Source organism: Actinacidiphila glaucinigra (genome assembly GCF_900188405.1).
Classification (GTDB): Bacteria; Actinomycetota; Actinomycetes; order Streptomycetales; family Streptomycetaceae; genus Actinacidiphila; species Actinacidiphila glaucinigra.
Map to the genome: position 1 here is coordinate 57,172 of NZ_FZOF01000033.1, position 41,808 is coordinate 98,979.

Annotated in this window: 40 protein-coding genes and 2 pseudogenes (1 of these 42 only partly in view); 18 read left to right on the forward strand and 24 right to left on the reverse strand. The window is 70.9% G+C overall.

What is annotated here, in order from left to right; all coding sequences use genetic code 11:
- Both CHF15_RS38165 and CHF15_RS38170 read left to right on the forward strand, forming a co-directional pair.
- A protein-coding gene (locus CHF15_RS38165) for a hypothetical protein (protein WP_089228537.1) crosses the window boundary here: on the forward strand, window positions 1-61 show its 3' portion. 617 nt of this gene lie to the left of the window's left edge; the window shows 61 of its 678 coding nt (coding positions 618-678); its start codon lies beyond the left edge, outside the window; the stop codon is at window positions 59-61.
- 203 nt (window positions 62-264) lie between these two features.
- A complete protein-coding gene (locus CHF15_RS38170; RefSeq protein WP_089228571.1) occupies window positions 265-873 on the forward strand; it encodes a hypothetical protein in 609 nt (202 codons plus the stop codon).
- A 228-nt stretch (window positions 874-1,101) separates the two neighbouring features.
- Here CHF15_RS38170 and CHF15_RS38175 read toward each other — a convergent pair whose 3' ends face one another.
- The gene (locus CHF15_RS38175) at window positions 1,102-1,974 is read right to left on the reverse strand and encodes a helix-turn-helix transcriptional regulator (protein WP_089228538.1); all 873 of its coding nucleotides are present in this window, start codon (window positions 1,972-1,974) and stop codon (window positions 1,102-1,104) included.
- Window positions 1,975-2,163: 189 nt separating this feature from the next.
- Between CHF15_RS38175 and CHF15_RS38180 the strand changes: the two genes are divergently transcribed.
- The 4 genes from CHF15_RS38180 (at window position 2,164) to CHF15_RS38195 (ending at window position 5,528) form a co-directional block, all read left to right on the forward strand.
- A complete protein-coding gene (locus CHF15_RS38180) occupies window positions 2,164-2,925 on the forward strand; it encodes an SDR family oxidoreductase (protein WP_089228539.1) in 762 nt (253 codons plus the stop codon).
- 129 nt (window positions 2,926-3,054) lie between these two features.
- Entirely contained in the window at window positions 3,055-3,885 is an 831-nt protein-coding gene (locus tag CHF15_RS38185; RefSeq protein WP_245939264.1) for a barstar family protein, read from the forward strand.
- Between the two features lie 87 nt (window positions 3,886-3,972).
- On the forward strand, window positions 3,973-4,476 hold the full coding sequence (locus CHF15_RS38190; RefSeq protein ID WP_143681724.1) for a DUF1877 family protein: 504 nt from the start codon (window positions 3,973-3,975) through the stop codon (window positions 4,474-4,476).
- Between the two features lie 182 nt (window positions 4,477-4,658).
- Window positions 4,659-5,528, forward strand: coding sequence for an LLM class F420-dependent oxidoreductase (locus CHF15_RS38195; protein ID WP_089228541.1), 870 nt, complete (start codon window positions 4,659-4,661; stop codon window positions 5,526-5,528).
- Between the two features lie 165 nt (window positions 5,529-5,693).
- On the opposite strand, the gene CHF15_RS38200 is transcribed toward CHF15_RS38195, so the two are convergent.
- The 6 genes from CHF15_RS38200 to CHF15_RS38225 form a co-directional block, all read right to left on the reverse strand.
- Window positions 5,694-6,572 carry a geranyl diphosphate 2-C-methyltransferase gene (locus tag CHF15_RS38200; RefSeq protein WP_089228542.1) on the reverse strand — a complete coding sequence of 293 codons (879 nt, stop codon included), beginning with the start codon at window positions 6,570-6,572 and terminating at the stop codon, window positions 5,694-5,696.
- 52 nt (window positions 6,573-6,624) lie between these two features.
- Window positions 6,625-7,674 (reverse strand): family 2 encapsulin nanocompartment cargo protein terpene cyclase, encoded by a 1,050-nt coding sequence (locus tag CHF15_RS38205; RefSeq protein ID WP_089228543.1) that lies wholly within the window; start codon window positions 7,672-7,674, stop codon window positions 6,625-6,627.
- A 16-nt stretch (window positions 7,675-7,690) separates the two neighbouring features.
- A complete protein-coding gene (locus tag CHF15_RS38210) occupies window positions 7,691-9,130 on the reverse strand; it encodes a family 2B encapsulin nanocompartment shell protein (protein ID WP_089228544.1) in 1,440 nt (479 codons plus the stop codon).
- Window positions 9,131-9,851: 721 nt separating this feature from the next.
- Entirely contained in the window at window positions 9,852-10,268 is a 417-nt protein-coding gene (locus tag CHF15_RS45270; protein WP_179280150.1) for a class F sortase, read from the reverse strand.
- Window positions 10,269-10,486: 218 nt separating this feature from the next.
- Complete coding sequence (locus CHF15_RS38220; RefSeq protein WP_245939265.1) at window positions 10,487-11,173, reverse strand: DUF4142 domain-containing protein; 687 nt, start codon at window positions 11,171-11,173, stop codon at window positions 10,487-10,489.
- 166 nt (window positions 11,174-11,339) lie between these two features.
- Window positions 11,340-11,780, reverse strand: a complete 441-nt coding sequence (locus tag CHF15_RS38225; RefSeq protein ID WP_245939266.1) for a hypothetical protein — start codon at window positions 11,778-11,780, stop codon at window positions 11,340-11,342.
- A 46-nt stretch (window positions 11,781-11,826) separates the two neighbouring features.
- On the opposite strand from CHF15_RS38225, the gene CHF15_RS38230 reads away from it, so the two are divergent.
- Entirely contained in the window at window positions 11,827-12,132 is a 306-nt protein-coding gene (locus CHF15_RS38230) for a hypothetical protein (RefSeq protein ID WP_089228546.1), read from the forward strand.
- A 37-nt stretch (window positions 12,133-12,169) separates the two neighbouring features.
- Here CHF15_RS38230 and CHF15_RS38235 read toward each other — a convergent pair whose 3' ends face one another.
- On the reverse strand, window positions 12,170-12,397 hold the full coding sequence (locus CHF15_RS38235) for a hypothetical protein (protein ID WP_089228547.1): 228 nt from the start codon (window positions 12,395-12,397) through the stop codon (window positions 12,170-12,172).
- 266 nt (window positions 12,398-12,663) lie between these two features.
- Window positions 12,664-13,083: a CoA-binding protein gene (locus CHF15_RS38240; protein ID WP_089228548.1), complete on the reverse strand. Its 420-nt coding sequence runs from the start codon at window positions 13,081-13,083 to the stop codon at window positions 12,664-12,666.
- A gap of 287 nt (window positions 13,084-13,370) precedes the next feature.
- Here CHF15_RS38240 and CHF15_RS46830 point away from each other — a divergent pair, with 287 nt between their 5' ends.
- The gene (locus CHF15_RS46830; RefSeq protein WP_107418607.1) at window positions 13,371-13,511 is read left to right on the forward strand and encodes a hypothetical protein; all 141 of its coding nucleotides are present in this window, start codon (window positions 13,371-13,373) and stop codon (window positions 13,509-13,511) included.
- A 54-nt stretch (window positions 13,512-13,565) separates the two neighbouring features.
- Here the strand turns inward: CHF15_RS46830 and CHF15_RS38245 are convergent, their stop codons facing one another.
- Complete coding sequence (locus tag CHF15_RS38245; RefSeq protein WP_089228549.1) at window positions 13,566-14,042, reverse strand: hypothetical protein; 477 nt, start codon at window positions 14,040-14,042, stop codon at window positions 13,566-13,568.
- 85 nt (window positions 14,043-14,127) lie between these two features.
- On the opposite strand from CHF15_RS38245, the gene CHF15_RS38250 reads away from it, so the two are divergent.
- Together CHF15_RS38250 and CHF15_RS38255 are read left to right on the forward strand one after the other, a co-directional pair.
- Window positions 14,128-14,469 carry a PadR family transcriptional regulator gene (locus tag CHF15_RS38250; RefSeq protein WP_089228550.1) on the forward strand — a complete coding sequence of 114 codons (342 nt, stop codon included), beginning with the start codon at window positions 14,128-14,130 and terminating at the stop codon, window positions 14,467-14,469.
- Window positions 14,466-15,137 carry a permease prefix domain 1-containing protein gene (locus tag CHF15_RS38255; RefSeq protein ID WP_089228551.1) on the forward strand — a complete coding sequence of 224 codons (672 nt, stop codon included), beginning with the start codon at window positions 14,466-14,468 and terminating at the stop codon, window positions 15,135-15,137. The genes CHF15_RS38250 and CHF15_RS38255 overlap by 4 nt, the downstream gene beginning before the upstream one ends.
- A gap of 36 nt (window positions 15,138-15,173) precedes the next feature.
- On the opposite strand, the gene CHF15_RS38260 is transcribed toward CHF15_RS38255, so the two are convergent.
- On the reverse strand, window positions 15,174-16,412 hold the full coding sequence (locus CHF15_RS38260) for a hypothetical protein (RefSeq protein ID WP_089228552.1): 1,239 nt from the start codon (window positions 16,410-16,412) through the stop codon (window positions 15,174-15,176).
- A 374-nt stretch (window positions 16,413-16,786) separates the two neighbouring features.
- Here CHF15_RS38260 and CHF15_RS38265 point away from each other — a divergent pair, with 374 nt between their 5' ends.
- A complete protein-coding gene (locus tag CHF15_RS38265; protein ID WP_179280151.1) occupies window positions 16,787-17,155 on the forward strand; it encodes a DoxX family protein in 369 nt (122 codons plus the stop codon).
- Window positions 17,156-17,230: 75 nt separating this feature from the next.
- Here the strand turns inward: CHF15_RS38265 and CHF15_RS38270 are convergent, their stop codons facing one another.
- Together CHF15_RS38270 and CHF15_RS38275 are read right to left on the reverse strand one after the other, a co-directional pair.
- Complete coding sequence (locus tag CHF15_RS38270) at window positions 17,231-17,941, reverse strand: class I SAM-dependent DNA methyltransferase (protein ID WP_089228554.1); 711 nt, start codon at window positions 17,939-17,941, stop codon at window positions 17,231-17,233.
- Between the two features lie 142 nt (window positions 17,942-18,083).
- Entirely contained in the window at window positions 18,084-19,730 is a 1,647-nt protein-coding gene (locus CHF15_RS38275) for an alkaline phosphatase D family protein (protein WP_089228555.1), read from the reverse strand.
- Window positions 19,731-20,034: 304 nt separating this feature from the next.
- On the opposite strand from CHF15_RS38275, the gene CHF15_RS38280 reads away from it, so the two are divergent.
- Window positions 20,035-21,396 carry a tetratricopeptide repeat protein gene (locus tag CHF15_RS38280; protein WP_143681725.1) on the forward strand — a complete coding sequence of 454 codons (1,362 nt, stop codon included), beginning with the start codon at window positions 20,035-20,037 and terminating at the stop codon, window positions 21,394-21,396.
- A 136-nt stretch (window positions 21,397-21,532) separates the two neighbouring features.
- Here CHF15_RS38280 and CHF15_RS38285 read toward each other — a convergent pair whose 3' ends face one another.
- Window positions 21,533-25,600, reverse strand: a complete 4,068-nt coding sequence (locus CHF15_RS38285) for a carboxypeptidase regulatory-like domain-containing protein (protein WP_089228574.1) — start codon at window positions 25,598-25,600, stop codon at window positions 21,533-21,535.
- A 658-nt stretch (window positions 25,601-26,258) separates the two neighbouring features.
- On the opposite strand from CHF15_RS38285, the gene CHF15_RS38290 reads away from it, so the two are divergent.
- Window positions 26,259-26,873, forward strand: a complete 615-nt coding sequence (locus CHF15_RS38290; protein WP_245939267.1) for a hypothetical protein — start codon at window positions 26,259-26,261, stop codon at window positions 26,871-26,873.
- 195 nt (window positions 26,874-27,068) lie between these two features.
- On the opposite strand, the gene CHF15_RS38295 is transcribed toward CHF15_RS38290, so the two are convergent.
- From CHF15_RS38295 to CHF15_RS46505, 3 genes and pseudogenes are all read right to left on the reverse strand, one after another.
- Window positions 27,069-28,100 (reverse strand): methyltransferase, encoded by a 1,032-nt coding sequence (locus CHF15_RS38295; protein WP_089228557.1) that lies wholly within the window; start codon window positions 28,098-28,100, stop codon window positions 27,069-27,071.
- 257 nt (window positions 28,101-28,357) lie between these two features.
- Window positions 28,358-28,676 (reverse strand): annotated as a pseudogene (locus CHF15_RS46100) (toxin Doc); the annotation flags it as partial.
- Window positions 28,677-28,686: 10 nt separating this feature from the next.
- Window positions 28,687-28,815 carry a hypothetical protein gene (locus CHF15_RS46505; protein WP_265737425.1) on the reverse strand — a complete coding sequence of 43 codons (129 nt, stop codon included), beginning with the start codon at window positions 28,813-28,815 and terminating at the stop codon, window positions 28,687-28,689.
- Window positions 28,816-29,232: 417 nt separating this feature from the next.
- On the opposite strand from CHF15_RS46505, the gene CHF15_RS38305 reads away from it, so the two are divergent.
- Window positions 29,233-29,832, forward strand: coding sequence for a hypothetical protein (locus CHF15_RS38305; protein ID WP_089228558.1), 600 nt, complete (start codon window positions 29,233-29,235; stop codon window positions 29,830-29,832).
- A 110-nt stretch (window positions 29,833-29,942) separates the two neighbouring features.
- On the opposite strand, the gene CHF15_RS38310 is transcribed toward CHF15_RS38305, so the two are convergent.
- Both CHF15_RS38310 and CHF15_RS38315 read right to left on the reverse strand, forming a co-directional pair.
- A complete protein-coding gene (locus CHF15_RS38310) occupies window positions 29,943-30,641 on the reverse strand; it encodes an SDR family NAD(P)-dependent oxidoreductase (protein WP_089228559.1) in 699 nt (232 codons plus the stop codon).
- A gap of 94 nt (window positions 30,642-30,735) precedes the next feature.
- On the reverse strand, window positions 30,736-31,638 hold the full coding sequence (locus tag CHF15_RS38315) for a helix-turn-helix transcriptional regulator (protein WP_089228560.1): 903 nt from the start codon (window positions 31,636-31,638) through the stop codon (window positions 30,736-30,738).
- A gap of 145 nt (window positions 31,639-31,783) precedes the next feature.
- Between CHF15_RS38315 and CHF15_RS38320 the strand changes: the two genes are divergently transcribed.
- Window positions 31,784-32,224, forward strand: coding sequence for a nuclear transport factor 2 family protein (locus CHF15_RS38320; protein ID WP_089228561.1), 441 nt, complete (start codon window positions 31,784-31,786; stop codon window positions 32,222-32,224).
- Window positions 32,225-32,274: 50 nt separating this feature from the next.
- Here the strand turns inward: CHF15_RS38320 and CHF15_RS38325 are convergent, their stop codons facing one another.
- The 4 genes from CHF15_RS38325 to CHF15_RS38340 form a co-directional block, all read right to left on the reverse strand.
- On the reverse strand, window positions 32,275-33,378 hold the full coding sequence (locus tag CHF15_RS38325; RefSeq protein WP_089228562.1) for a hypothetical protein: 1,104 nt from the start codon (window positions 33,376-33,378) through the stop codon (window positions 32,275-32,277).
- Window positions 33,379-33,460: 82 nt separating this feature from the next.
- Entirely contained in the window at window positions 33,461-34,675 is a 1,215-nt protein-coding gene (gene fabV / locus CHF15_RS38330) for an enoyl-[acyl-carrier-protein] reductase FabV (protein WP_089228563.1), read from the reverse strand.
- 270 nt (window positions 34,676-34,945) lie between these two features.
- On the reverse strand, window positions 34,946-36,031 hold the full coding sequence (locus CHF15_RS38335) for a hypothetical protein (RefSeq protein WP_245939268.1): 1,086 nt from the start codon (window positions 36,029-36,031) through the stop codon (window positions 34,946-34,948).
- Between the two features lie 59 nt (window positions 36,032-36,090).
- Entirely contained in the window at window positions 36,091-37,278 is a 1,188-nt protein-coding gene (locus CHF15_RS38340) for a bifunctional class I SAM-dependent methyltransferase/NUDIX hydrolase (protein WP_089228565.1), read from the reverse strand.
- Between the two features lie 307 nt (window positions 37,279-37,585).
- On the opposite strand from CHF15_RS38340, the gene CHF15_RS38345 reads away from it, so the two are divergent.
- The 3 genes and pseudogenes from CHF15_RS38345 to CHF15_RS38355 all read left to right on the forward strand — a co-directional run.
- Window positions 37,586-39,949 carry a glycosyl hydrolase family 95 catalytic domain-containing protein gene (locus CHF15_RS38345; RefSeq protein ID WP_089228566.1) on the forward strand — a complete coding sequence of 788 codons (2,364 nt, stop codon included), beginning with the start codon at window positions 37,586-37,588 and terminating at the stop codon, window positions 39,947-39,949.
- Between the two features lie 157 nt (window positions 39,950-40,106).
- Window positions 40,107-41,162, forward strand: a complete 1,056-nt coding sequence (locus tag CHF15_RS38350; RefSeq protein ID WP_089228567.1) for an MBL fold metallo-hydrolase — start codon at window positions 40,107-40,109, stop codon at window positions 41,160-41,162.
- 151 nt (window positions 41,163-41,313) lie between these two features.
- Window positions 41,314-41,469, forward strand: a pseudogene (locus CHF15_RS38355) (VOC family protein); the annotation flags it as partial.
- Window positions 41,470-41,545: 76 nt separating this feature from the next.
- Here the strand turns inward: CHF15_RS38355 and CHF15_RS38360 are convergent.
- A partial coding sequence (locus CHF15_RS38360) for a zinc ribbon domain-containing protein (protein ID WP_143681726.1) occupies window positions 41,546-41,808 on the reverse strand: 263 nt, incomplete at its 5' end.

The window sequence follows — 41,808 nt, forward strand, 5'->3', positions numbered from 1 at the left end:
CAGGCAGGCACACCTGCAGGCCGAAGAGCGTTCGCCCAGGGCGACTGACAGATCGCCGTAGCCAGCCGACCGGCTCGACATCCGAGGGGGCCGGAAGAAGCCGCGCGACACCACGGGCCGCCCCGTGCGCGGCCATTAGCCCACGTTCCCCCGCCGCGCCTGCGCTTCGAACCGAGACAGCCATCCACAGCACCTTCGGCGAACTCCCCCAGATCGCCATCTGCCATGCGCTCTCCTCACGCCAGACGGAGAACAATGCCGGGCATGGGGACAGACATATACGGGTTCATCGAGTGCCGCTGGGACCGCTGGCTGGACGAGGACGACCGTAGGTGGCACGGGGCCATCGACCTCGCGCACCTCTACAACGGGCGCTGCTACGCCGCCTTCGGATCTCTCTTCGGTGTCCGCGATGCCACCTCCTTTCGCCCGCTTGCCGATCACCGCGGCCTCCCGTCTGACGTTTCGCGAGAGGCTAAGGCCGACTCGGACGCACCCGGTGCGTCTTGGATCACCTGGGCGGAGTTGGTGGCCGCTGACTGGGAGGAGGTCGCCAACGAGGTCGATGAGTGCGTTCACGAGTACCGCCGGAACCCGGACGGGACCTGGGAAATGCATGGCCGGAATTCCGGCCTCACGCGCTTCGCCGAGCTTTCCGGAGTCGACGACCCCCACGATCTCTACCGCGCGGGCAGAACCTACGCCGAGGGCACCGAGTGGCCGGACGGGGACCGTCTCTTCCGCATCGGACGCCTACGCCGAAAGGATGCCGTGCCGGACAGTGAATGGGGTTCGGTCTGGTCGGTGATGCGCACGCTGGCAGACCTGCACGGCGACGAGGGCGTCCGCCTGGTCGTCTGGTTCGACGCCTGACTCCACCTGACCGTCGCGAGGCCCGCCCATCGGCTCGGACGGGTGCCTCGGGGCTCTCGCCGTTGGCCGCGGCATGGCAAGCCGTTCACCGGTTCCGACGGACTTCCACCACTCCCCCTGTCCGGGCACGTCGACCGGGAGTCCCTTCGGCCGGACGGGCCGAGGCGACGATGCCGGTCCCGTCCTGATGTCTACCTGGGCAGCACACCGGTAGCCGATCAGTACCCGTCAGGGTGCCTTCGGGTGGGGTGCGTCCGCCCGTTCTTCGTGCGCTGTGCCGGCGGACTCGGTGTGTGTGAGGGCTGCCAGGAGCCGCAGTTTCTCGTCGCTGTCGCTGTCCTTGTCGGGGTAGTAGACGACGAGGATGACGTCGTCGATGGGGAGTTTGTCGCGGTGGAGGGTGAGTTCACCGACGACGGGGTGGTTCACCGTGGTCGTGCCTCCGTCCAGCCTGCGGACGTCGTGGCGGGCCCACAAGGTGCGGAACCGCTGACTGGACAGGGCGAGCTCTCCGACGAGTTCGACGAACCGGGGGTTGTCCGTGTCGTCCCCGATCGTGGTGCGCAGGGCGGCGACGAAATCGGTGGCCGCTTTCGTCCAGTCGCGCTGGAAGGCCTGTTCCTCGGGGTCGAGGAACAGGGAACGAAGCCGGTTCTCGCCGGGCCGCAGACGGGGGGAGAGCGCGACCGCCATCGCATTGGAGGCCAGGACGTCGAACGCGCGCCCTTCGACGAACGCGGGGATCTGAAGATGGGCGAGCAGCTCGTGCACTCGCGCCGGTACGTGCTCGGGGCGCTTGCGGCGCGGCGTCCTGGGACGTGCCGCGGTCAGGCCGAGCAGATACGTCCGCTCGATGTCGTCGAGGTGCAGGACGCGGGCGAGTGATTCGAGGACCTGGGGTGAGGGGTTCTTGTCACGGCCCCGTTCCAGGCGCAGGTAGTAGTCGGGGCTGATTCCGGCCAGCAGGGCGACTTCCTCACGGCGCAGACCGGGCACGCGGCGATTGCCACCGGGCGGCAGGCCTGCCTGTGCCGGGGAGACCAGCTCACGCCGGGCACGAAGGTAGCTGCCGAGCCGGTTGCCGGATTCCTCATCCCTCATACCGCCACCGTAATGCGGTCCGCGTGCCTCAGAGGGGGTCCTGCCAGGACCAGGGAAAACGGGGGCTCTGCCACGCCCCGCGGATGCCGTCAAGACTTCGGTACCACTGTTTCGCAAGAGACAGCGGACATCACTGGCTGCGCCGCGGGGCTGAGCTCCGCCGGCGCCCTGGACTGAAGGGAAGATCCCGTGGATCTCTCCAACCGCACCGTGCTCGTCGTCGGCGGAACCTCGGGTATCGGGCGAGAGCTGGCCCGCCGGTTCGCCGCGGCGGGCAGCACCGTGGCCGTCGCCGGCCGCAGCCCGCAGGCGCTCTCGGAACTCGCCGGAGAAGGCTTCGGCACGTTCACTGTCGACGTCACCGACAGTTCCTCCGTCGCATCCTTCCGTGACGATGCACTCGCCCGGTACCCCGAGCTGGACACCGTGGTGACCATGTCAGGCGTCATGCTCATGGAGGACCTGCGCGACCCCGCGCACTTCGAGGCGGCGCAGACGACGATCGACACCAACCTGCTCGGCACCATCAGGGTCATCGACGCCTTCACCCCCCACCTGGTCCAGCGGGGTGAAGGCACCTTCGTCACCGTCACGTCCGGCATCGCCTTCCTGCCGTTCCCGCCCATGCCCAGTTACGCCGCCTCGAAGGCCGCGGTGCACGCCTACTCCGAGGCACTGCGGGCGCAGCTCGACGGCACCGGTGTCGGCGTCGTCGAGCTCGTCCCCCCGGCCGTCGCCACGGCAGGCCAGGAGAAGGTGAATCCGCACGCGCTGCCGCTCGACGACTTCGCCACCGAGGTCATGCACCTGCTCTCGCAGGACCCCACCCCGCGCGAACTCCTCGTGAAGGGCGTCCTGATGCACCGCTGGGCCGAGCGGGACGGCACCTACGACGACCTCGTCGCACGGCGCTCCCAGTCCCTGGCCATGCTCCCCGGCCGCGAAGGCTGATGCCCCCACCAGGGCCGGGCGGACGGCGCGTGTTCGGCGTACGCGGCCCGACCCGCCGTGGGTCAGGGGTCGCAAGCGCGCCAGCGACCGCCCGGCAAGTCGCCAAGCGTTGGTAAGGTCAGCGCTGTCATGGGGGGTGCGATGCAAACATCAGGGCGGAACAGCGAGGGGCAGAAGTACACGCTGACCTCGGACGAGGACGACAGCGACTTCTGGGGCTTTGCTCACGAGGCCGAGGGGTTCTTCACGCCTCTGCAGGACGCGGAGGGTGCACGCCGAGTGCACCTTGAAGGTTGCCTCCCGCAGGCAGGTCTACTGAAGAGCGTCGACCATGTCGGTAGTCGTCGCGCCATGGCGGGGAACGCCTGGTTCGGCCTCCTCGACGGGGACGGTACCACCATGGGGTCCTACTTCATCAACGAGGTCACAGTCGTCGACGTCAAACCCTCCGGCCGCGGAGTCGGCCTCGTCGACCTCACGGTGACGTTGTGGTGTGAAGACGCCTTGCCCGGAGCGGAACGGGCGTGGAACCTGGTCCGCACTGGTCACCTGAACCGCACCGGAATGTGGCACGAACTCGCACCCGAGGACAGACATGCCTGGCTGTCGGTAGCCCTGTGGTCCCGGGAGTACCAACGCCAGGGGAGGCCCGATGCGCCCGCGGGCCAGGCGTTCACCTTGGACGGCCGGCACATCGTCGATAGGGACAGCTTCTACTGCGCGATCGGTGAGGCCGTCAACGGACCCGGCGGATACTTCGGCTGGAACCTGGATGCTCTGGACGACTGTCTGAGGGGCGGCTGGGGCGCCGCTACTCCGTTCACCTTGCACTGGGATTCCTCGGCTGAAGTCAGAGCACGGTTGGCAGAGCACGTGCCCACCGAGGATGGCGACATCGCGCTGTTCAACCTGCTCCTGGACATCTTCAATGAGCGGGGCGTAAGCGTCGTCCTCCGGTAAGTGCCTGCGCCAGGACCGGTAGTGCACGTCGCAGGCCAGACAGAAATCGCTGCCCTGTTCCAAGCATCGCCGGTGATACTCCGGTGCATGGCCTTGACCCAGCAGCTCGCGCGCGTGTCCCTGCGATACCTCGAAGTGTGCCGTGAAGCGGCCAGGATCTCGCCGGTCGGAGATCCCCAGTGGGATCCACCTGCAGACGACACCCTCGACCTGGACTGGGCGATCTGGGAGCTGCTGTGGTTCTACCGGCGCATGCAACCCGACGCGCGCCAGATTCCCGTTCTTCAGCGCGCCATCAGCGGGGACTCCGACAGCACCGTCTCTTTCCTCAATCATTCTGCGGTGTACGACGGCTTCGACGCCCCTCCGACCCTGCTGACCCCGGCAGCAGTCAGTCAAGTGGCTGGAGAGCTGGCCACCATGAACATCGGCCCTCTGCTGGAGACGCTCCCCGCTTACCGCGAGGCTGGCGGATTCTCCCGGTTCATCGGAGATCCCCGCACTTACCTCGTCGACCACTTCACTCTCCTTCGGAGGTTCTACAGCGCCGCCAGCAAGCGAGAGATGGCAGTGGTGACCTGGGTCGACTGAAGAAGCTCCCAGCTCAGTAGGAGAGGCAACCCTCATCCGGGACCGGCACGACGGCCCGCTCGCGTAGGGGGTGAGGGGCCTCGGCCGTCCGGGTGACGCGGCGCGCCGCCTCCGCGCGCGGCGTGCCACGTCACCCGAACGCGTCCGCGCTTGCCGCTTAGGGTGCCGCCAGGAGGTGGCGGATGCGAGTGGGACTGCACGCGCTCGGCATCGGTGACGGTGCCCGTCCGCAGGTCATCGCGGCGGTGGCGGCAGCGGCGGAGACGCACGGCTTCGCCAGGCTCTGGTGTGGCGAGCACGTCGTGCTGGTGGACGCGCCCGCTTCCCGTTACCCCTACTCCGCGGACGGCCGGATCGCGGTGCCCGCGGACGCGGACTGGCTGGACCCCCTGCTCGCCCTGAGCTACGCCGCGGCCGTCACCAGCCGGATCGAGCTCGCCACCGGTGTGCTCCTGCTGCCCGAGCACAACCCGGTCGTGCTAGCCAAACAGGCCGCCACACTCGACGTGCTCTCAGCGGGGCGATTCACCCTGGGGGTCGGTGTCGGCTGGTCCACCGAGGAGTTCGCGGCGCTCGGAGTCCCCTTCGCCGGGCGCGGGCGGCGCACCGAGGAGTACCTCGCCGCGATGCGCGCCCTGTGGACCGGCGATCCCGCCTCCTTCGCGGGGGAGTTCACCCGCTTCGACGCGATCCGGGTCAACCCAAAGCCACTGCGCGGCGGCCGGCTCCCCGTCGTGATCGGCGGCAACAGCGACACCGCCCTGCGACGCGCGGCCCGACTCGCCGACGGCTGGTACGGCTTCAACGTCCCCGCCGTCGACGTCCCCTCCCGCGTGGCAGTCCTCGCCGACGAATGCGCCCGCCACGGCCGTACCCTGGACGACCTCACCGTCGCCGTCGCCCTGAGCGACGGCACACCGGAGCACCTGCCCGCCCTCACCGCGGCCGGCATCTCGGAACTCGTCGTCGTCGGCGCACCCCCGCGCTCCCCCGACGCCGCCGCCACCTGGGTCGCGGAACTCGCCCGGACATGGATCGACCCCAAACACTGAGCGGTTCCGGCGGTTCTCCACCCTCGACCGCTGAGCGAGGCTCCCCGCGGGAGGGGCCCTGGCCGTCGAGACGGCGCCCCTCACCGGCACGGCTGTCACGCGCCGGTGAGGGGCGGTTGCCCGTGGACGGCGTCCACGGGGCATGGGGGATCGCCGTGCGAGGGGTCAGACCCGGTCGGCCACGATCAGCAGGTACTGGAAGCTGCCGTTGCGGTAGGCGGTCAGGAACGTGTCCTCGATGCCCGTGACCAGATGGTCCGCCTTCTTGCGCAGCTCCCAGTAGGGGATCGCGGCCTCGGTCAGGTCCTCGACGTGGACCGGTACCAGACGGTGCCGCGCCATCGCCCGGAAGTACGCGGAGCGTGGGTGGATGTCGCAGATGTAGTGCGCGTTGATCAGGGACACCTCGCGTGAGGCCTGGCCGTAGGTGTCGTTGTAGCAGCCGGTGACGGTCACGTACCGTCCCCCGCGCCGCAGCAGACGGGCGTGTTCGGCGAACAGCAGGTCCAACTCGACGTACATCGTCGACTCGTTGTTCCAGGACGCCGCGTATCCGCCGGTCTCGAAGCCCGTGTCGAGCATGTTGCGGTGGTGGTAGCGGACCTTGTGCCCGATGCCGCGGGCACGGGCCTGCTCGTTGGCGAAGTCGGCCTGCTTCGTGGAGAGGGTGACCCCGTCGGCGTGGCAGCCGTAGCGCAGGTGCGCGACGACGCTGCCGCCGCCCCGTCCGCAGCCGGCGTCGAAGACGCGGTCGTCCGCGGTCAGGTTGCCCAGGTTGGAGGCGAGGAGTTCGGCCTGGGCGTGCTCCAGGCGGTGCAGTTCGGCGGTGAGGCGCTTGCGCCGGAGGTCGGGATCGGGTTCGTCGAGAACCGAGGTGTCGGCCTCACCGATGCCGTAGTGATGGTGGTACAGGTCGTCGATCTTTCCGAGTTCGAGGTTGACCGGGTTCTCCTCGGCGTTCCAGTAGTCCGCGATCCGGGTCTGGTAGGTCGACTGGGCCGGGACCGGAAGAACCGCGGGCCGGGCGGCAGGGGCGTTGGTCAAGTGGTGCTCCTCGTGGTGCGGGTGCCGTGTGCCAGTGGGTCACAGGCGGTGGTTACCAGTAGTCGGGCAGGTGGTAACGATGGCTGTTGGTGGCGTGCCACTCGTGGTTGCCGGACACCCAGGCGGCGAGCCCCTGGGCGTAGCGCTCCACGACGGGCGAGGCCGCCGAGAGCAGGGCCGACTCCTCTTCGAAGGACGCCATGATCGTGTTGTGGATCTCGACCGATCGCAGATAGGCGGCTTTCAGCCCGCACCGCTCGTTGGCGGCGACGACCTGCGGGAGGTTGAGGTGTGCCGGGTCGCTGGCCAGTTCCTTGGTGAAGGAGTACAGGTCGTTGACGATCGTCGTGGCGTTGCAGGCGAGGGCCGTGATCCGCTGGATCTCGGGCCGGGCGTACGCCTGCTCGGGCAGTTCGTAGCCGTCGACGGCGTCCACGATGGACAGGCAGGGGCGGAAGTTGTTGAACTGCCGCATCACCAGGTACTCCCAGATCTGCGGCACGTACCGCGTCTCCGCCCAGGCGGCCTCGGCGAGGTAGCCCAGGTGCAGCCGGGCGACGTCGTGGACGAACCGGTCGGTCTGGCTGGGTGTGGCCAGCGCGGCGAAGTCCCGCAGCGCGAGGTGGTAGGAGCGCAGCGGGCCGTCCGCCCGGACGCCCTGCCGCCACTCCTCCTCCAGTTCGGGGGTGCCGTGGTACGGGTCGAGTGCCGACTGGGCGATGACCAGTCGTCCGCCCAGGCCCTTGCGCGCTCCCCCGCGGCCCTCGTCCTCCTCGCAGTAGCAGGAGTCGACGATGTTCTCGGCGAGCAGCAGCTTGCCGGCGGCGGTGAGGCGCTCCAGGTCGGCGGCGCCCGGGTGCTGGAGCACGACGGCACGACCGAACTGGAAGCCGGCGAAGTCGCCCTGCCAGGCAGAAGGGAACAGGTCGTTCGCGCGGGCCCAGGCCTCCACGCGCAGGTCGACCTGCTGCACCTTCTCCGGGTCGGCGGGCACCGCGGGACGGTACAGCAGCCCGGGGATCGCGCCGTGGCGCCGCGCTCGCGCGCTGCGCACCGGGCTGGGGGGTCCGGGCAGGGTGAAGGCGGTGGGGTGTGTGGTCACGGGGCGCTCCAGGCCGTCATTCGGGGAGCCGGCCGACCTGGACGTTCTCCAGGATCCCCGCCGCGTCGGGCACGAGGATGGCCAGCGAGTAGTAGGCGGTGACGAGGTAGCTGACGATCGCGGCGGAGTCGATGCCCATGAACCGGACGTTCAGGCCCGGTTGGTGCTCCTCGGGGATTCCGGTCTGGTAGAGGCCGACGACGCCCTGGTCGGCCTCGCCGGTGCGCAGCGCGATGATGCTGGTGGTCTGGTCGTCCCGGATCGGGATCTTGCCGCAGGGCAGGATCGGGACCCCTCGCCACGCCGGCACCTCGTGGCCGTCGATGGTGGCGGTGCCGGGCATCAGGCCGCGCCGGTTGCACTGCCGGAAGAAGGCCGCGATCGCCTTGGGGTGGGCGAGGAAGACCTTCGTCTTGCGGCGCATCGACAGCAGTTCGTCCATGTCGTCCGGGACGGGCGGACCGGAGAAGGTGCTGACCCGCTGGCCGTAGTCGACGTTGTGCAGCAGGCCGAACTCCCGGTTGTTGACCAGCTCCCATTCCTGGCGCTCGCGGATCTCCTCGACGGTCAGGCGCAGTTGCTGCTCGGTCTGGTCCATCGGGTCGTTGTAGAGGTCGGCGACCCGGCTGTGGAGCCGCAGCACGGTCTGGGTGAGGGACAGCTGGTACTCGCGCGGGGCGAGCTCGTAGTCCACGAAGCCGCCGGTGAGCGTCGGCTCGCCCACGTGGCCGGCCTGCACCGGGACATCGGCCTCGCCCTTGCGGTTCATCGGCCGGTGCTGCCGGTCGACGTAGGACTGCAGATGCGCGCCGAGGGAGGGCGCCCGTTCGGTGAGGTCCTCGACGGATGCCCAGGGCATCGCGAGGACCACCCCGGCCGTCTCGGCCCGCACCGAGGCCGACCACAGCGGATCGGACTGTCCCACGGCCTCGTCGCCCAGCTGATCGCCGTCGGTGACGACCCCGATGATCCCCTCGTCGCCGTACTTGCCGCAGGTGTAGCGGGTGAACCGGCCGTGGACGACCAGGTACACCTCCGTCACGGGCTGGCCGGCCTCGAAGAGCACCTGGCCGGCGCGTACCTCCTGGGGCCGGAAGTGGCCGGCGATCTCCCGCAGGACGTCCGTGTCGTCGTAGCCGCGCAGGACCGGCAGTTCGGTGAGCGACTGGGGGATGACGCGGATGTCGTCGCTCCCGTTGTGCTCGAAGTGCACACGGCCGCGGTTCGTGCGCAGTTGCAGGCGCCGGTTGACCCGGTACGTGCCGCCCTTGACGTCCACCCACGGCAGGGCCTTCAGCAGCCATCGCGAGGTGATGGCCTGCATCTGCGGCTGCGACTTGGTGGTCGTGGCGAGCTGGCGTGCCGCGCGGGTGCTCAGACTGGTGAGCTGCTCGGCCGTGGGATCACGGGCGGGCTCTTCGACGGCGGAACCGGTGGCGCTGTCCAGTGTGGACACATTCCCTCCAGCAGGGCTGGTGAACGAACGGAGGCGACCGCGGCGGCCGGTGACGACGTGACCGCGGTGACCCTGTGATCCACTCAAGCAGCCCGGATCCGGCGCGAGGTACGGCGTGAACGGGGCGGATCAGCGCTCCAGGGGTGGTAAACCTGCCGTCGGGGGCAGGAGTGATCGACAGAGTGCTCCTGCGCCACCGGACCGCCTCCGTGAGCGGTGTGACGTGCCCGCGGCGGGGGTTAGCGGCCGGAAGACCGCGATCGGGGCACCATCGCCGGGCGCTCCGGTTGCCGAACGGCGCACGCCCCGGCGCCTCCAGCGCCCCCGACGCCGCGCCGGGGGGCCGAGAACTCCCGTGCCGGTGCGCGGCCGCCGCGCGGCCCCGGCTGCTCCAGCGTCCTCGTCGCCCATCCCACTGGGGCAGGGACATCCGCCCCGAGGTGCCCCAGAGGGCACCCGCGCCGCTCTCGCCATGACCTCTCGTTCGGTCGAGCATGCGGGAACCGACCGTGGGTTCGATATGCCGTCAGCCTTTCGCGCAAGGCGGCTTGCGTGCCCAGGGGCGCGGACGCGGTACGGGGTGCCTTGTGGTGAGGCGTGGCGGTGGCGGTCCGCCGTTGTGCTGCGAGGGGGCGCTCCGGGACCCCTCGCAACGGCTTCTCGTACGTCACCACCGACACCGCCGATCACCTCGGTCTCCCGCGCGACCGCACGGTGTCGGCTACGCGGCACCCGCGCGGACGCTCTTCGGGTCCGGGGTGGCGTACACGACGAGAGTGCTGTCGTATCCGCCCTTGGCCCTGTCGTAGGCCCCGGTGCAGGTGGCCAGGGCCAGGCGGGGCGGGCCGTCGCGGGTGAAGAGCGCCGCAGGGAGGCTTCCCCGGGGGTAGGTGCGGCGAGCCGTGACGACGTAGTGGTAGACGTCACCGCTGGCGGCGGCGACGTCTATCGCGGCTCCCGGTTCGAGGGAGAGCAGGGCGGCGAAGGCTCCGATGCCTTCCCGCCGGGTGTCGACATGGCCGGCGATCAGTGTCGTGCCGTCGGCGGAACCCGTCGCCGCGCCCAACGCCCACCAGCCGCCCACGCGCCCGCTCTTGGGGAGTTCCAGGGCGCCGTCCGGCGCTGCCGCCACGGGCACCAAGGGAGCGTGGAAGCCTCCGGGACCGCGGATCTCGATGGGAGGCGAGGGGGCGGGACCGCCGGGTGCGGCAGCCCTCGGCGATTGCCTCAGGCTGCCGACATCGCCGATGGGCGCGGGCCCCGCGAGCAGGGCCCATCCCGCCACCATGGCGACCGCACCCGCGCCGGCGCCAAGAGCGGCCAGGGCAGTCGCAGCGCGGTGTGCGGACAGTGGGATCAACGGCCGGTGGCGCTCCGTCGCCGGATGCGCAGAAGCCATCCGGTGCTAAAACCGGCCAGGAGCGCACCGCCGGCGACCGTCACGAGCGCGGCAGTGCCGTGAGAACCGTCGTCGGCCGCGGCGAGCTGGCCGCCGTTGCCCGCGTGAATGGTGCCGACGTCCATGCCCGCGTGGCAGGTGCCGCCCTCGACCATCTGCAGGTGCATCGCCACGACCGGTCGGGCCGCTCGGGCCGCGGCCACGACCTCGGCATTGGCTCCGGACTTCACTTCCCGGTCGATCAGCGCGAGCGTCGCGGCATGGCCGGCCTCCGCCGCCTTCAGCCACGCGGCGTCATACGCCGGCGAGCCGGCCTTTTCCCGGATCGAGGCCAGTTCCTGGTTCTGCATGGCGCTGGGGCCGGCGGGCAGCGAGACACCGAGCTTCCCCGCGAGGGCCTTCAGATCCGTGTCGAGCTTGGTGTGGTCGCGGACGAGTACCTCGCCGACCTCTTTCACACAAGCCGTCGTCGCGTGCGCCTGCGCGTCCTGCCCCGCTGCGATCTCTGCGAGGTTGCCCTGGTGGACGGTCCTCACAAAGGCGGTGTCCTGGTCGCCGACCGGCGCGGCCACGGCCTGCGGAGCCGCCACCGCGCTCATCGCCGCCGCGCTCATCGCCGCCGCGAGAGCGGCTGCGGGCACCATGCGTAGACGTATCACTGCGCACTCCCTTCGCCCTCAGCACGGACCGGCCGAGGGCACGTGGAAAGCGAACGCCGTACAGCGTTCGCCCATCCATTGAGCGCATATGACACCCCGGGCCGCACGGGGGCGGCCGCGATTTCACCGCCTTGGCCCTGCCGGGCTCCGATCATGCCGAAGATGCGACGGCGCAGCCCGGCATGTGCCCGCCCACGCCGGCATCCGGGCCCGCGTCACATGCCGACAGGGCCCCAGTGTCCGGCGGGGCCGCAGGGTGCAGCAGCCCGCGCAGCACATTGCACTCCGTCCTCAGGTAGGCGGAGGCGTAGTCGAAGCGACGCGCCTCGCCGAACAGCAGGTAGTAGTAATTGGCGTTCTCGCTGGACCGGTACGCCGGGGTGAGGTCCCCCAGCATCACCGGGGACGCCCTCACGTCGCGGACGACCGTGACCAGCCAGAGCGAAAGGCAGGAGTCGGCGTACTCCGGGCGCAGCGGGGAGGACGGGTCCGTCGCACGCATGCCGCGGTAGTCGAGGAGGTCCGGCGGCAGACTGTAGATATCGAGCACGGCCGTCCAGCTGTCGTGGTAGCTCTCCCCCCTCGGCGACACGGCCACTGCGGGCCGGCAGCCCGCCGTAGAAGGCGGTCAGCTCGGAGTGGACCTGGGCATCAACCGCGCCCAGAACATCCACCACAACCGGCCCCGGCAACTGGCCGAAGCCGTCGAGGGACTGCCGACCGCAGCCCGCGACCACGACTGGAAAGCCTCCGCCGACCTGCTCTTCAGGACGTACAGCGCGCTCATGCTGTACGACGTCGCCCCGGACGACACCGAGGCCGGCGACGACGCCACCAACCCCGCCCTGGGTGCGGCCGAGCCAACACGCCCAGAACAGCACGCTCGACGGGTTGACACCCGTCCCCCACACGAGCGCACCACCGCATCCGCCGCACCGACCTAAGGACTGCGCGCCCCTCATCGGCATCACGGCCAAGAGGTCACAGGGCTTCCCGCTGAGCCGCCCGATAGGCGTCCCACAGGGGCTGCACGACCGTGCACTCGCGGGCGGCGCCGTCCTGGCACGAGGGGCATTCGGTGGCGTGGTCCAGCCACTTGCGGTACGCCGCCTGGATCGCCTGGTCCGCCTGCGTCACACGGGCCCGGACCACGGCGCCGGGACCCGAGCCGGTCTCCAGCCAGCGCTCCGTGTACCCGGACTCCCCCATGGCCAAAGACCCCTCAACCTCACCGGTTCCCACATCCGGCCCGTCCCGACAGCACACCCCCAATGTATCGATACACCGCACAACACACTGTGCAGATCCGGCAGCGGAGCCATGGACGCCCAGAGGTCAACGGTGACAGACCCCGGACGTCGCGCCTCGTCTGGGCCGCCGCCCCACCCCAGCGCATCGCGCTTCCCGGCCGGCGGCCCTGACGGACACCGCCTGGGCGACGGTGATGTGTGATCGCGCGGGGCGGTCGGGGAGCGTCAGCCCAGGCCCAGCCGGGGTATCTCGCGTCCCGGGGAGCGGTCCATCACCATCAGCAGACCGGCGTCGCGCGTCCTGGCGTAGGCGGCCTCGTCGATGACGTCCACCTGGAACCAGACCGCCTTGGCACCGATCGCCACGGCCTGGTCGGCGACATCTCCGGCGAGCGCCGAGTTCACGAACACGTCCACGACGTCCACCGCGAAGGGGATCTCCGCCAGGGACGCGTAGCCCTGCTCACCGTGTACCGTCTCCGCCTTCGGGTGCACGGGCACCACCCTCTTGCCGATCCGCTGCAGCTTTTCGGCCACCCGGTAGGCGGCCCGATCGGGGTTGTCGGACAGGCCCACCACGGCCCAGGTGTCACCGGCCTCGGTGAGTATCCGCCTTATCGTCGCGTCATCGCCATAAGTCGTCATGCCCGGCACCCCCGTTCGCGGGTGGGCACCGCTCCGCCCACCGCCGACCGCATCACCACGGAAAGGGCCAGGCCCTTGAGCTTCGTCTGCAGCATGGAGCAACCCTAGGCGTCTCGAATACTGTATGCAATACGTCCGCCCGTTCGGTGGCGTCGGAGGCCGCAACAGGAACCCCGACCGCACGGCACCGTCACGGGTGAGGGATCGGCGATGTTCGTACTCGAACGTGAGGACGCCGCCCGAGCGCGTGGCACGGGGATTCCGGCCGAGGTGGCGGGTATGCCTCTATCGCCGACGCCGCCGTCCGTCCCCGGGATGCCGATGCCCTTGTCGCGCACGCCACCTCGACATCGAGGAGCGACCTCGCCGAGATCAACGCGATCGGCCGCCAGAACGCCTCACTCGTCGTACGGCGTCCGGCTAGGTGATTTCTGGAGCGTGAGTCAGGAGCGGTGGAATCGCCCTGCGTTCGGGGGCCTTGATCACGCTCCGGTGGTCGAGCCGGGACGGACGATCATCAGAACGACGACGACTGCCCACAGAAGGTTGAAGATGCCGGTGAGCATGGTCAGCCGGGTCGCCACAGGACGCGGATCACCGCCGGCCGCCGCGCCGCCCTCGGCCAAGGCGAGCAGTTGCTGCTGGCCGGGCAGGATCGCCATGGCCAGGATGGCTGCGGCGATCACGGTCAACGCGAGCGACGCGATCAGCCAGGCGTCGGTGAGGACCCCGAGCAGGGCGCCGGTGGCGAACCCGAAGGCCGGCACGGCGAGACCCGCGACGGCGTAGCCGCGGCAGATCCGGTGCAGGAGTCCGGCGATCGCGGCGGCCCGCCCGTCCGGGTCCGCACCCCCGGATGCCTGCAGTGCGTAGCGGGGAAACACGGACGCTGCCACCGTGATCGATCCGACCGCCACGATCGCCGCGAGGACATGCAGGGACAGCATCACCTTGGTCACCGCGGGTTCCTCCGAGCAGAAGCGTGAATATGTTGGCTGCCAATACATACACTGCCTACGCCAGCTTTGGGTAGGCTGCCTACACATGAGGGCAGACGCGGTGCGAGGGCACCTGGACGGACTGTTGCTGGCCGTGCTCGAACCGGGTCCGCTGCACGGTTACGCGATCATCGCCGCGGTCCAGCACCGCAGTGACGGCGTACTGGAACTGCGAACGGGCACGATCTATCCGGCCTTGAACCGGCTGGAGCGCCTGGGTCTGCTCAGCAGCAGCTGGCAGTCCACCGGTGAACGGCGACGGCGATGCTACGAGCTCACCGACGCCGGACGGCGCTCGCTGGCCGGCGAGCGGACCGCGTGGAGCGAGTTCACCACGGCGATCGGATCGGTGCTGAACCCCACGCCGCCGCCCGGCGTGGCCACATGAACGCGGCCGGCCGGCAGGCCGATCCCGTCGAGGACTACGTCACGGCCCTGACCGCCGCGCTGCACGGCCCGGCCCGGGTCAAGGCCAGGATGATCGAGGAGATCCGCGGCGGCCTCGCGGACACGGTGACGGCGCACACCCGCGCGGGAACGGCCGACCCACGCGCCGCCCACCGAGCAATCAAAGAGTTCGGAACCGTCGACGAGATCGCCCCGGGCTGCCAGCGCGAACTGACCATCGCCCAGGCCCGGCACACCGCCCGGGCTGTCGCCCTCACAACTCCCTTCCTGGTCGCCTGCTGGTATCTGGCCTGGACCACCGGCCAGGATCAGCCCTGGGCACTGCCACGCGTGGCTCAGCTGCTGGCCGTTCACCTGGCGGGCGTCGCCGGTGTCGCGGCACTGCTCGCCGCGGCGGCACTGGCCGTCACCGGCAGCCTCGCCCGCCGGCTGCCCGTACCGCGCCGGCTGCCCCTCACGGTCGCCTGGGCCGGCACCACGGCCAGCGTCGCCATGGCGGTCGCCACGCTCGCGCTCGCCACCGCCTGCGTCCTGGCCGCGAACTGGCCGCTGCTCGCGCCGGCCGGCGCGCTCGCGGCCGTGTCGCACGCCGTGGTGGCGGCCTCGGCCCGCGCCTGCCGCCGATGCGCGCGCCTGCGGACCGCGTGACCCCACGCCCTCCGGGGCCGCGATCGTCGGTGACGGCTACGCGGGCAAGGTGATGACGTCAGGTTTTCCGGCCGGGTGGAGCGTGGCGGTCTGTGCGGCGTCGTGGTCGTGGAGAACGCGCGAGACGACCCCGACGCCGCGGGTGAGGTCGTCGCGGATCAGTACGTCGATGCTGGTCGACGTGCAGACAAAGGTGCCGTTCTCCGGCCGCATCGAGCTACCGCCGACCTCCGCGTGCCCGAGATCGGATTCCCGCAGGGCCGCGTCGAGCGCCTCGGCGATCTGATGCCCGAAACGCGGTGCGCGGCCGAGCACCGGGACGTGGAGCGAGAGGCGCCAGGTCTCGGAACCCGCGAGTGGGCTCGGACCGAACCAGCGCGACACCAGCTCCCCTTGCGGCAACCCGCTCATCGTTTCCACGACCCAGCAAGCCTCTGCCCGGTGAACGGGCCGCTCCAGCGCGCGCATCACAACAGGGTGGGTGTATCCGGCGGCTGCCAGGGCGTCGGCCAGGGCGGGCAGGTGTCCGTGGCCGTCCGGGGCGGTGCACCGGTCCAGGGCCTGCCGTACTCCGGGACGTGCCAGAGCGGGGTCCCGGGCGAGGGCGGACACGGATTCCCGCGCACGGGTGAGCAGCGCGGACCATGCCGCGAAGGGGAACTCCTCCGAGTCCGGGGTGCGCAGACTGTAGAGCGGCAGCCCGTCCGTGCCGGGCTGGTCGACGGCGTCGTGGCCGTCGGGACGGGCGGACCAATCGAGGCCGGTACCGGCGAGATTCCGGAGATCGAGCCAGGCGCGGGTCTCCGGCCGCGGCCGCGCCTCCCGCGAGCTGGGCCTCATGAGCGCGAACGCGCCGTCCACCAGCGGTGTGACGCGGTCCAGGTCGTCGTTGTCGGCCAGGAACGCGAACCGGCACAGCAGCGCCGCCATCGGCCCGGGATGACGCAGCTCGGGGTCGCCGAGGGCCACCGCACGGCACAGGAGATCCAGTTCCCGCCACGGCATCACGTGCGGATGGAAGTGGGCCTGGTCGTCCCAGCCGACGGTCGTCGGGTCCGGGAGACCGGGCGCCTCCAGGGCGAGTTCCACGTACTCCAGCCCGGGCGTGAAATCCAGAACGAGTGCGAAGGCTTCGCCGAGGCGGAACCTGGTGACAAAGGTCTCCTGCTCGTCGGCATCCTCCTCGAAGACGTCGGGCGCGTCGTCGTCGAAGAGGTACACCGGCCAGAAGTCCGGCTCGGCCATACGGGCCTTGAAAGCGTCGTCGAGCGGCATGCGGTCAGGCTAGAACCTGCGAGCCGCACCGCGCACGCGATGTCGTCGGCGAGCGGGACCGCCGGGTCCTGTCCCGCGGGCCCTCCCGTGCCCGGGGCCTTCGGCCGGCGCTCGGTCCCGGGTCGCCGCTGTAGCGCCGCATGCGGCGTGGACGCCGTTTCCGCCGGTGAGACCTGGCTCACGATGGCGCGTCTCGATCAGCCGGCCAGTTGCTTGACGCGTCAAGTAATGTTCTCATGGGATCCGGGATCGAACCCGGGAGCAGCGTTCTCGCAGGTGATCATCGAGACGCCCCGGCCGACGGGCGGGGGCCGCGCGACCGGCCCCTCGCACCGGGCTTGCCTTCACTTCTTCTTTGACGACTAGGAACCATCGTGTACACAGCCGCCGTCATCCTCAGCGTTCTGCTCGCCCTCGTCTTCCTCGCCGCCGGCGCGCCCAAGGTGCAGCTGAAGGGCCCCGTGCCGGAGGGCCTGATCGACAAGGGGCTCGGCTCCGGACTGGTCCGCTTCGTGGGCATCGCAGAGGTGGCCGCGGCCGTCGGGCTGGGCGTCGGCATCTGGTGGCAGCCACTGGGCATCGCGGCTGCCGCGGGCACGGTGGTGGTGCTCGTCGGTGCGATCAGCTTCCACGTGAAGAAGGGCGAGTACGGCGACAGCGCGACCCGCAACGCCGCGGTGACCCCCATCGTCCTGCTGCCCGTGGCCGTGGCCACGGCCCTGACGCTGGCCGCGTCGCTCTAGGAGCTGCCGACCCGGCATCTCGGATACGGCGCCCGCGGCTCCTCGGCTCCGCACACCGGGGTGAGGGACCCGCCGTCAGTCCTTGCGGGCCACGACCAGACGGGCGTACGGGGCACCGTCCGGGCGGCGGCCGAAGCCGGGCAGCACCGTGGTCCGCACCGTGAAGCCAGCCGCGGTCAGCTCGGCGCGCACGGCACGCAGCGGGAAGGTCCGGTAGTACATGACGAACGGCGGCCGCCAGACCGCGTTCCGTATCCGCATCGCCGCGTCGAACCCGGCGGGCACCCAGTAGCTCCGGGAGGAGATACGGGGCGGCGCGAACACCGGGAAGGCGAAGAGTCCGCCGGACCGCAGAGCGCGGTGCACCCCGGTGAACAGGGCCGGGCGGTCGGTGGCCAGGAAGTGGCCGAAAGCGCCGAAGCTGACGGCCAGGTCGAACTCGGCGGCGAAGGGCGGTCTCCGCGCGTCCACGCGTATCCATTCCGCGTCCGGGTGGGCACGGCGCGCCTCGGCGAGCATGCCGGCGCTGAAGTCCACTCCCGTGACCCGGCCCCGGCACAGCGGTCGCAGGACGCGCAGCCCCGCTCCCGTGCCGCAGCACACGTCGAGCCCGTCATCGAAGGGACCGAACGGGCGCAGGGCGGCAGAGGTCGCATCGAGGATCCGGTCCGAAGTGCGGTACGGCGTGTGGTCGAATTTCGGGGCGAGCAGGTCGTAGCCGCGCTCGACGGAGGAGAAGGCCTGTACGGCCAGCTCGCGCAGCGAGGGCCCTTCGGGTGAGAACACCCCTCCAGGGTAGGGCCGTTGGTCCGGGACTACAGGCGGCTGCGGCAGAACGCACGGCAGCACGGCCCCCGGCCGCACCACCGCGCAGCGGGCCCCGGGAGGCAACCCCGGGGCCCGCTGCGTACCGCGGCCTCTCAGCCGGTCAGGCGGGCGTGAGTCCCGGGTTGCCGGCCTCGGTGACGAAGGAGCCGGCGGTGGTGATCGGTGCGCCCGGCGTGGTCACCGCGGACACCGTCTTGAAGTCGGCGCGCGCCTCGTCCTTGCCGAGGGTCACCACGGCGTAGCCGCGGCGGCCGTTGTAGAACTTCAGGTGCGGGTTGGCCTGCATGTAGGTGGCCCAGTTGGACGGCTTGTCGGAACCGTCCTTGCCGCTGGAGATCGAGCTGGTGACGATCTCCGTGCCGAGGGTCTTCGACGCCGGGTCGTCGAAGTCCTTCTTGATGTCGAAGCCGTAGTGGACGTGGACGTCGCCGGTGAGGACGACGAGGTTGTCCTGGCCCGCGGACTCCCAGCCGTCCAGGAGGCGCTGCCGGGAGGCCGGGTAGCCGTCCCAGGAGTCCATGGAGACCTTGAAGTCGGGCGTCGAGCGGTCCTTGCGCTGCGCGAAGGTGACCTGCTGGGGAACGACGTTCCAGGTCGCCTTCGAGGAACGCCAGCCGTCGATCAGCCAGCGCTCCTGGGTGGCGCCCGTCATCGTGCGGGCCGGGTCCTGGGACTCCGGGCCCGGGACCTGCCAGCCGTCGCCGTACGCCTGGTCGGACCGGTACTGGCGGGTGTCGAGGATGTCGAACTGGGCGAGCCGCCCGAACTGCAGGCGCCGGTAGAGCTGGGCCTCGGGGCCCTGCGGGAGCTGCCGGCGGCGCAGCGGCTGGTTCTCCCAGTACGCGCGGTAGGCCGAGGCCCGCCGGAGCAGGAACTCCTCCGGGGGGACGTCGTTCTCGGGGGTGTCGTCCGCGTAGTTGTTCTCGGTCTCGTGGTCGTCCCAGGTGACCACGAAGGGGTGGGCCGCGTGGGCCGCCATCAGGTCGGGGTCGGACTTGTAGAGGGCGTACCGGAGCCGGTAGTCCTCCAGCGTGAGCGTCTCGCGGTTGAAGTGCGAGGGCAGCACGCGGTCGGTGTAGGCGCGGGCGCCGCCGGTCGCGGTCACGGCGTACTCGTAGAGGTAGTCGCCGAGGTGGAAGACCGCGTCGAGGTCCTCGTCGGCCAGGTGACGGTAGGCGGTGAAGTAGCCGTCGTGGTACGCCTGGCAGGACACCGCCGCGAGGCGCAGCTCGGTCAGGCGGGCGCCCTTGGACGGGGCGGTGCGGGTGCGGCCGACGGGGCTGACCCACTGGCCCACGCGGAAGCGGTAGTACAGGACGCGGTCGGAGTCCAGGCCGCCCACCTCGACGTGCACGGCGTGGTTGTACTCCGGGTGCGCGTCGACGGTGCCGCGCTTGGTGATGCGGGTGAAGCGCTCGTCGTGGGCGAGTTCCCAGCGCACCTTGAAACGCTTCTGGGGCAGGCCGCTGCCGCTCTCGTACGGACGGGGCGCGAGCCGGGTCCACAGCAGCACCGAGTCGGGCAGCGGGTCGCCCGAGGCCACGCCCAGCGTGAAGGGGTTCTCGGTGATCTGCACGGCGCTCGCCTCGGCCGCGGCGGCGGTGCCTCCCAGCGGGATGTTCACGGCGAAGGCCAGCGTCGCGGCCGCGCCGGTGACGGTCAGAAAACGGCGCCTGTCCATGTGGCGTACGGCGTCACGAAGTTCGGCGGAGTGCCCGGACGAAGAAGGTGATGCGGAAGGCTGCATGTGTGTACGCGATCCCTGACGTGCGGAGTACGGCCCTACGGCCCGGTCGGTGCTGCCAGGGCATTGCAGTGGCGCGGGGCGGCGTGCAGCCACCGAGAGGTTGGCGCGTACATGTATGGACGGTGACCGTTGGCCCCGCCGCCGGCACGAAGCCCGCCCTTCACGGATCCCGCACGAACCCGCCATGCGCAGGAGGCAGTTCGTTCCACGGCCCGCAGCCCGTATGGGCTGCTCCGAGCGGCCTGGGGCGGTGTCGGCGGCGGTGCCGGCGGCGGTGTCGGTGGCGGGACCTAGGGTGCCCCGCGTGAACATTGACGATCTTGTGTGGCAGAAGGACTGGCACGGCGGTGTCCCACCGCGGCTCGTGGAGGAGATACTCGAACGCGGCGGCCTGGAAGTGCTGGTGGAGGCGGCGCGAGAGCGCGGCGACTGGTTCTGCGCGGAGGGTGCCGTGCGCGGCCTGTGCGCGGACGGGGAGTTCGCGCGCGCCTGGGCGGTAGTCGAACCGTTCACGGCCACCGGATGGCAGCCCGCGATACGCGCCGGCGCCGACGTCCTGCTGCGCTGGGGCCGCGTTGAACAGGCACTGGAGCTGGCGCACCCCCCGGGCCCGGGCGCGGAGCCCGGCGACGCGTGGCCCGACTACGCCGAGGTTCTGGTCGGTGCAGGGCGGGTGGACGAGGCGATCGACGCGCTCGTACCGTACCTGGGCGAGCGGGGGGTGCTGCAGGCCCTGGTGAGGATCACCGAGGGCCAGGACCGCGATGACCGGTTGCTGGAACTGCTCACCCCGGTCGCCGAGGAGTTCAGCCGCGATCCCCGGCAGTGCGGCATCGGCGACCTGTGGTACGCGCTGTCCGCTCGAACCACCGTCCTGGAGCGTTCCGGCCGGGCGGACGAGGCCATGTCGCTGCTCGGCGCGGACGTGGCCGCACGTCGGTACGGGCCGGAGAACACCGTCGACTTCCACGCCGAACTGCTCGCCCGGCATGGGCGGATCGAGCCGCTGCGCGAACTGGCCACCCGCACCCGGAATCCCAAGGCCGTCCGCGCATACGTCACGACCCTGGAGGACCTCGGCAGGGCCGCGGAAGCCGAGACCTACCTGCGTGGCTTCCACGACCCCGCCGCAGGCCCGGACAACTTCATGGTGGCACTGCAGGAATTCCTGATCCGACAGGACCGCCTCGACGAAGCCGTCCAGGTGGTGGGACACACCTTCGACGACCTCTACGAGAGCCTCCTCCAGTCGACCATGATCCTCATGGCCGAACAGGGACACCCCGACAAGGCCGTCCAACTCACCGAGGGACGCAGTCCCGAGTTCCTCGAGGAGAACGAGAGGTACTGGCTCCGGTCCAACCGGTGGTGGCTGATGGGCGAGGCAGGGCGCAGCCGGGAAGCCATCGCCGAGATCGAGGCGCTTCCGCCGGACGAGGTGGACGACCTGGAGGTCACGATCGCCTGGCTGCTCGCGCGGGACGACCGTACGGAAGAGGCCGTCGCCCTCCTCCGTCGGTGCCCCGGCAGCCAGGCGGCGACCGACCTGGCCCGCCTGCTCGTACGGCAGGGCCGCTGCGCGGAGGCCGTGGCCGTCATCCCCGATGTGAGCACGCAGCGCGCGGAGAACCGGCGCCTTCTCGGGAAGGGGAAGGAGGCCGAGTAGGGCCGACGGAACGACAGGGCACAGGCGGCGGCCGGCCCCCGAGGGGGACCGGCCGTCGTCGTGCCGGGGGCGGCGTCCGGGGGTGCGCCGACGGCCCGTTGCCGGGGCCGTCGGCGCCGTTCCGGCGCTTGCCCCGTTACTTGCGCTTCAGGGTGAAGTTGGCGGTGACCGTCGCTCCCTTCTTGAGCTTCACCGTCGTGACGGTCGGCTGGTAGCCGTCCTTGGCGACGATGACGGTGAGCGGGTTGTTGCGGACGTCGAGCCACAGTCCGTACGTGCCGTCGGCGGACGTGGTGAGCGTGTAGCTCGCGGCCCAGCTGTCGATCTGTACGGTCGCCCCGGCCAGCGGCGCGGTGCCGCCGGTGGCCTTGTTGCCCAGGACGAGGCCGCTGATCTTGCCCCAGGTCTTGGGCGGGTCGACGTGCAGGCTGACCGGGATGCGCGGCACGGCGTACGGCGTGTCGGTGCCCACGCTCAGGCCTGCGGTCAGGTCACCGGGCTGGGTCACCGAGGCGGCCGAGGCGTCCAGCGAGACCGCGACGGTCGCACTGGCCCCGGGCTGCAGGGTGAGCTCCTGGACGCTCTCGCTCATCCAGTCGACATCGCTCGCCCCGCCCTGGTCGTAGCCGGGCAGCACCTCGACCTTGCTGATCGGCCTGCCGGGGGCGTTGCCGCCGCCGACCTTGTAGAAGCCGGGCGCGCCGCCGCCGCGGTAGGTCGCGACGTTGGCGTTGGGGAGGGTGCCCCAGGTGCCGGACTTCGGGTCGAAGGCCTGGCCGCGGTTGGTGAGGGCGTTGTTGCCGACGCCGCCGACCATCAGCAGACGGCCGTTGGCCGCGGCGTAGGAGGTACCCCACTGCGGGGCGGGGACGTCCGCGAGCTGGGACCAGCTGTCGGCACCCGGGTCGTAGACGTAGGAGTGGACGACGTCGTTCTCGCTGGCGCCGAGACCGCCGGCGCAGTAGATCTGGTCGTCGATGGCGCCGCACGCCTCCCACGAGATGGGCTCGGGGTAGGCGGCGATCTGGGACCAGCTGTCGGTGCCCGCGTCGTAGACGCTGGCGTCGGTCGTGCCGCAGAAGTCTCCGCCGCAGCCGCCGATCATGTACAGCTTGCCGTCCAGGACGGCCGTGCCGGAGCCCGCGTAGGGCTTGGGCGCGGACGCACCCGTGGTCCAGCTGTCCGACGCCGGGTCGTAGATCTCCAGCTTCGCGTCCGGGGAGCCCGACGGCCCCCAGCCACCGACCGCGTAGAGCTTGCCGTCGATGAACCCGTGTGCGGGGTCCTCACGGGTGTCGGACGCGCTCGCCAGCTTCGTCCAGCTGCCGGCGACCGGGTCGAGGACGTACAGGTCCTTGACGTCGGCCGATCCGTTGTAGCCGAAGGCCGAGTAGACCTTGCCGTCCAGCGTGTCGACGGCGTTGTCCATGAGGGCGCCCGGCAGGTCCGGGGCCGTCTGCCACGTGTCGTCGGCCGGGGCCGCCGCGGTCGGGCCGGCCTTGGCGGCGGTGTGGGCCTTGCTGGACAGCGGGTTGAACTCACCCTTGACGGTCTGCAGGGCCGCGCCCTTGGCCTGTTGGGTGAAGCCACCGGACTGTTCGCCGAGTTTGACGGTGGCGGCGGCGCCGCCGGTGTTCTTGACGGTCAGGTTCTGCGTCTTGGAGCCGCCCCAGGCGACGGAGTCGGAGACCGAGGCCGGAGTGATCGTGATCTTGCCGGCCTTGAGCTTGAAGTTGGCCTGGACGGCGCTGTCGGCGCCGACCTTGGCGTTCTTGGTCAGCGAGGTGTACTTCGCCTTGGCCGCGGTGAAGGGGTGGCTGCCGAAGGCGGTAGAGACGAACGAGTAGTAGCCGTCGGGCAGGTTCGGGTCGTCGGGGGTGGCCGCCGTGGTGGTCTTCTCGGCCGGCTTGTCCTGGCTGGTGACGGTGGCGCCGACGATGCCCGTACCGGTGTTGGCGTCGGTCACGGTGCCCACGACCAGGCCGGCGGGGATGGCGGTCAGCTGCCGGTCACCGACGAAGACGTCGTCGACGGCCCACCACCAGCCGAAGCTGCCGGAGAAGTGGAAGCGCAGCTGCACCTCGGGCTTGCCGGCGAAGTCGGACAGCGAGGCCTCGATGCGGTCGCCGGTGATGTCCGATCCCGGGGACCAGATCCTGGTCCAGTTCTTGCCGCCGTCCGAGGTGGCCTCCACGACCGCGGACTGGCCGCCGTACTGCTTGTACTCGGTGTTGAAGGCCACCTCGGGGTCGTTCTTCCCGGTGAAGTCGTAGACCGGGCTGAGCAGTGAGGTGTCCTGGGTGGCGCCACCGCCGAAGTGGTCGCTGTCGATGACGGCGAACGCGCCGTCACCGCCGGTGTGGTTGCCGCGGTCGCCCGGGTCGTCGAACTCCCAGCCGCCCGTGGTGCCCTCGGCGTTGTCCACCTTCCAGCCGGAGGGCGGGGCGTCGGTGGCGTCGAACGGTTCGTTGGTGCCGGTCACGTCGACGCGGTAGCCGGGCGGGTTCCCCGTCCAGGAGTCCGCCGGGACCGCGATGCCCACGGTCTGCGCGGAGTCGCCGACGGTGACCTTCTTCTCGACGGCCTTGTAGCCGGGGGTCGCCGAGGCGACGTGCAGGGTGTAGGAGTGCCCCTCGGGCAGGTCCAGGCTGTACGCGCCGGTCGCGGGATCGGTCCACACCACGCCGGGGACGCCGTCCGCGGTGATCTTGGCGTAGAGCGGCCAGCCGTGGCCGGAGCCGTCGGTGACCTTGCCGGCGATCGTCTGGCTGGGTACCGCGGTGAGGGTGAAGTTCTTGGTGACCGTGGCGTCGTCGTCCACCACGACCCCGTCGGCCGAGCCGCCCGCGTAGCCGAACGCCTCGACGGAGACGTCGTAGGTTCCGGTGGGCACGGTCAGCGAGTACGCGCCGGAGGCGTCGGTGTGGGCGATGCCGGTGCCCGCCGTGACCGTGGCACCGCTGACCGCCTTGCCGGTGGCGCTGTCGGTCACGGTTCCGGAGATCACGCCGTGCGCCCCGGTGCGGAACGCGGTCAGGCCGGCGGGCGTGCCCAGGCCGGTCGGGCCGTCGAAGCCCTCGGCGCCGTTGCACAGGTACGACGGGGAGCAACTGCCGTTGCTGCCGGTGGTGATGTCGTTGATCCCGGTGCCGGCCTCGTACGGGTACGCGTTCGGGTACGAGCCGGCGACGGGGGTACCGGCGGCCGCGTACACCGAGGCGATGATGGGCGCCGAGACGCTGGTGCCGCCGTAGACCGCCCACCCGTTGTGGCCGTAGGTCTGGTAGACCGCCACGTCCTCGGCGATCGCGGAGACATCGGCCAGTGCCCGGTTGTCACACCCGGTGTCGTGCTGGAAGGCGGGCTTGGGCTCGTACAGCGAGCAGCCGGAACCGGCGAGGCTCCAGGCGGACTCGGTCCATCCGCGGGCGGTGGACGAATCGCGGGTCAGCGTGGTGCCGCCGACCGCGGTCACGTACTGCGAGGCGGCCGGGTAGCTCACGCCGTAGCCGTAGTCGCCGGTGGACGCGGTGATCGCGACGCCGGGGTGGTTGTAGTGGGCGTCCAGGTCCGTGGTCTCGGACGGGTCCTCGCCGTTCCCGCCGCGGTAGTCGGTGCCGTAGGAGTTCGACACGTACTTCGCGCCCATCGCGACCGCCTGGTCGACGGCGGCGGACAGGCTCTCGAAGCTGTTGTCGTCGGCCTCGACCAGCAGGATGTGCGCGTTGGGCGCGGTCGCCGAGACCATGTCGAGGTCGAGCGAGATCTCGCCGGCCCAACCGGGGTCTGGCACGGGGTAGTCGGTGCCGCCGCGCTGGTCGACCTTGCGGAAGCACCCGTTGTCCGTGGTGCAGGCCGGCAGTCCGAACTGGGCCCGGTAGACGGCGAGGTCCGCTTCGGCGGTCGGGTCGTCGAAGGCGTCCACGATGGCGACGGTCTGTCCGGCGCCGCCGTCGGCCGGGAGGTCGTAGGCGCTCTGCAGATCGGCCGCACCGTAGCCGGCCGGTGTGTCCACCGCCGGCATCAGTCCCTTGACGGGCTTGATGTCGGTGCGGCGCAGGGCGAAGCAGCTGAAGTGGCCGGGCTTGGCCGTGTCACAGGTGGGTTCGAAGGAGCGGCGGACGCCGGTGGCCGCGGCGGATGACTTCGCGCCCGTGGCGCCCGAGGCGGCCAATACCGGCGCCTGTATTCCGAGCACCGCCATGGCGGCGGCGCCGAGGACCGCCAGGCCTCTGGTCACCGTCCGGCGGAGGTTGTGGGGGGATTTCGCTGGTCTGCGCAACGTGACTCCCATGCGTGCTTGCAGGGATCGAGCCGTTGTACGGCTCCTGGCGACGGCGGACGTCGGAGCGTTCGCCGGAGCCCATTAGCGAGATCCGCTCTGTCCATGTCAATAAGGAGCCTGAGGCGACTGATGTGACCCAACGTCACGATGCGAGTGCACAACGTGCGCGCAGCGTTGCGGTTTTTTGATGTTTTTGGGTGAAAGGCATGTTCCTTTGTGTTCGCTGAGTGAAGGCCGCGCTTCGCCCGTTCAAAACTGTTCACTGGGCGTATCGGGGGCGTGTATACGACACACGACGCAAAGCCGCCAGCACCCACAGGGCGCCGAATCAGGCACCCGGACGGACATCCGCGCTGGTCGGCTCGGCTATGGGGGCCAACTCGGCGGCGCCCGGGGCCACGGGGCCGCGAAGTCCCTTTGCCAAGCCTTTCCCTGCCGCTCCTCCCCCGTCTCCCGCAGGTCCAAGGCTCCGGCGGCGCCCCGCCAACCGGGCCAGGCTTTCATGATCGTCCGGCATGGCGCCGGGCCCGCGAGGTCCGGGGACTGGATGCTGACAGCCGGACAGGCAGGAGACGATGTGGACGATCACAGCACTCGTGGAGCCCGGAAAGCGGTATCCGCCGGCGGGGGTCCTGACGCCTCCGGGCAGTCGGGGGTCATCGGCCTCGCGCTCGCCGCCGTGTTGACGGCGTTCCTGGCGCAGGGATCCTGGCAATGGTTCGCCGTGTACATCGGATTGACGCTGCTCGCGGTGATCTTCACCTTCTACCGGCTGCCGACGTGGACGCCCGGGCTGCGATCGGCCTACGTGCGGAATCTGGTGGCGTACTCGCTGGTCGTCGGTCTGTGCGTGGCGATCACCTTGGCCCCCATGATGCAGCGCTGGGCGTGGCTGTTCCCGATGCCGGGCACCCGCAGCCGATGCGCCGCGCTGGGCACCTACGAGAGCATCCGGACAGAGGCGGCGCTGGCGAACCTGGCCGATCGCGCGGGTGCCGCCCTCCCCCAAGCGCAGGCGGTCCAGAGTCATGACGCCGTCGCCGGCTGCTTGTCCGCCACCACCACCCTGTGGCTGCCCGTCTACGCGGCCGGAGCGGCGCTGCTGGTGGGACTGGGCGCGTGGTTCATCGACCGCGTCCGGGTGAGGGGCGAGACCGCCGCGCCCCGGCCGAACCGCCCTCAGCAGGGCTGAACGGCTCCGCCGACAGCGGACACCGCCGGCCCCCCGCACCCGTCAGCGGGCGCAGGCCGTGCACCCGCCTGACATCGGGAGACCTCCGCCGGCCCGGGTGCGTGACGTCACGCAGCGCCCGGACCCCGCACCGGCGTCCAGGTGCCGGACGCCGCCGCGAAGGCTCCGCCGGGGGCGCCTACTCCCCCGCAGGGATCAGCTGGCCTCCAGTTCAATGATCTTGAACTGGAATCCCGTCGGGCTGACGGCCGTGCGCCGCCATCCGGATGCGGCGAAGAGCGCGTCGAATTCGGGGAGATCACGCTCCTGCCCGGGCAGCATTGCCAGCATGTGCATGTCCGCGAGGGGCTCGAAGCCGGGCGCTCCGATCTCCCCGATCACGTTCTCCACGACGACGACCCGAGCGCCCGGCCGTGCGGCGGCGCGGCAGTTCTCGAGGATCCTGACGCAATCGGCGTCGTTCCAGTCGTGCAGGACCATTTTGAGGAGGTACAGGTCGGCCGGCGGGACGGACTCGAAGAAGTCCCCGGTGACCGCGGTGAACCGGTCGGTCAGCCCCTGCTTCTCGGCCGAGGCCCGCGCCGCGGCGGCGGCGTGGGGCAGGTCCAGGCTCTGGCCGTGAAGGTTCGGGTTCGCCATCAGGAGTCCCTGCACCAGCGCCCCCGTGCCGCCGCCGACGTCGACCGCGACCGTGGTGCGGGTGGTGTCGAGCGCCCGGGCGAGGTCGCGATTGAGCTGTTCCGACATGCCGGACATGGCGACCGAGAAGAGTTCCGCCTCGGCGGGGTTGTCGCCGAGGTAGCTGAAGAAGTCCGTGCCCAGCGCGCTTTCGATCTGGGTGCCGCCCTTTCGGACGGCCTCCGGGAACCGCTCCCAGGCACGCCAGTGCGAGGGGCCCGCCCACGTCAGGGCGACCTCCCGCAGGGTGTTCGGCGCCCCGGTACGGAGCAGCCTGCTGAGCGGGGTGTCGGAGAACCGGCGTTCACCCTGGTGCTCCACCAGGCCGAGCGAAGCGCAGGCGCGCAGGAGCCGATAGGTGGTGGCGGGATCGCTGGACTCCCGTTCGGCAATCTCCTCCGCGCCGAGGGGCCCATCGGCCAGGTGGTCGGGGATGGAGAGGTCGACTGCGGCCCGGACGATCTGAGTCACCCAGTAGCCGCTGAGCATCTGCATCAGAACGCCGGCGCTTGCGGCTTCGGAGGATGAGTTCTGGCGGTTCTCGGTCATCGGCAAGCACACCAATCGGAACTTGTTTAATGGTCAACCAACTGTAGCCCGGGCCGGGACCCCGAACGCGTGCCCCTTACATCAAAAGCGCACAATCGTGGACTATTCAGCAGAGCGTCGGCGAAACGTCCACGGCGGTTCACCATCCGGGTCCGACGCGAGCCGAGGACCCCATGCGTCGCGACGGGAACGTGCGGGTGCGAGCACGAGGCCACCGAGCGGGAGGCGCCGCGGAACGCCGCCCGGGTAAGGCGGCGAGCCATCAGGTCCTTGCAGAGCTCGACGAGTTCTCCGTAGGGGGTGCTCAGGCCCTCTCCGATGGCGTGCATGAAGGCGATGACCACGGCGCAGGCGTAGCGGGCGTTGAGCGCCGGGAGGGGGCGCAGGAGGAGGGTCTGCAGGAGGGCGGCGGCGCGCCAGCCTGCGTCCGGGTCGACGCCGAGGCGGGGCGGGTCGACGCGGTGGCGGGCCAGCGCCACCACGAGGGCGGAGAAGTAGCTGATGACGTGCTGGTCGGGCAGAGCCTGCTCGCTCGTACTGACGGAGGAGCCAGGGAACGTCGACGTGGAGGACGGGGCGGCATGGGTCAGGCGGCCCGCCCGGTAGAGGTGCGTGCGGGGCCGTCGTCGATGCCGGCCGCTTCGATGGCGGCGGCGAGGGCGGGCTCGGCGAACGTCTGCTGGAAGGCGGCCGCGGCCGCGCGCAGGGCCTTCATGGGTGTACCGAGGTACCCGGCGGTTCGGCGGGCGGTTGTGCGGTGCTCGCCCGTGGTGATCGGTGCCGCCGGGCCGGCCCGGGCGCTTCCCCGATCGCCGCACTCATCCCCAACTGCCCCCCGAGCGCGGCGACTTCGAGCACCTTCCGTGCAGGTGGGGGCGCCCCTCGCCGACGCATTGTCCGACCTCCGCACTACACTCACCGCGCGTGGCTCCTCCTGCCCAGCGTGCTGCCTCTGCACGTACCGGTAAGGGGAGCCGGACACCTCGGGATCCCGTCCGGGGCGGCGAAGTCAACGCGCCCACCGCTTGGCCATGTGACGTCCGGTCACCACCCGGCCGTGCGGTGCGCTGTGGCGTCGTCGCGCCCAGGGGGTCGCCGAACTGTCCACGGCTACATGGAGAAGGGAAAGAGCGTGAACACCGAGAAGGTTGCAGCCCGACGTCTCACGGCTGAGGAGGTTTCGGAGCTGGGCCTCCAGGACGAGATCTTCGTCGCGGCAGAGATGGACGAGCTTCGGCTCGCCTGCTACGCACCGGCGACTCTCACCAAGTCGGGCAAGAATTTCGAGGGCGGATCCTTCACCGCGAGGACGATCTTCGGCGACGAGATACACGTCCTCCCGGACAACGCCGAGGAATCCGGGATATGGGTCGCGGACAAGGCGGGGGAGGAGATCGAGGTCCTCCAGACCGCCGGCGTCCTCCTCAACCTCGCCCTCTTCGTGCCCAACGGGAACCGGGAGTCCCTGGAGGCGCTCTACGCCGCCGCCAGGGAGGCGTTCGGCGCGGGAATCGTTCAACGCTGGGACGAGGAAGTCGTCGCGGTGCCGGACGTCAAGGTCGACCTGTTCGAAGAGCCGGCCCGCGGTCGGAAGGGCACGGGCGGCCAGAACCGCGACCGCCGCGCCCTGGACATCTACCCCACCCGCGTGCGCTTCATGGAGGCCAGCGCCGGCTGGAAGTTCGTCCTCGAAGTGCACCAGGAGCACGTCGACGACACGCCGACGATCTGAGCCGACGCCCCCCAAGGCGTCCTCTCGGCACGACGCCCCCTCCGGAACGGAGGGGGCGTCGTGGTGTCCGGCGCGCCAGGCGCCACCGGGGCTGCCGAAACCACGTGGCGTCAGGCGATACCGCCGTTCAGTGTGAGGTCGATGCCGTTGGCCATCGGGTTCTCGAGCAGGAACAGGCAGCCGTCGACGATGTCCGCCATGGTGGCGAGCCGCCCGGTGAGCGTCATCTTCCGCGCGCCGTCCTGCAGTTGCTCGTTGTCCACGACGAAGGGACTGTCCACGATGGCCCACGGGTGAAGGGAGTTCACCCGCACCGGCGCCAGTTCGACACTCAGCGTGCGCACCAGGCCCTGCACCGCGGCATTGACCGCCGTCAGCGTCGTCGAACCCGGATACGGGAAGTCCTTGGCCATGCCGCCGAACAGCAGCACCGAGGCGTCCGCGGACATCCGGGGATACAGCGTGGTGACCACGGCCGTGTAGCCGACGATCTTCGTCGTGGCCAGGGTCGTGGCCGTGGCCACGTCATAGGCGCGGGCGGTGTTCATGTCGCGGACCATGCCGACCAGCGCCACACGGTCGACGTGCCGCACCGACGCGAGGGCGGCTTCGATCTCGGCCGGACGGCTCAGGTCGAGTGCCAGGCCCGTGACCGTACCGCCGGTCTCCTTCGCGAGTTCCTCCGCCACCGTCGTGGCGCGTTCCCGGGTGCGCCCGGTGATCAGGACGTCCGCGCCGCGCCGCGCGTACTCCGCGGCCAGTGCCCGCCCTGTGCCCTGCGTGGCTCCGACGACAAGTACCGTGCTCATTTCTGCTCCCCATGCGGTCTGCGAGAGCCGCCTGCTCTCACACCAGCCAGACGCTCGTCGGCCCCCGCGGGTTCTGCGGCGGCAGTCATCTGTGTCAGGTGCGCACCGGGGCCGTTGTCGAGGGGTCGCCCGCGGGTACGGTGTGCTGCTCCGGTCCGCTCGTGGCGGACCCGACGGCGAGCAGCTTCAGGGCCTCCTCGGCAGCGGTGCCGGGCGGCGCGCTGTAGACGACCACGCTCAGGCCGCTGTCGTCCGGCAGCCTCATCGTCTCCTGGTCGAGTTCCAGGTCGCCGACGAGCGGATGGGTGAGACGCTTCGTGCTCTCGCGGAACACATGGACGTCGTGGGATCCCCACAGCACGCGAAAGGAGTCGCTGCGGGTGGACAGTTCACCGATCAGGTTCGTCAGTTCCCGGTCATGCGGGTGTCTGCCCGCCTCCACGCGCAGCGCGCCCACGGCGAAGCGGGCCATGCGCTCCCAGTCCACGTAGAACCGCCGGGCCTCGGGACTGAGGAAGGCGAACCGCGCGACGTTCGCCCGGCAGGTCGGATCGGCGTACATCTGCGCGTACAGGGCCCGCCCGAGCGGGTTCGCGTCCAGGGTGTCCAGGCGGTCGTTCATCACGAACGCCGGCATACCCGGCATTCCCTCGACGATCCGCGCCACGCTCGGGCGCACCGTGGGCCGGGGCTCGCGCCGCGATGCTCCGGGCGCGGGGCCCGCGGCGCGGGCGAGGTCGTAGAGGTACATGCGCTCGGTGTCGTCGAGGCGCAGTGCCCGGGCGAGCGCGTCCAGCACGCTGTCGGAGACGCCCTTGAGATTGCCGCGCTCCAGGCGCGTGTAGTACTCGACGCTCACCCCGGCGAGCGTGGCGACCTCCCCCCGGCGCAGTCCGGGCACCCGCCGCTGCCCGTACGTCGGCAGACCCGCCTGCTCCGGGGTCGTCCTGTTCCGTCGGGAGCGGAGGAAGGCGCTGACTACGTCCCGGTTGTCCATGGGAACAGGGTAGGCAGGCCGCGCCGGCCGTGGGGGTCCCTGCCGGTACCCCTCACGGCGAGGACTCCCCCGCCGCGGCCGTCTGCCGTTGCATGGTGTGTGCCCGGATCCGCCGGGAGTCGAGCCGACCGAAGGGACACCCAAGATGAGCAACGGTACCGACGCGGTGACGCAGAGCCCCGCGGACGTGGTGCGGGGGCTATACGCATCGTTGAGCGAGGGAGACGTGCCGGGTGTCCTGGCCAGGCTCGCCCCCGAGGTGATCGTCGACGAGCCGGAACAGCTCCCGTACGGCGGAGTGCACCAGGGCCGGGAGGTGTTCGTGCGGTCCGTCCTCGGCGCGATGATGGGCTACGCCGGCGTGGCCATCAGCGCCGCCGAGGTGTTCGAGGGCCCGGCCGGTACCGTCGTCGGAACACTCACCGGAACGCTCACGGCCCACACCACCGGTGAGGAGTTCCCCCTGACCATCGTCGAGATCCACCAGGTCGAGGACGGCACGGTCCGCAGGATCGACGTCCACACCAAGAACCCCCACGAACTCGCCGCGTTCTACGCGCGAGCCGAGGCGGGAGTCACCCGCTGACGGCGGCACCTCGGCGCCGGGCGGTCCCAGGGCACGTGGTCGGGGGGCGGTCAGGGGCGGGCCCACACCTGCAGTGTGGCCCCGGCGTCGGCGGTGGTGTACCAGGTGCCGTCGCCGAGCGCGGTCGGGAGGCCGGTGACCGGCAAGGGGTACGTGATGCGCCTCGGAGCGTGTGCCCCCGAGGTGTCGGTCAGCCAGTGCCGGCCCTCTCCCCATTCCTCGTCGCTTTCGACGGAGGAGGTGATGGCATCGGTCTCGTCGAGGAAGCCGCCGGCGTAGTCCCAGTAGGGCTCGGCCTCGTCGTTGTCGGGCTCCGTGCCCGGATGCCGCGCGATGGCCGACCCGGCGTCGATCTCCGCGAGGACGGAGCCGTCTTCGACGTCGAGTACCGCGAGGCGGTCCTGGTCGTGGGTGACCGTCATCAGTCGGCCGCCCGAGGGGCTGACGCCGATCAGCACCAGGTCCCGGCCGCCGAAGTCGTCCATCGTCAACTGCCGGCCGTCCCAGCGTCCCCAGCGCAGCGGCGAACCTTCCTGTCCCTCGCCAATGCTCAGACCCATCTGCCGAGGGTCGGGGTGAGGCACGTGCACGCTGCCGGCGGCAGCGGCCCGGGCGTCGGCGCGGGCGAGCACCGTGCCGTCTCGGGGGTCCAGCACCAGCCACTCGTCGCGGGAGTCATCGTCCGGCGCGCCCGGGGACAGCGGTCCCCGTACATGGGCCCAGATGAGCTCTCCGTCCGCGGAGAAGCCCGCTGAACCCTGTTCGGCGTAACGGTGGTTCCGCTCGCCGGCGTACTCGTCGAACGACCGGTGCATCTCCCGGCAGGCCCGGTGCCGGCAACCGTGGCGCACCTCCCATCGGACCGCTCCCCCGGGCTCCACGGCCCGCACGGCGTGCGTCCCGGCGAAAACGGCCAGGCTCCCGTCCGGTGCCGCCGTCGACCGTCCGAAACGGCGCGGCCACGGTGCGGGGAAGCGGGCCGTCTCGCCCCCGACCCGGAGGGGGTCGTCCTCCAGTGCGTGGACCACGATGTCGTCCTCGCAGCGCTGCAGCAGCATGCGTCGGCCGGGCGGGCCGAGCACCTCCAGCGCGTCGGCACGGCCTGCCGGAAAGGGGACGGCCAGCGCGGCGACAAGGCGGGCCTGCAAGGGCATCGGGTTCTCCTGGAAGGCGGTGAGGCTTCGCGAACACTACGTCACGCCGCCGCCAGGTGCCCCGGCCGGCCGGCCCTCGAGGTCAGGGGGTCTGGCCCGGCCAGGGGACGTCGGTGGCCACAGGGGCCGCGTAGTCGACGCCTGGCACGGAGAATCCGTACAGCCGCCGGACCTCGGCGTGGAACCAGTCGAGGTCGGCGAGGCCGCCGATCGTGTCGGTGGTGGCGGCTTCCCAGCGGTCGGCGACCGCTGCCTGGACGTCGTCGGCGAGTTCCCAGGTGTCCAGGCGGATCCGGTCTTCGTCGTCCGGCGCGAGCGGGGAACGGCCGGTGAGGTCGTCCCACAGGGCGGCGAGTTGACGGACGGGCGGGAGCATGTCCTGACCGAGGACGCCGCGCAGCAGGCCGGTGTAGAGGGCGATTCCGGGGATGGCGGTCGAGGACTGGGTGACGGCGGCGCCGTTGACGCAGGTCACCGCGCGCCCGCCGACGGTCTTGCCGAGCCGCTCGTCCAGGGTGCGGGCGGTGGCTTCCAGGTGGGCCTTGGCCACGCCGATCGTGCCCTGCCGGTAGATCGCCGCCGTCAGCGGCGACCCGATGTACGACAGTGCCGCGGTGCTGAAGCCCTCGGCGAGCACGCCCCGGTCGCTGAGGTGGTCGATCCAGCGTTCCCAGTCCGCGCCGCCCATCACGGCCACGGTCTGCTCGACGTCGTCCGGCTCGGCCGGTCCGGTCTCGACCTCGCGGACCTCGGGAACGCCCTGGTCGTCGAAGACGAGGGTCTTGGTGAGGTGCGCCCGCCCGATGGGCTTGAGGACGGAGGCGTACGTGGTGCCGGTGTCGGGGTCGGTACGGCGGGGGGCGGCGACCGAGTAGACCAGGTGGTCGAGCCTGCCGCCGAAGCGGCGCTCGACGAGGTCGGCGACCTGGTCCTTCATCGTGTCGGAGAACGCGTCGCCGTTGAGGAAGACCAGGTCCCGCCCGGCGGTGCGGGCGATGTCGGCGGTGGCGGCGGTGCGGTACCAGCCGGCGGTGGCGGTGCGTCGTTCCGTGGGGGCCTTCTCGAAGGACACCGCGATGCCTCGGATGCCGGCGCGCTTGAGTCCGGCGAGGGTGGCGGCGAGGCCGTATCCGGCGGAGGAGCCGATGACCAGCGCCACGGGTCCGGGGCCCTGCGGCGCGTCCGCGGGGTCGGGACAGGCCCGCCACATGTCGGCCACCGACCGCCGGCAGCCCTCCGGGTGGGAGTCGAGGAAGAGGAAGCCACGGTTGCGGGGGGTCAGAACGCGCTCGTTCAAGCTGGCAGTCCTTGGGTCGGCCGGGTGGCGGCGCGGCGGCCGGCTCGGTCACCGCGTGCTGCCAGTCTGCGGCAGCGCCCACTTGGGAACCGGCTTTGCCGGGGACAAAGATCGCTGGTCGGGCTTGGAGCGTTTCCACCACGTGCGGCCGCCCCGGTGGGGTGGGCCTCACCCACCGGGGCGGCAAGGGCCGCTTCTGCGGGAGGTGCGTGCGACAGGCCCGGCGGCGCTGCGGCGGTGCGTGCGCGGCCGGGCCCGTCCGGCCTGCCGTCACCCGCCGGTGCGGCCCCAGCGGGCGAGGCTGCCCGCGTCGGCCGGCAGCTTGCCGTCCTCCGTCCTGGCGGCGGCGATGCCGCGGGCGAGTTGGAAGGCGGCGACCGGGTCGCGCTTGTCCGTCCACGGTTCCGCGCCGCACCACGGGCCGATGAGCCGGAACTGCTCGAGGGCGGCGGCGTGGTCGCCGTTCTCCCCCAGGTAGTACGCGAGCAGGTGCCGAAGGCGCGGCAGTGCCTCGGCGTCCTCGGGCACGTGGCTCAGCGACCGGGCGACCTCCGCCAGGATGCCCTTGACCTTGGCCGTGGTCACGGGCGCCGAAGCGCCGTGGCGTTCGGTGAGTTCGGACAGGGCGTGCAGGTAGATGCCTGCCAGCGGGCTGCCCTCCGGAGCGTTGCGCACGGCGCGCTCGGCGAAGTCCATCATCTGCTTGTCGGTTCCGCACCACTTGGCGCACCAGTACTGCAGGGCCTGCCAGTGGCCCGAGTAGTGGTGAGGGGCGCGTTCGACCAGGCCCTCCCACAGCGTGTTGAACTGCATGCCGCGGTACTTGAGGGGACGTGCGGTGGTGATCATGACGACCCAGGGCCCCGGATCGCGCGGCGCGAGCTCGGCGGCGTGCTGCGCGGCCTCCATGGCAGCAGGCAGCATCTGCCGGAAACGCTGCATGCGCTCGGGCGAGACCTGGTTCACGTACCCGGGTCCCCGGATCTCCCATGCCCGGTGCACGAGCAGTTGGGCATGCAGTGTGGCGGCGTCGCCGTTGTCCGGGTCCTTTCGGCGCCACTCGTCCAGCCAGGCGTCGTCGTGCCCGGCGATCTCCTGCAGCACTTCCAGCCGGTGCCAGCGCTCCGCCCATTCCTCCCCGGCGCGGTCCACGTACGAGGCCGCCGTGCGCCAGTCACCCGCCCACGCGGCGTCCGCGACCGCCTGCATCTCCTCGACCCGGCGAGCGGGCGTGGGCGGGCCGGCCCGTCCGGCGTCGAGCATCGCGAAGGGCACCATCCCGTACTCGGTGGGGTCGAACTGCGTACGGACCCACCGCGCGAGGCGGGCTTTCTGCATGAAGGCGAAAGGGTTCACGTCGGAGATCATCCAGACCACCGTCACCCCGGGCAACCCATTAGCCTTCGCCCCTGACCTCACGCCTCTTCGCCGCGGGAAGCCGAGGTGTCGCCCGGATGAAGGGGGTGGAGCCGGGCGGGCGGGTGCTCGATCGGCAGGCCGGGGCGCCAGGTGGTCAGACACTGGGCGCTCGGGATGAAGAGGCCGTCGGGGAGCCGGTCGAGGGGCCACCATCGCCAGTCGCCCACGCTCTCACCGGGCTGATCACCCGGCTCGCCGTCCCATGCGGTGATCACCGCGGCGACCGTCGCCCGCACCGTGCCCCTGACCTCGTCCAGGAGCAGGCCGAGCAGCTCGACGTCCTCCTCGCGTACGGTGCACCCGGTCTCCTCCTTCACCTCGCGGGCCGCCGTGCCCGTCAGCGACTCGCCCCGCTCGACGGAACCGCCGGGCAGTTCCCACGTGCCCCGCCGGTGCCGGCCCAGCAGCAGGCCGCGGGGGCCGTGGAGGATCGCCCCCACGCCGAGGGCGGTGTTCGGCGGCGGCGGATCGGCAGTGCGGTTGCGGCTGGTGACCCGGGTGCGCCGGCGTACGTGGAAGAGGCGGCAGGACGTCGGAACGTCTTCGTCCGGGGCGTCGAGGGTGTCGATCCGCTCGACGACGAGGCCGTACTCCTCCAGCAGGTCCTGCCACAGCTCCGGTGCCAGGACCCACATCTGGACGGTCAGTTGCCCGCCGCCCGCCAGAGGCAGGATCTGCGGGCGTGCCGTCACGGTGCTGGAGGGACCCTGGCCGTCGGAGTCGGTGTGCAGGACGGAGAACACGAGCCTGCCGCCCGGTACCAGGGCGCCCGCGACGGCGGGCAGCAGCCGGTGCGGGTCGATGTACGCGAAACCGTGGACGGAGTAGATCACTTCGTACGGATCCGCCCGCCTCAGATGGTCGACCGCGTCCGCGAGGACCAAGCGCAGCCCGGGCACGCCCGCGTAACGTGCCGCGGCGCGCTCGTGCTGGGTGGGCGAGGCCTCGACGGCGTCGACCACGGCTCCATGGGCCAGGGCGAGGTGGGCGGCGTGCCGGCCCAGGCCCGATCCGAGGTCCGCGACCCTCCGGCCTCGTACGTCGCCCAGGACGTCCGCAGCGCGCCCGTCGGGCCAGAACCCCCAGGAGATCTCCTTCACGTCGGGGACCTGCGTGCCCCGTTCCACATGGTGGGCTCCGTAGACGGTCCAGGCATTCGCGTTCGTCGCTTCGGGATGGTCCACGGTGCAGTCCTTCCCCACCGCGGGGTCGTCGGACCGTCACGGATGCGAGGGCGCGCGCCGGTTGGTCGCGCTTGGGATGTACGCGGTGTCTTCCACCCCACCGCCAGACATCCGATCTCATCGCGTCGCGGAGCCTGCAACTACCCGTCCACGATGGGGAAATCGCTAGCCAAAAGGGCATAAGTGCAACAACCGCGGAAGCAAAGATCGGGTTAATCTGTCGACGGCCGTTGACATGGGCGAAACAAGTTGATTATTTATGAATACTTTTTGTGGGCTCCTGCAACCCCGGAAGGGAACCCTTGCCGTGTCCGCTTCTTCCCGTCGTGACTTCCTCCGCATCGCCGGTGCCACCGGCGGAGGCCTCGCCCTGTCGGGCGGCCTCTACCCGTTCGCCGCGCACGCCGCTCCCGCCCGCCCGTCCAGCGTGGACATCGTCCCGGAGGGCAAGGCGACGTCGATCTGGTACCGCACACCCGCCAACGAGGCGCGCATCATCCAGGAGGCCCTGCCCGTCGGCAACGGCCGGCTCGGCGCGCTCGTCGGCTGCGATCCGGCGGACGACTTCCTCTACCTGACCGACGGCGCGTTCTGGACCGGCGGCAGCAACGACACCCTCACCGACGACGGTCAACTCCCCTACGGGCCGGATGACTTCGGCAGCTTCGGTCTGCTGGCCAAGCTCCGGATCGCGCTGCCCGGCCACTCCGGCAAGGCGGTCGCCTCCTACCGCCGCCAGCTCGACCTGAGCAACGGCGTGGTCTCCGCGACGTACCAGCACGAGGGCAACCTCCACCGCCGCGAGGTCTACGCCAGCCACCCGGACGACGTGGTCGTCGTCCGGCTCACCGGCGGCCCGCACACCGGTACGGTGTCGCTGGCCGGCACCCACGGGGAGACCACCGCGGGCGGCAACGGGCAGCTCTCCTTCGCCGGGAAGCTGAAGAACGGCCTGCGCTACGCCGCCGCGGTGACCGCGGTCAGCGCCACGGGCCGGGTGAGTGTGGACGGCGACAAGCTGTCCTTCGCCGGTTGCCGTGACTTGGTGATCGTGGTGTGCGGCGGCACCGACTACTCCCCCGACGCCGCCAAGGACTTCCGCGAGCCGGGCACCGATCCCCTCACCGTGGCGCGCGCCAAGATCGCCGCCGCCGCGAAGGTGCCGGGGAACGAACTGCTGAAGACCCACGTCTCCGACTACCACCGCCTCTACAACCGCTTCTCCATCGACCTGGGCCAGTCGTCGGCGCTGCAGCGGTCGCTGGACTCCTGGTCGCGCATAGCCGTGCGGTACACCGACGCGTCCACGCCGGACCCGGAACTGGAGGCCGCCTACGTCCAGTACGGGCGCTACCTGACGATCACCGGCTCCCGCGACTGGCTGCCGATGAACCTGCAGGGCATCTGGGTGCACAACAACAACCCGGACTGGTACGCCGACTACCACACCGACATCAACGTCCAGATGAACTACTGGCTGGCCGACCCGGCGGGCCTCGGCGAGAACTCCCTCGCCCTCGCCCGGTACTGCGTGTCCCAGCTGCCCGTCTGGACCGATGTCACCAAGCGGCTGTTCAACAGCGACCGCAACCGGTTCCGCAACAGCTCGGGCAAGATCGCCGGGTGGGCGGTCGCCTTCTCCACCAACATCCACGGCGGCAGCGGCTGGGCCTGGCACCCCTCCGGCAACGCCTGGCTGTGCAACTCGCTGTGGCGGCACTACGAGTACAGCCAGGACCGCGAGTACCTGGAGCTGATCTACCCGGTCCTCAAGGGCGCGGCGGAGTTCTGGCAGGCGCGGCTGATCACGACCACCGTCAAGGACGAGGACGGGACGTCGCGCGAGGTCCTGATCGACGACACGTCCTGGTCGCCGGAGCACGGCCCGGACGGGAAGGGCAACACGTACGGGCAGGAGCTGGCGTGGGAGCTCTTCGAGGAGTTCACGACGGCCTCCCGGGTGCTCGATCGGGACACCGAGCTGGCCGCCGAGCTGCACGCCATGCAGGCCAAGCTCTACCTGCCACGGGTGAGCCCGAAGACCGGCTGGCTCGAGGAATGGATGACCCCGGACAACCTCGGCGAGGTCACGCACCGGCACCTGTCCCCGCTGATCGGCTTCTACCCGGGTGACCGGATCGCCGCCGACACCAGTTCGCCCGAGCTGCTCGAAGGGGTCCGCGCGCTGCTGACCGCCCGCGGCATGGACAGCTACGGCTGGGCGTGCGCGTGGCGGTCGCTGTGCTGGTCCCGGCTGAAGGACGCGGAGAAGGCCTACCAGCTCTATCTGACGGTCCTGCGTCCGTCCATCACCAACAGCAACGGCACCTCGGCCAACTGGTTCGACATGTACAGCCAGGGCAGTTACACGATCTTCCAGATCGACGCGAACCTGGGCGGTGCCGCCGCCGCGCTGGAGATGATCCTCTACTCACGGCCGGGCGTCATCGAGCTCCTGCCCGCGCTCCCCGGTGCCTGGGCGGCCAAGGGCTCCGTGACCGGCGTCGGCGCCCGCGGCGGCTTCGAGGTGGACCTGGCCTGGCGCAACGGCAAGGTGACCGAGGCGACCGTCCGCAGCACCGGCGGGACCACGACCGAGCTGCGCGCCGGCGGCTTCCGCAAGCGGCTCACGCTCAAGCCCGGCAAGTCCGTGACGGTGCGGATCCCCTAGTTCGTGTCGTGTGGGGGCCGCGCTCCGGGAGCCCGGAGCGCGGCCCTCTCGTAGGTGCGATTGCGCGGGCGTGACCAGCGGAGGAGCATCGGTCTGGAGCCGTCTTGACCGGCGCCGGCGGCTGATCCCCCACGGCGCGAACAGACCTGGAACCGCCATGTGCGACACCACCCACGCCACCCCTCACGACGCGGCGCTCTCCGCCCCGCGGCCGGCGCCCGGCCGTGCCGTGGACCCGATCACCCTCCAGCCCGTCGACGAGGTCCGTGTCACGGTGCTGATGGACAACACCATCGACGCCCTGCTCGTCGGCGACGAACACACCATCAGGGCCGGGTTCGGGCCCGCGGACACGGCGGCCGGCCAGTTCGAGACGGGACACACGGCAGTGGGCCTGCTGGCCGAGCACGGCTTCTCCGCCCTCGTCACGGTCCGCCGCGGCAACCGTGAGACCGTGCTGCTGTTCGACGCCGGTCTGTCGCCTTCGGGCCTGGTCACCAACGCCGACAGGCTCGCGGTCGACCTGGGGAGTCTGCAGGGCGTCGTCCTCAGCCACGGCCACTTCGACCACGCGGGAGGCCTCGGCGGCCTCGCCGCCAGGCTCGGCGCCCGCCGTATGCCGATGGTCGTCCATCCGCAGGCCTGGACCCGTCGCCGCCTCCACACCCCGCAGAGCACCTTCGACATGCCCACCCTCAGCAGGAAGGCGCTCGACGCGGAGGGGTTCGAGGTCGTCGAACGCAGCCGGCCCTCCCTCCTCGTCGACGGAAGCGTGCTGATCACCGGCGAGGTGGACCGCACCACGGATTTCGAGCACGGCATGCCGGCCGCGCACCAGGCGTGGCGAGGCGACCACTGGGAGCACGACCCGCGGGTCATCGACGACCAGGCGCTGGTGGTGCATCTGAGGGACCGCGGCCTGGTCGTGCTCACCGGCTGCGGTCACGCGGGAGTCGTCAACATCGTGCGCCACGCGCGGCGGCTGACCGGGGTGGGACCGCTGCACGCCCTGCTGGGCGGCTTCCATCTGACCGGCCCCGCCTTCGAACCCGTCATCGCCCCCACCGTCCGCGCGCTCCAGGACTTCGCCCCGCGGCTGATCGCCCCCGGGCACTGCACCGGCTGGCGGGCCCAGCACGCCCTCGCCGCGGCGATGCCCGACGCGTGGTCCGCCAGCAGCAGCGGCACCACGCACCGCCTCGTCTCGGCCTGACCCGCCGCCCCCGGCGCAGGACCGGCCCTGTGTCACAGAACACCGGCCGTACCGGTCGACCACTGCGTAACGGTGAGCATCCCGGACCCACGGCACCCCGCACCGCCCGGCGGACCCGGGACCACCCCGCCTCGAAGAAGGGTGACCAACGATGACGGCATCGCCCGCCGACCTCCCCGTGCCCGAGCACGGCCTCCTCCTGACGCACTTCCTGACCGTCCGGGACGTCGCGGTCTCGCGTCGCTTCTACGCGGACGTCTTCGGCGGCGAGGTCGTGATGGAGGAGAACCCGGCGATCGTCAACTTGACCCGGCCCTGAGGGACCGGGCTTGCAGGTAGGTACACGACTGGCTGTCGTGTGCTCTCCCGCATCTGAGCCCCTGCTAGGCAGGGGCTGGGACGCGTGACGCACGCCCCGCAAGCCACGCAGCCTCGCCCTTACGGGCGATGTTGCGGGAAGCATTCAGGTCAGCGTGCGCAACGACGCCGCACGACCTGCACTCGAACCGGGCCTGTGAGGCCCGGTTCCTCTTGTCTGTGTACTGGCACTGTGAGCACTGCTGGCTGGTGTACGCGGGATCCACGTACACCAGGGGCACGCCGTGCCGGCGTGCCTTGTACTCCAGAAACTGCCCGAGCTGGGCGA

Bases quoted from the DNA above. Each gene is read 5' to 3' on its own strand.
- CHF15_RS38170 (WP_089228571.1), top strand. From the start codon at position 265: ATGGGGACAGACATATACGGGTTCATCGAGTGCCGCTGGGACCGCTGG.
- CHF15_RS38175 (WP_089228538.1), bottom strand. From the start codon at position 1,974: ATGAGGGATGAGGAATCCGGCAACCGGCTCGGCAGCTACCTTCGTGCC.
- CHF15_RS38185 (WP_245939264.1), top strand. From the start codon at position 3,055: ATGGGGGGTGCGATGCAAACATCAGGGCGGAACAGCGAGGGGCAGAAG.
- CHF15_RS38190 (WP_143681724.1), top strand. From the start codon at position 3,973: ATGGCCTTGACCCAGCAGCTCGCGCGCGTGTCCCTGCGATACCTCGAA.
- CHF15_RS38195 (WP_089228541.1), top strand. From the start codon at position 4,659: ATGCGAGTGGGACTGCACGCGCTCGGCATCGGTGACGGTGCCCGTCCG.
- CHF15_RS38220 (WP_245939265.1), bottom strand. From the start codon at position 11,173: ATGGTGCCCGCAGCCGCTCTCGCGGCGGCGATGAGCGCGGCGGCGATG.
- CHF15_RS38235 (WP_089228547.1), bottom strand. From the start codon at position 12,397: ATGGGGGAGTCCGGGTACACGGAGCGCTGGCTGGAGACCGGCTCGGGT.
- CHF15_RS38240 (WP_089228548.1), bottom strand. From the start codon at position 13,083: ATGACGACTTATGGCGATGACGCGACGATAAGGCGGATACTCACCGAG.
- CHF15_RS38250 (WP_089228550.1), top strand. From the start codon at position 14,128: ATGAGGGCAGACGCGGTGCGAGGGCACCTGGACGGACTGTTGCTGGCC.
- CHF15_RS38255 (WP_089228551.1), top strand. From the start codon at position 14,466: ATGAACGCGGCCGGCCGGCAGGCCGATCCCGTCGAGGACTACGTCACG.
- CHF15_RS38260 (WP_089228552.1), bottom strand. From the start codon at position 16,412: ATGCCGCTCGACGACGCTTTCAAGGCCCGTATGGCCGAGCCGGACTTC.
- CHF15_RS38275 (WP_089228555.1), bottom strand. From the start codon at position 19,730: ATGCAGCCTTCCGCATCACCTTCTTCGTCCGGGCACTCCGCCGAACTT.
- CHF15_RS38285 (WP_089228574.1), bottom strand. From the start codon at position 25,600: ATGGCGGTGCTCGGAATACAGGCGCCGGTATTGGCCGCCTCGGGCGCC.
- CHF15_RS38295 (WP_089228557.1), bottom strand. From the start codon at position 28,100: ATGACCGAGAACCGCCAGAACTCATCCTCCGAAGCCGCAAGCGCCGGC.
- CHF15_RS46505 (WP_265737425.1), bottom strand. From the start codon at position 28,815: ATGAAGGCCCTGCGCGCGGCCGCGGCCGCCTTCCAGCAGACGTTCGCC.
- CHF15_RS38310 (WP_089228559.1), bottom strand. From the start codon at position 30,641: ATGAGCACGGTACTTGTCGTCGGAGCCACGCAGGGCACAGGGCGGGCA.
- CHF15_RS38315 (WP_089228560.1), bottom strand. From the start codon at position 31,638: ATGGACAACCGGGACGTAGTCAGCGCCTTCCTCCGCTCCCGACGGAAC.
- CHF15_RS38320 (WP_089228561.1), top strand. From the start codon at position 31,784: ATGAGCAACGGTACCGACGCGGTGACGCAGAGCCCCGCGGACGTGGTG.
- CHF15_RS38325 (WP_089228562.1), bottom strand. From the start codon at position 33,378: ATGCCCTTGCAGGCCCGCCTTGTCGCCGCGCTGGCCGTCCCCTTTCCG.
- CHF15_RS38350 (WP_089228567.1), top strand. From the start codon at position 40,107: ATGTGCGACACCACCCACGCCACCCCTCACGACGCGGCGCTCTCCGCC.